The 57,671-nt window shown below is 41.9% G+C and carries 30 protein-coding genes and 2 pseudogenes; 11 read left to right on the forward strand and 21 right to left on the reverse strand.

Annotation, left to right across the window (positions count from 1 at the left end):
* From EV146_RS24600 to EV146_RS24610, 3 genes are all read right to left on the reverse strand, one after another.
* On the reverse strand, nt 1–9,088 hold a 9,088-nt coding region (locus EV146_RS24600; protein WP_132011337.1), incomplete at its 3' end, for a non-ribosomal peptide synthetase.
* Between the two features lie 27 nt (nt 9,089–9,115).
* Nucleotides 9,116–21,796, reverse strand: coding sequence for a non-ribosomal peptide synthetase (locus EV146_RS24605; RefSeq protein ID WP_158287213.1), 12,681 nt, complete (start codon nt 21,794–21,796; stop codon nt 9,116–9,118).
* Nucleotides 21,786–25,454, reverse strand: a complete 3,669-nt coding sequence (locus EV146_RS24610; protein WP_158287214.1) for a condensation domain-containing protein — start codon at nt 25,452–25,454, stop codon at nt 21,786–21,788. The genes EV146_RS24605 and EV146_RS24610 overlap by 11 nt, the downstream gene beginning before the upstream one ends.
* 322 nt (nt 25,455–25,776) lie before the next feature.
* Between EV146_RS24610 and EV146_RS24615 the strand changes: the two genes are divergently transcribed.
* The 3 genes from EV146_RS24615 (at nt 25,777) to EV146_RS24625 (ending at nt 31,682) form a co-directional block, all read left to right on the forward strand.
* Nucleotides 25,777–26,004 (forward strand): mersacidin/lichenicidin family type 2 lantibiotic, encoded by a 228-nt coding sequence (locus EV146_RS24615; protein ID WP_121614376.1) that lies wholly within the window; start codon nt 25,777–25,779, stop codon nt 26,002–26,004.
* 208 nt (nt 26,005–26,212) lie between these two features.
* Nucleotides 26,213–29,434, forward strand: coding sequence for a type 2 lanthipeptide synthetase LanM family protein (locus EV146_RS24620; protein WP_132011340.1), 3,222 nt, complete (start codon nt 26,213–26,215; stop codon nt 29,432–29,434).
* Nucleotides 29,435–29,501: 67 nt separating this feature from the next.
* Complete coding sequence (locus tag EV146_RS24625) at nt 29,502–31,682, forward strand: peptidase domain-containing ABC transporter (RefSeq protein ID WP_132011341.1); 2,181 nt, start codon at nt 29,502–29,504, stop codon at nt 31,680–31,682.
* A gap of 95 nt (nt 31,683–31,777) precedes the next feature.
* On the opposite strand, the gene EV146_RS24630 is transcribed toward EV146_RS24625, so the two are convergent.
* From EV146_RS24630 to EV146_RS24665, 8 genes are all read right to left on the reverse strand, one after another.
* The gene (locus EV146_RS24630; protein ID WP_132011342.1) at nt 31,778–32,056 is read right to left on the reverse strand and encodes an AbrB/MazE/SpoVT family DNA-binding domain-containing protein; all 279 of its coding nucleotides are present in this window, start codon (nt 32,054–32,056) and stop codon (nt 31,778–31,780) included.
* 209 nt (nt 32,057–32,265) lie between these two features.
* Nucleotides 32,266–33,009 (reverse strand): ABC transporter permease, encoded by a 744-nt coding sequence (locus EV146_RS24635; protein WP_132011343.1) that lies wholly within the window; start codon nt 33,007–33,009, stop codon nt 32,266–32,268.
* Between the two features lie 10 nt (nt 33,010–33,019).
* Nucleotides 33,020–33,796, reverse strand: coding sequence for an ABC transporter permease (locus EV146_RS24640; protein ID WP_132011344.1), 777 nt, complete (start codon nt 33,794–33,796; stop codon nt 33,020–33,022).
* Nucleotides 33,796–34,719 (reverse strand): ABC transporter ATP-binding protein, encoded by a 924-nt coding sequence (locus EV146_RS24645; protein ID WP_132011345.1) that lies wholly within the window; start codon nt 34,717–34,719, stop codon nt 33,796–33,798. The genes EV146_RS24640 and EV146_RS24645 overlap by 1 nt, the downstream gene beginning before the upstream one ends.
* 42 nt (nt 34,720–34,761) lie before the next feature.
* Complete coding sequence (locus EV146_RS24650; protein ID WP_132011346.1) at nt 34,762–35,430, reverse strand: GOLPH3/VPS74 family protein; 669 nt, start codon at nt 35,428–35,430, stop codon at nt 34,762–34,764.
* A 19-nt stretch (nt 35,431–35,449) separates the two neighbouring features.
* Entirely contained in the window at nt 35,450–35,926 is a 477-nt protein-coding gene (locus EV146_RS24655; RefSeq protein ID WP_132011347.1) for a small multi-drug export protein, read from the reverse strand.
* Between the two features lie 13 nt (nt 35,927–35,939).
* Nucleotides 35,940–36,389 carry a hypothetical protein gene (locus EV146_RS24660; protein ID WP_219916469.1) on the reverse strand — a complete coding sequence of 150 codons (450 nt, stop codon included), beginning with the start codon at nt 36,387–36,389 and terminating at the stop codon, nt 35,940–35,942.
* A complete protein-coding gene (locus tag EV146_RS24665) occupies nt 36,386–36,589 on the reverse strand; it encodes a helix-turn-helix transcriptional regulator (RefSeq protein ID WP_121614385.1) in 204 nt (67 codons plus the stop codon). Before EV146_RS24665 ends, EV146_RS24660 begins: the two co-directional genes overlap by 4 nt.
* Before the next feature lie 313 nt (nt 36,590–36,902).
* On the opposite strand from EV146_RS24665, the gene EV146_RS24670 reads away from it, so the two are divergent.
* Both EV146_RS24670 and EV146_RS24675 read left to right on the forward strand, forming a co-directional pair.
* Nucleotides 36,903–37,685 carry a 2OG-Fe dioxygenase family protein gene (locus tag EV146_RS24670; protein WP_132011349.1) on the forward strand — a complete coding sequence of 261 codons (783 nt, stop codon included), beginning with the start codon at nt 36,903–36,905 and terminating at the stop codon, nt 37,683–37,685.
* Nucleotides 37,686–38,971: 1,286 nt separating this feature from the next.
* Nucleotides 38,972–40,090, forward strand: a complete 1,119-nt coding sequence (locus EV146_RS24675; RefSeq protein WP_132011350.1) for a tyrosine-type recombinase/integrase — start codon at nt 38,972–38,974, stop codon at nt 40,088–40,090.
* 280 nt (nt 40,091–40,370) lie between these two features.
* Here EV146_RS24675 and EV146_RS24680 read toward each other — a convergent pair whose 3' ends face one another.
* Both EV146_RS24680 and EV146_RS24685 read right to left on the reverse strand, forming a co-directional pair.
* Complete coding sequence (locus EV146_RS24680) at nt 40,371–40,655, reverse strand: hypothetical protein (RefSeq protein ID WP_241994047.1); 285 nt, start codon at nt 40,653–40,655, stop codon at nt 40,371–40,373.
* 64 nt (nt 40,656–40,719) lie between these two features.
* The gene (locus EV146_RS24685; RefSeq protein ID WP_199232718.1) at nt 40,720–41,148 is read right to left on the reverse strand and encodes a hypothetical protein; all 429 of its coding nucleotides are present in this window, start codon (nt 41,146–41,148) and stop codon (nt 40,720–40,722) included.
* Between the two features lie 300 nt (nt 41,149–41,448).
* On the opposite strand from EV146_RS24685, the gene EV146_RS24690 reads away from it, so the two are divergent.
* Nucleotides 41,449–42,315, forward strand: a complete 867-nt coding sequence (locus tag EV146_RS24690; RefSeq protein WP_132011352.1) for a tyrosine-type recombinase/integrase — start codon at nt 41,449–41,451, stop codon at nt 42,313–42,315.
* Nucleotides 42,294–42,557 (forward strand): tyrosine-type recombinase/integrase, encoded by a 264-nt coding sequence (locus tag EV146_RS28450; protein WP_373566093.1) that lies wholly within the window; start codon nt 42,294–42,296, stop codon nt 42,555–42,557. The genes EV146_RS24690 and EV146_RS28450 overlap by 22 nt, the downstream gene beginning before the upstream one ends.
* Nucleotides 42,558–43,030: 473 nt before the next feature.
* Here EV146_RS28450 and EV146_RS27335 read toward each other — a convergent pair whose 3' ends face one another.
* Complete coding sequence (locus tag EV146_RS27335; RefSeq protein WP_158287216.1) at nt 43,031–43,186, reverse strand: hypothetical protein; 156 nt, start codon at nt 43,184–43,186, stop codon at nt 43,031–43,033.
* 25 nt (nt 43,187–43,211) lie between these two features.
* On the opposite strand from EV146_RS27335, the gene EV146_RS24700 reads away from it, so the two are divergent.
* Nucleotides 43,212–43,532: a tyrosine-type recombinase/integrase gene (locus EV146_RS24700; RefSeq protein ID WP_132011353.1), complete on the forward strand. Its 321-nt coding sequence runs from the start codon at nt 43,212–43,214 to the stop codon at nt 43,530–43,532.
* A gap of 146 nt (nt 43,533–43,678) precedes the next feature.
* Nucleotides 43,679–44,620 carry an FRG domain-containing protein gene (locus EV146_RS24705; RefSeq protein WP_132011354.1) on the forward strand — a complete coding sequence of 314 codons (942 nt, stop codon included), beginning with the start codon at nt 43,679–43,681 and terminating at the stop codon, nt 44,618–44,620.
* Nucleotides 44,621–44,927: 307 nt separating this feature from the next.
* On the opposite strand, the gene EV146_RS24710 is transcribed toward EV146_RS24705, so the two are convergent.
* Nucleotides 44,928–46,829, reverse strand: coding sequence for a DUF262 domain-containing protein (locus tag EV146_RS24710; protein ID WP_132011355.1), 1,902 nt, complete (start codon nt 46,827–46,829; stop codon nt 44,928–44,930).
* A 93-nt stretch (nt 46,830–46,922) separates the two neighbouring features.
* Nucleotides 46,923–47,492, reverse strand: a complete 570-nt coding sequence (locus EV146_RS24715; protein WP_132011356.1) for a recombinase family protein — start codon at nt 47,490–47,492, stop codon at nt 46,923–46,925.
* A gap of 808 nt (nt 47,493–48,300) precedes the next feature.
* Between EV146_RS24715 and EV146_RS24720 the strand changes: the two are divergent.
* Nucleotides 48,301–49,223, forward strand: a pseudogene (locus EV146_RS24720) (transposase); the annotation flags it as partial.
* Nucleotides 49,224–49,593: 370 nt separating this feature from the next.
* Here EV146_RS24720 and EV146_RS24725 read toward each other — a convergent pair.
* The 5 genes and pseudogenes from EV146_RS24725 to EV146_RS24745 all read right to left on the reverse strand — a co-directional run bounded on the left by EV146_RS24725 (nt 49,594) and on the right by EV146_RS24745 (nt 56,453).
* A pseudogene (locus EV146_RS24725) lies at nt 49,594–50,915 on the reverse strand (IS110 family RNA-guided transposase).
* A 679-nt stretch (nt 50,916–51,594) separates the two neighbouring features.
* Nucleotides 51,595–51,876: a hypothetical protein gene (locus tag EV146_RS24730; protein WP_132011357.1), complete on the reverse strand. Its 282-nt coding sequence runs from the start codon at nt 51,874–51,876 to the stop codon at nt 51,595–51,597.
* 98 nt (nt 51,877–51,974) lie between these two features.
* On the reverse strand, nt 51,975–54,350 hold the full coding sequence (locus EV146_RS24735; protein WP_158287217.1) for an AAA family ATPase: 2,376 nt from the start codon (nt 54,348–54,350) through the stop codon (nt 51,975–51,977).
* Nucleotides 54,343–55,053 carry an ABC-three component system middle component 1 gene (locus tag EV146_RS24740; protein WP_132011359.1) on the reverse strand — a complete coding sequence of 237 codons (711 nt, stop codon included), beginning with the start codon at nt 55,051–55,053 and terminating at the stop codon, nt 54,343–54,345. The genes EV146_RS24735 and EV146_RS24740 overlap by 8 nt, the downstream gene beginning before the upstream one ends.
* The gene (locus EV146_RS24745) at nt 55,050–56,453 is read right to left on the reverse strand and encodes an ABC-three component system protein (protein ID WP_132011360.1); all 1,404 of its coding nucleotides are present in this window, start codon (nt 56,451–56,453) and stop codon (nt 55,050–55,052) included. The genes EV146_RS24740 and EV146_RS24745 overlap by 4 nt, the downstream gene beginning before the upstream one ends.
* A 374-nt stretch (nt 56,454–56,827) precedes the next feature.
* Here EV146_RS24745 and EV146_RS27340 point away from each other — a divergent pair, with 374 nt between their 5' ends.
* Nucleotides 56,828–57,013 carry a hypothetical protein gene (locus EV146_RS27340; protein ID WP_158287218.1) on the forward strand — a complete coding sequence of 62 codons (186 nt, stop codon included), beginning with the start codon at nt 56,828–56,830 and terminating at the stop codon, nt 57,011–57,013.
* Nucleotides 57,014–57,671: the final 658 nt, after the last annotated feature.

Consider the following 57,671-nt stretch of genomic DNA (forward strand, 5'->3'; position numbering starts at 1 on the left):
GCGGTGCCGTGTAGCCTTCACTCGCTGGCCGTGAACTTGATGGCTTGGGAAGGGCCTTTTTGTCGATCTTTCCATTCGGCGTCAGCGGGAAGGTAACCACCTCCACAAAATAGGAAGGGATCATATAGTCAGGCAAAGCCTCTTTTAAATGCCGCCTGATTGTCGGGATATCCCACTCTCCCTTTGTAATAAGATAGGCACAGAGGTAGGATTGACCATTTTCATCCCTGTTCGCCACCACCGTTGCGTCAACAACAGAATTGAATGACAACAGCCTATTTTCAACTTCTCCCAGTTCAATCCGGTGCCCCCGGATCTTCACCTGCTGGTCAATCCTTCCCAGGTATTCCAGGTTCCCATCCGGCAGCCAGCGCACAAGGTCTCCTGTCTTATAAATCACATCTCCCGGCACGAAAGGATTATCTACGAAACGCTCGTTATTCAGGTCTGGAAGGTTCAGGTACCCGAGGGAAACCCCGGCTCCACCGATGGCCAGTTCGCCCGGGATCCCTTCCGGCTGAAGCTGGTCACTCGGATTTAGCACATATGCCGACGTATTGGAGATCGGCTTTCCGATCGGCACAGTATGGAAGTCATCAACAGACGCGGTAACAGGGCAGGCGGTGGCAAACACCGTGGTTTCGGTGGGCCCGTAGACGTGTATTAACCGGCCCTCCCCCATCGCCCGATAGGCTCTCCTCACATGTTTCACTGATACCATCTCGCCGCCAAAGAGCAGTTTCCGCAGCCCTTTCAGGCTCTCAAGGTCCACATCCACAAGGGTGTTGAACAGGGCGGTCGTCATGAATGAGACCGTAACCTGTTCTTCCCGGATCAGGCGCGATAGCCGGACGGCGTCCGTGACTGTGTCCTTCGGAACCAACACCAGACGCGCCCCATGTAGGAGGGCTGCATAGATGTCGAAGGTCGACCCGTCAAATGCATAGTTGGACAGCTGGAGGAACCGGTCGGTCTCTTCCACTTCCAGGTAGCCGTTGTTGATGATGGTCCGGATCACGTTCCGGTGGGTGGTCAGGTTTCCCTTTGGCATGCCCGTGGAGCCGGAAGTATAGACAACATAGGCCAGGTCTTCCGGCCCTGAGCTCCTGCCGGGATTCGAGGAGTTCCTTTCCAGCAAGGCTTCCTCGACTGTCAGCACCTTCCCGCCAAAGGTGCCCGGAAGGCTGCCTCCCTGAAGGAGCACCAGCTGGGTCCCACTGTCCTCGACCATGTATTGGATCCTCTCGGCCGGGTATCCTGGATCAATCGGCAAGTAAGCTGCACCGGCCTTAAGAATGCCCAGCATGCTGGCAATCATCCCGAAGGACCGCTCCGCCATGAGCCCGACGGTCTGTCCCCTCTTTACCCCATGTTTTAGGAGGCTACGAGCGATCCGGTTGGCCTTTCCGTTAAGCTCCCCATATGTCAGGTTCTTGTGATCGAAAACCAGTGCAATCTTTTCAGGTTTATCTGCTGCCTGCCTTTCAAACAATCCCTGGAGGGTTTGTTCTCTCGGATATTCCTTAATAGTATGGTTCTTTTGAAGCAGCTGTTGTTTTTCTCTGTCTGTCAGCAGTTCGATGTCAGCCAACAGGCTATCTGGATGGCTGGCTATCTGATTCAGGATGTGGATATAATGCCTAGCCATTGTTTCAACAGTCGATTTTTTAAAAAGACTCGTTTTATATTCAACTGTAAATTGGAGTGTTTCCTTTTCTGCAAATGCCCAAGTCATGTCAAACTTGGAGCTGGTCCAGTTCCATTTAAAGGGCTCGATTTGCAGTCCTGGTATTTCGATCGGGGTATCAATATTCTGCAAGGTAAACATCGTATCGAATAATGGGTTCCTGTCCATAGTTCTTGAAAAATCCAGGTGTTCTAGGATTTCTTCAATAGGAAGGTCGGCATTTTCAAAAGCATTCAATACCTCAAGTTTGACTTTGGTCACAAATTCCTGAAAGGACTGATTCCCCACAGAGTGGTTCCGAATCACCAGGGAATTGACAAACATTCCCACTACGGGTTCTAATTCTGCATGCGGTCTCCCAGCTACTGGCGTCCCGATCAAGATATCATCTTGGTTGGTATATTTGGACAGAAGTACATGGTAAGCAGCTAAAAGAACCATATACAATGTGGTCCCGTCACCCGTGAGGAACGTATCCTTCAGTTTTGCAAAATCATCCGTTGCCAATTCAAAGCTTGACGTTTTCCCCTCAAAGCTTTGTACCTTTGGCCTTTTATAATCCGTGGGTAGGTCCAATGCCGGAAGTTCTCCCGAAAGGCGGTCAAGCCAGTAAGTTTTTTGCTCTTCCAGCCGCTCCTGCATGGCTGTTTCAAGTTGCCAGCATACGTAATCTTTGTATTGAACAGCCAACTCAGGAAGCCTCTTCCCTTGGTACATTTGCGAAAGGTTTTCTAAAAGCACACCGGCTGAAATCCCATCGGATATGATGTGATGCATATCCAACATCAAGATGAAGCGGTTTTCCTCCAGTTTTACAAGTTGGGCCCGGAATAGGGGCGCACAGCTTAAATCAAAAGGCTGTATGAAGGAAGTGATCAGTTCTTGTAATTCTCCTTCTCCGACCTGTGTAAAATCCATGCTCCATCCAACTTCAGTATGAACTTTCTGAGTAAGTTCCTGTTTCTCCAAGTGGAAGGAAGTCCGCAGGGATTCATGCCGGTTTACAAGGGACTTTAATGCAGACTCCAATAGGTTGGCGTCCAAGTCCCCTTTTATCTCCATAACGATTGGCATGTTATAGTGGACCTCGGATTCTGTCCCTTCCAGCATGTTTACAGCGTACATTCTCCTTTGGGCGGATGATACCGGATAGAACGGTTTTTCTTCCACTGGATGAATGGCCTCATACTGCATTTCCTTGGATTGAGAAACGAGTCTGGTCATCTTCTCGAGAGTCGCAGAAGTGAAGATGTCCCGCAAAGAGACCTCTTTGTTAAATTCCTTTTGGATTCTATGGGACAGGACGGATGCTTTTAAGGAGTGGCCGCCTAATTGGAAAAAATTATCCTGACGGCTGACTGTTTCCACGCCCAGAAGCTCTTTCCAAATGTCCGCCATTTTGATTTCCAGCCCTTCAGGCTGTTCGTGTCTCGCCTCGGGTCCCCTGTGGCCAAGTGGCTGTGGCAGTGCCCCCTTGTCAACCTTCCCATTTGGAGTCAATGGCAGCCTATCCATTCTGACGAAGCTTGAGGGCACCATATATTCAGGCAATTTCTCTTTGAGGTCCCTCAATATATCCTGTTCGGACCATTCTGCGTCTGCCACCACATAGGCACATAAGAAAGCCCCGTATTGGTTACTGCTGGACATGGTCACGACTGCATTTTGGATGTCGGAGTTTTCAAGGATCCTTGCTTCAATCTCCCCTAGCTCGATCCTGTGCCCGCGTAGTTTAATCTGATCATCCATTCTCCCAAGGTACTCGATGTTCCCGTCAGGCAACCAGCGCACCCAGTCACCTGTCCTGTACAATGTTCCGGTCCCCAAGGGATCTTCCACAAACCGCTCGGATGTTAGTTCCGGAAGATTCAGGTACCCTTTCCCTACGCCTTCACCTCCGATGCATAATTCACCAGGAACCCCGATAGGCTGAAGCTGCAATTTCTGGTTCATTACATATAGACGGGTGTTATTGAGAGGCTTCCCGATTGGAATGGTTTCTCCCACTGCAGAATCGACGGCATAAGTTGCTGCGAACACGGTCGTCTCTGTAGGGCCATAACCATTAATCAGCCTATGTTCACCAAGGTAATCGAAGGCTTTCCTTACATGTCTGGCGGAGGCCTTCTCCCCACCGAAAAGTATCTTTCTCATGCCCTTCAAACAGGAAATTTCTAGGTCCACAAGTGCATTGAAGAGCGCCGCTGTCATGAAGGAGACCGAGATGTTCTCATTCTGGATATATTCAGCCAATGCCTTGATATCAAGCGCTATGTCCTTCTGGATCAGTACAAGGGTGGCCCCGTTTAGTAGGGCGCTGTAAATATCAAATACCGATCCATCGAAGGCATAATTTGAAAGCTGCAAGATCCGGTCCGTATCCAAGATCTCAATATAGCCGTTGTTGATGATGGTCTTAATGACATTTTGATGCGACGTTAGATTCCCTTTTGGTTTACCGGTCGATCCTGACGTGTAGATGATATAGGCTACATCTCCTGGCTCATTTATTTTCGGAAGGTTTTGCCTGGCTTCTCCAGCCCACTCTCGGTCCCTCATGACCAGTACTTGTCCTAAATATCCTTCCGGGACCAATGGCTCGTCCTGGGCCAATAAGATTTCGGCTTGGCTGTCTTTGAGCATGAAATGAATCCGTTCAGAAGGGTAACCTGGATCAATCGGGACGTATGTCCCTCCCGCTTTCAGGATGCCGAGCATGGCCACAATCATCTCAGGCGACCGTTCCATGAGGAGCCCGACAGTTTGGCATCGGTTCACCCCTTTTTTCTGCAGTCTCCAGGCAACTTGGTTTGCCTTTTCATTCAACTCTTGGTAAGTCAACAGCCGTGTTCCCATTGAGATGGCGATATGATTGGGGGTCACTGCTGCCCTTTCCTCAAAGATTTCGTGAATCGCTTTTGATCTCGGATAGTTTTTCTTTTTTCCACTGAAGTCCAACAGGATGCTGGCTTCTTCCCTGCTAACCAGCTGGATATCGGAAATTTGGATTTCCGGAGTGCTGACGATTTGCAGGAGAACATGTTGGAAGTGGCTTTGCATCCGATGAATTGTTTCCTTTTTGAAAAGAGCAGTGCTGAATTCGACTGAGATGGTAAGGTCTTGGTCCTCTATCACGATCCAATTCAGGTCAAACTTGGCATTTTTCCAGTTCCAGGAATATGGCTGAATATGCAGCCCGGGAATCTCAAGCTCTGTGGAGTCCATATTCTGAAAGGTGAGCATGGTGTCAAACAGGATGTTTCGGTTCAAGGAACGGTTGCCACCTGCAAGGTCCTCAATGGGATAATCCGAATGTTCAAAGGATTGCAGGACCATCTGTTTCACGTCGTTCAAAAACTCCGTGAAGGTCCATCCGTCATGAGAGTAGTTCCTCAACGGGATGGTATGGGCAAACATTCCGACCATCCCTTCAGTGTCAGCATGGGACCGGCCGGCGACCGCTGTGCCAATGGCAATGTCTTTCTGCCCCGTATACTTTGACAGGAGGATATGGTATGCCGCTAAAAAGGTCATGAACATTGTAGCTCCGTGTTCCGCTGAGAAGTTTTTCAGCTTCATCTGCAAGTCTGGAGACACCTTAAAGCTGCTGATATCGCCCCTATGGTCGCTTTCGACCGGTCTGGCGTAATCGGTCGGGATATCAAGCACAGGCATTTCCTTTTGAAGAATGTCTGTCCAGAAAGCTTTTTGCTTCTGCAGGCGCTCTTTTTGGGCCCGACTATCCATCCAAACGGCATAATCTCTAAATTGAAGCGTCTTTTCCGGAAGCTTGTTCCCCATATAAAGGTCGGCCAGTTCCTGCATGAGGATGCTCATTGAGATTCCGTCGGTTATGATATGGTGCAGGTCGACCATGAGCAAGTGGCGTTGGCTTCCGAGTCTGACGACGCGCGCCCTGATCAAAGGGGCTTCCGTGATATCGAAGGGGCGGATAAACTCGTCTATGGCCTGTTCCGCCTCATTTTCGGTACACTCCATGATCTCCAGGGTGAATTTGGTCATTTCATGCACTTGCTGCACAATTTCCCCTTCTATTGAAATGATAGATGTCCGAAGTGAATCATGTCTGTGGATCAGTGATGTAAAAGCATATTCCAACTGTTGCAAGTCCAGGTTGCCGCTAACCTCAAACACGGAAGGAACGTTATAGCTCGTATTTTTCTTATGATCCAGAAGCTGTTCTGCCAAATAAATTCTTCTTTGGGAGGATGTTGCTGGGTAGTAATCCCTTAGCCCGGAGGACGGAATCCGGTCAAATGTGCCTTTTTCTGTGGCCTGTATGTAATCAGCCAACTCCTTAACGCTTGGGCAGGAAAAGACTGCTTTGAGCGGCAGCTCGACTTTCAACTCTTTATGCAGACGGGAAGTGAGCTGTGTGGCCTTGAGAGAATGGCCGCCGAGTTCGAAAAAGTTATCTTCCATGCCCACCCTGTAGACCCCGAGTATATCCTTCCAGATTTCTGCTATTATTCTTTCTGTCTCGGTTACTGGATCTGATTCCCCACGGACCCCCACCCTTTTCCTAGGGACAGGAAGGGCCATCTTATCGACCTTCCCATTAGTGGTCAGGGGGAGTTCTTCCAGGTGCACAAAGGTGGCGGGGATCATGAAGTCTGGGATTTTTTCCTGCAAAAAGCCCTTTAATGCCAATGTTTCGGCTTTATAGTCAGACACATAATAGGCACAAAGGTAAGATGCAAGGGGCCCTTCCTCCCTTAGAGTTACTACACAGTTTTGGATGCCGGGGTATTCCGCCAGCCTTTGCTCGATTTCGCTCAGTTCGATCCTGTGCCCGCGGAGTTTGACCTGCTGGTCCATCCTTCCCACATATTCCAGCATCCCATTTGGGAGCCAGCGCACCAGGTCGCCTGTTTTATAGACCTTACCTTCACCGAATGGATTGTCCACAAAGTACTTGTCTGTCAGTTCACGATGGTTCAGGTACCCTTTGCCGACACCATCCCCGCCTATGTATAATTCCCCGGGCACACCAATCGGGAGGAGACCGCCGGAGCGGCCGACAACATAGAGCAAGGTATTGTTCATAGGGCGGCCGATGGGAATGTTGTTTAAGTGCTTTACTTTATGGTCTGCTTCGTATGTAACCGCGAATACGGTGGTTTCAGTCGGGCCGTATCCATTGATGACTCGGTTGTCTCCCAGGTGCTTGACGGCTTTACGGACATGGTGAACAGAGGCTTTCTCGCCGCCAATCAGGACTTTCCTAAGGTTTCTTAAACACGAAATCTCTTCATCGACAATCAAGTTGAACAGGGCCGTGGTCATAAAGGAGACCGTGATGCTCTCTTCCTTCATTAACCTGGCGATTTCCTTGAGATCGCTTGTCGCCTCATTCGGGGCGATCACGAGTCGGGCCCCATTCAGCAAGGCGCTGTAGATATCGAACACCGACCCATCAAAAGCATAGTTCGCCAGCTGTAGGAGCGTGTCATCAGGCGTGATTTCAATGAATCCATTGTTTTTTACCGTCTTGATGACGTTCCGGTGAGAAATCTGGCAGCCTTTTGGCTTTCCGGTAGTGCCGGACGTGTAGATGATATAAGCTGTGTCACTCGGTTTATTCACCTTGGAAAGGTTACCATCCCCTTCCTGTGTCCAACCGTCCTCTTCTAAGACAAGGGTTTGGCCTTTGAAGTGGGCAGGCACTAGCCTCCTTTCCCCAACGACCATATGCCCGGCGCCGCTATCCTCGACCATGAAGCGAACCCGATCCGCAGGGTATGAAGGATCGATGGGCACATAGACGCCCCCAGCCTTTAAGATACCAAGGATGCCAAGGATCATTTCCGCTGAGCGCTCGATCAGTAGGGCGACCGTCTTTCCTTGTGAGACCCCCAACTTTTCTAGACTTCTTGCTATCTGGTTGGCCTTCTCATTCACTTCTCTATAGGTCATGGTACGGTCACGGAATACAATGGCTATCTCGTCAGGAAAGTTTCTCGCCTGTTCCTCGAATAATTCTGGGAGCACTTTATCCTGCGGATAATCCTCGCTGGTCTGGTTCCAACTCTCAAGTATTTGCATTTCCTCCTCAGTGACGAGATGGACGTTTCCGATGGAGGTAAAAGGGGATTCCACTGCAACCTCGGCCAATTTCTGGAGGTAAACTGGCAGCCTGTTTAATAGTTCCTTAGGAATGGCCGCGCCGTTGTAAGTAATTTTACCGTTTAATTCTTCGCCTGAATGAAGCTGGACAACCAGGTCGTAGTTCGTCTGTTCAAACGCCTGAACTCCGGTTATCCTGAACCCCAGTCCGGGATTTCCGTCTAACCCAGCCGGGTCCATAGGATAGTTTTCAAATACAAAAAGGTGATCGAAGACAGGGCCACCTTCCGGATTCGCTGACTGTATGTCAGCTAGGGAAACAAAGTCATGGTACTTAGCCTCCAATGATTCTTGCTGAACTCGATCGATCACCTCGGCAATCGTCTCTTTGCCAGATGCTGAAATCCTTACAGGGATGGTGTTTATGAACAGCCCGGCAATCTTTTCGACCCCAGGGATATCGGATGGCCTGCCGGACACCACTGACCCAAAGACAACATCGCCCTTGTCATTCAATATCTGGAGGAGGAGCCCCCAAAGGGTCTGGCAAACGGCGTTTAGTGTCACATGCCGCGACATTGCCAGATTTTCCAGCTTCCTGGTGATCACCGGATTTAAGCTGAAATGAAGTTCTTCCCTCCTAAATGCTCCTGGCAGGTTGGATTGTTTATAAGGAATCCCGGAAAGACCCTCGTAACCATCCAGGTAATCGGCCCAGAATCTCTTTGCCACTTCTTCATTCTGTTGGTCCAGCCACCGTATATAGGCACTGAATTGGTTGGATTTTTGGATTGAGCCCCGGTGCCCGCACTGAAGTTCTGTATACTTCCCAAAAAGGTCCTTGAGCAATAGCCCGATGCTCCACCCGTCCAATATAATATGGTGGAAACTGAACAGGATTTGATATGCATCGCTGCCGTACCGTATGACGGTCAACCGGAAAAGGAGATCCCGGGAAAGATCGAATCCCCTTTCCCGGTCCTCACGCTTGAGATTTTCAATGAATGGATGCTTGTCCTCCTCGTTTAGAAAGGATATGTCCTCCATCCGGACGGAAGCTTTTCTGCTTTTAAGGACAAGCTGTGTGGGTTCCTTTACTTTTGAGTAAAGGAAGACCGTCCGCAAAACATCATGTTTTCCAATGATCCAGTTTAATGCGGCCTCAAGATTTTCCACATCAAGCTTTCCTTCTATTGCCAACGTCATCTGCTCGAAGTAGGCATGGTCCTTTGGATGATTTAAACCATGAAATAGGATTCCATGCTGCATCGGAGACAAACGGTATAGGTCTTTTACATTCTTTTTATTAAACACACCCAGCAACCCCCAATCTAATGTGATTTAACCTTTCTCCTCAAAAGCCTCAAAAATGTCTTCTAAATCACTTGTAGTCAAGTTGGTCATGCTGAAGTCACTCGGAGTCTTTTCGGTTTCTTCCTGGCTTTCACAATGCTTGATCAATATGGAAAGGTAATGTAGGAAACGTTCCCCGAGGGATCTGATGTTGCTTTTATTGAAGCTCCTCTGGTCAAAAAGAAATATCAACCTCAGCTGCCGTCCTGATACATAGCTGTTTATCTGGACAGGGTACTGATTCTCATTGCTGAGACTGATTTGCTGCCCGATAGGCATGCTGAACAAATTGTCATCGTTGAACTGTCCTAAATAGTTAAAGCTGATTTCCGGTTTTTGGTTAAATGTGATTCCCGTGTCGGGGACGAGATACTTGAGAACCCCATATCCCACACCTTTATTTGGTATATTGCGCAGGGTTTCTTTAACCTCCTTGATCACGGAGGAAGGAAGATCTGTCTCCAGTTCAAGCACCACTGGGAACATGCTTGTGAACCACCCTACGGTCCTGCTCAGATTCGCTTTCTCCACCACGTCTTCCCGCCCGTGGCCTTCCAAGGTTACTGCCATGGTACCTTTCCCGGTCCACTCTTTGCACGCAAGGGCAAGGGCAGCAAGCAAAAGGTCATTTATTTCGGTCCGGTACGCCCTGTGAGCGCTTGTTAACAGCACTTCCGTTTCGGCTTCCCCAAGGTAAAACTCCGTGGATTGGGTATTCCCGTAGAGAGGAACCCTCGCAGGCATCCTGTCTTTAGGGAGTGGAGGGACGTTTTTGGATTCCACATTCCGCCAATAAGGAATCTCCTTTTTCAGTTTCTGGCTTCCTGCATATTGCTGCAGTCCCTCTGCCCACGACTGGTATGAAGTGGTTTTGGCTGGGAGGGATGATCCGCCTTCATCATAAAAATGGGCAAAATCCTCCAAGATGATCCGCCAGGAAACTCCGTCCACCACAAGATGGTGAATGACGATCAGTAGGTAACTTCCTTCGTCGGCATGGAAGATCCCAAGTCTCATTAGCGGTCCCTCTGAGAGCTTAAGACTGCCTTGTATCCGTGTCGCTTCCTTCTCTATCAAGGACCTTGAATTCTCTTTTCCATAAAGGTCCAGTACTTCAATCGTGAAATCCACGCCTTCCAGTCCCCGGTTATACTGTAAGCAGCCATCCGTTGAGAAGACCATACGAAGGGCATCATGATGCTCACAGATCTTTTGGAAGCAACTCCTCACAGAAATTGGGTCCCATCGATCTTTCCTCAATAGCATTATGGATTGATTGAAATGTCCTGCTTCCTGATACTGCTGGGAGAAAAACCATTTCTGCACTGGGGTGATGGGAACGGGTCCCTCAACCAATCCCTGCTCCTCATCAGCCTGGCTGGACTGTAAAAAGGGGATTAAATGGGATATGGAAGGATTCTTGAACAAGTCCTTCATATCGAACTTCAGCCTTAATTCAGAGAGCCTGGCCGCAATCTGTATGGCCTTGATCGAATCTCCACCAAGTTCGAAGAAATTATCGTTAAGGCCGATCTCCTCAACCCGTAGGACCTCCTGCCAAACATTGGCCATTGTTTTTTCCAAATGGGTTTGTGGAGCTTTATAATTTTCTTGGCTTTTCCTTGCTTTCGGTTCAGGCAGTGCTGATAAATCTAGCTTTCCGTTTGATGTAAGCGGAAGGGTATCCAGTTCCACAAAATAAGCAGGTATCATATATTCCGGCAGTGTACTTAATAAATGTGCCCTCAGTCCCGAAATGGTCCATTCTTTGTTTGGCACCAGATATGCACAGAGATACAGGGTCCCTTCTTCACTTTTCCTTGCGGACACAACCGCTTCCTTGATGGAAGGATGGGCGTTCAAATGGGCTTCAACCTCTCCCAGTTCAATCCGGTAGCCTCTAATTTTGACCTGTGAATCCATCCGCCCTAAATATTCCAGCTGGCCGTCCGGAAGCCACTTTGCAAGATCTCCTGTGCGGTACATTCTCTGGCCAGTTTCAAACGGGTCTTCCGTGAATTTCTGGCGTGTCATCCCTTCAAGGTTCAGATAGCCTCTTGCCACCCCTGTCCCTGAGATGTACAATTCGCCTGGCACCCCTGGAGGCAAGAGTTGCATCTGCTTATTAAGAACGTACGCTTTGGTGTTTGGCAAAGGAACTCCTATATTGCTGATGTTGGATGTTTCCTCAGGATTCATCACTTTATAGGTGGCATAAATGGCCGTTTCCGTCGGTCCATACATATTGATCAGCTGTGTGTCAGGATAAATCTGTCTCCACTGCTCCAGCTGGCTTGGATATAAAGCTTCTCCGGCCAGCATGATTTTTCTGATCCTCAAGTTGTAGGAATTTCTGTTTAGCTCTGCAGACAATGGAACAAAGGAGGACGGTGTCTGACACATGATTGTCGCTTGTTCCTTATCCATGATACTCAGGAGCTTTTCTGGGCTCCTGCTGTCCATTTGTGACACAACAACCAGTCTTCCTCCTGACAGCAGGGAACCGAAGATTTCCCAGACCGAGACGTCGAAACAATAGGAATGGAAGAAGATCCATGTATCCTTCTCCTCGAAATCGAACACAGCGTTTTGATTGAGGAAAAGGCGTGCAGCGTTCCTGTGTTCCACCATTACGCCTTTTGGCTTACCTGTGGAACCGGAAGTGTAAATGAGATACGACAGATCTTCCGCGGTTGCCATTTCACCAAGGTTATGGGTTTCAAGTGACGAAATTAAGGGATCATCCATTCCCAGTACGCTCCCTTTAAACTGTGCAGGAACCAATGAAAAATCTTCGACGATCAGCATTTTCGTCATGCTGTCGTGTAGCATGTACTGTATCCTATCATCAGGGAAACCAGGATCAATCGGCATATAGGCAGCCCCAGCTTTAAGAACACCGAGGATGGCCACAACCATGTCAATCGACTTTTCGAATAACAATCCAACAATTTGATTATTCTCAATCCCTTTTATCCTCAAAGCCCTTGCAAGCTGGTTGGCTCGATTATTAAGGGCTCCGTATGTGATTTCATCGCTGCCAAAAACAATGGCGACTCTCTCAGGTGATTTCAACGCCTGCTGCTCAAAGAGGCCATGCAAGGTTTCCGTTTTTTTCTGCTCGGTTCGGGTTTTGTTAAACTGGGTAAGAATCTCATGCTGCTCTCCTTCTGTAGCCAGTTCAATCGTGCCAATTGGGATGTCAGGATCCTTTAGGACCTGCTTTAGGATGTGAATGTACTGGTTGGCCATCCTTTCCACAGATTGCCTTTTAAACAGGTTGGTGCTGTATTCAACCGACAGGAGCAGGGTCTCTCTTTCTTCTACAATCCAGCTCAGATCAAATTTCGAGCTGTGCGTATCATTCTGTATGAGTGTGAGTTGCAGCCCATCAGAATCAGATGTGAACGCGTTCATATTCTGTAGGATGAACATGGTGTCGAACAAAGGGTTTCGGTTCAATACCCGCGGGATACCCAGGCTTTTCACCAATTCTTCAAATGGGTACCCGCCATGCTCCTGTGCCAAGAGCACTTCCTTCTTCACCTGGGTTAAAAATTCCCCGAAAGATCCTGCTTCGTTCGATTTATGGCGCAACGCCAGGGTATTGACGAACATGCCGACAACATTTTCCGTATCTGCATGGGAACGTCCAGCAACAGGTGAGCCAATCACGATATCATCCTGTCCGGTATACTTATGCAGAAGGACATGATAGGCAGCCAGCATCGTCATATATTGGGTGACATCAGATTGGGAACAGAATAATTTCAGCCTGTTCGTAAGCGATTTGCCTAAATCCACCTGAAGGGTTTCCCCTTCGAATTTCTGTACTTGCGGCCTCGGGAAATCGGAATGCATATCTAGAACCGGTATTTCACCTTCAAACCGGTATTTCCAGAACAGCTCCTCGTCTTTTAATTTTAAGGAGTCGCCGTGGTCCTGTTGCCATACGGCATAATCCTTGTATTGGATGACCGGTTCTTCAAGGGAGCGGCCATGATAAAGATCATAAAAGTCCTGTAGCAGAATATTCACAGATATTCCATCTGAAATGATGTGATGGAGATCGATCATAAGTACATGTGTTTGAGTGTCCACCTTTACGAGCTGAGACCTTAAAAGAGGAGCAGAGCTTAAATCGAATGGCTGAATGAATCCCTTTTTTATCGACTCTATGTCTGTTTCCTGTTCATCTACAAACACCAATGGCCAATCCAAATCATCATGTATTTTTTGAACAAGCTGCCCTCCTGCAAAGTGGAAGGATGTCCTTAGGCTTTCATGCCGTTGCATAAGCCTGTTTAATGAATCTTGAACCTTCCGAAGATCCAGTTCCCCCTCCATTTTAAACAGGAGTGGAATATTGTAATGAGTGCCCTCTGGCTCCATCTTCTGCAGGACATAAATACGTTTCTGGGCGAAAGATACTGGATAGTACTCTTTTTCGTCAGCCGGCTTGATTGACTCGAAGGAACTTTCAGACAGCTCCCCTATGTGCCGGGCCAGCTTTTTGACCGTAGGGAATGTAAAAATGTCCTTCAGGCTTACTTCCATCCTCATGCCTTTATGAATCCTTGCTGACAGAATCATGGCTTTAAGGGAGTGCCCTCCAAGGTCAAAGAAATTATCATTCAGGCTTACCTGTTCCACTCCCAGTACTTGCTCAAATATATGGGCCAGTGCCTTTTCAGTATCTGTGATGGGTTCTTCGTATGGCATCACTCCCTCGGCAAGTCCTTTTTCTACAGTAAGTCTCCTCTTATCCACTTTTCCATTTTGTGTGAGCGGAAGCTCCTCGAGATTGATAAAATGGGTAGGGATCATGTAGGCTGGCAGATGTTGATCCAAGTACTCACGCAAATGGGCTTCTGCTCTCTCCCCTTCCCAGACGATATGTGCACAAAGGTAGGAATGGCCCTGGCTGTCCGTTCTCGCGGTGGCGGCAACTTCCCGGATTGCAGGAAATTCCTTGAGACGGCTTTCCACTTCTCCCAATTCAATCCGGTGTCCTCGAATCTTCACCTGGTGATCGATCCTCCCCAGGTATTCCAGGTTCCCATCCGGCAGCCAGCGTACGAGGTCCCCTGTCTTATAGAACACATCTCCCGGAACGAATGGGTTCTCCAAGAAACGCTCCTTGTTCAGGTCCGGGCGGTTCAGGTATCCACGGGAGACCCCAGCCCCGCCGATGGCCAATTCGCCCGGAACCCCTTCCGGCTGGAGCTGGCCGCTTGAACTCAGTACATAAACCGATGTATTGCTGATGGGCCTTCCAATCGGTATAGTCTGGTGGTCAAACATGGTCTCCGTAACGGGGCAGGCGGTGGCGAACACCGTGGTTTCGGTGGGACCGTAAACATGGATTAACTTGTCTTCCCCCATCGCCCGATAGGCCTTCCTCACATGTTTCACCGATACCATCTCGCCTCCAAAGAGCAGTTTCCTTAGCCCTTTCAGGCTTTCAAGGTCCACATCCACGAGAGTGTTGAACAGGGCTGTCGTCATGAACGAGACCGTCACCTGTTCTTCCTGGATCAGTCGCGATAGCCGCACGGCGTCCGTAACCGTGTCCTTCGGAACCAGCACCAAACACGCCCCATGGAGGAGGGCTGCATAGATGTCAAAGGTGGACCCGTCGAAAGCGTAATTGGACAGCTGGAGGAACCGGTCGGTCTCTTCCACTTCCAGGTAGCCGTTGTTGATGATGGTCCGGATCACGTTTCGGTGGGTGGTCAGGTTTCCCTTTGGCATGCCCGTGGAGCCGGAAGTATAGACAACATAGGCCAGGTCTTCCGGCCCTGAGCTCTTGCCGGGATTCGAAGAATTCCTTTCCAGCAAGGCTTCCTCGACTGTCAGCACCTTCCCACCATAGGTGTCCGGCAGGCTGCCTCCTTCAAAGAGCACCAGCTGGGTCCCGCTGTCCTCGACCATGTATTGGATCCTCTCGGCCGGGTATCCTGGATCAATCGGCAAGTAAGCTGCACCAGCCTTGAGGATGCCCAGCATGCTGGCAATCATCCCAAAGGACCGCTCCGCCATGAGCCCGACGGTCTGTCCCCTCTTTACCCCATGTTTTAGGAGGCTATGGGCGATCCGGTTGGCCATTTCATTGAGTTCCCTATATACAAGGCCCTCACCATCCTGCACCAGCGCGACGCTTTCCGGGTTCTTCTCGGCCTGTCCTTCGAACAACTGTTGCAGGGTGGAGGTTTCAGGAAAATCCCTCGAAGTATTATTAAATTGTTTAAGCAATTTTTCTAATTCTCTGTCCTCAAAAAAAGTAAGGGAAGAGATTTCACTTTCAATGTTTTCAGCAAGCTCTTCCAAAGTTGACTCATAATACCTTACCAACTTTTTTAAGGCATGCTCTGGAAAACCAGTCACCACTCTTATTTCAAATCGGTCGAATGTGGTTGATACGGAAAAATCGAATAGTGTATTTGTCTTCTCATAGCTATTGAACCCATATGACAACGGAGATCCTTCCAACCCACCATACACATGGAAATCCACAAAGTTAAAGACCGCATCAAAGATGGGGTTTTCGCTAGCATCGGCTCTTCCTACCAGCTCAACGATTTTCCGGAAGGGAAAACGGCCCTTGTCCTTTAAATCAACATGTTTTCGGTGGACCTTTTCAAGTAGTGATTGCCATGTGCCGGAATCAGCCACCTTCAAGCGGAAGGGGATGGTATTTAGGAAGCAGCCGAGCGCTTTTTCTGCATCTTTCCCAACTGGCCTTCCATTCTCGACTAACCCTATCGTCAGGTCATTGTCATACGTAACCATTCGCATCATGAATAGATAGGCTGTTAGGCAGATTGTCTTCAGGTTGGTCCTTTCTCTCTTTGCGACTCTTTTAAGCTTTGGCAGAAGGTCGGCGTTGAGTTCCATAATATATGCATGGGTTTCCGGTCCGGCCCCAAATGGGAATTCAAGCCTCTTAAAGTCTGACAGTTCCCCTTTCCAGTAGTCCGCCAACTCTTCCTGCTCGGAAACCACGAGCTGATCCACGACATAATCCTTATAGCTGCTCTTCAGTTTCGAAAGTTCAAGTGGGCCTTTCTTCAGCCTGAAGTAGGCATCCATGAGCTCCGTCATGAACGAGGCTACACTCCAGCCATCCATGATGGCATGGTGGACGATCCAGGCGAGGGCGACCTGGCGGCCGTCCAGCTTGAACGTACAGAGCCTCCAGAGCGGTGCTTCTTCCAGGGTGAAGGGATTCTGTCTGTCTTCTATAAGGAGGCGTTCGATATAATCCTCCTGCTCTTTCCCAGCCAAACCTGTCAGGTCATGCCCTCTCACATCGACTGGAACGGAGCGGTAGACGACCTGAAGCGGCATAGGCCCGTTATCCAGAAAAAAGCCCGTCCGTAAGATTTCATGCTTGTTCATCAAGGAAACCATGGCCTCGATCAATCTTTCAGGTTCAAATGAATCATCTTCCAGTTCATATACCAGCTGGTCATGGTAAAACGCCCCTTCCGGATACTTCAGGGAATAAAAAACCATTCCCTGCTGGATATCGCTCATGGGATAAACGTCTTCCACTTCATGGACCAGGTGGGGTTGTTCCGCAAAGAACTGGTCCTTCAGGTCCTGTAATTCCTTTCTCTTTCCCGCAAGATCCCCTTGGATTGATGAACGACGGGAACCGGCACGTTCAATGAGCTCCTTTATCGTTGGGTACTCGTAAAGGTCCTTGATCTGGAGGGTCCAGTCCAATTCACTATTCATGGTGCTGATGAGTCCGATCGCCCTAATGGAGTCCCCGCCGAGGTCGAAAAAGCTGTCCCCAATGCCGAGGGAAGTGTCCAGGAACTCTTCCCAGATGGACAGGACCTGGGCCTCCAGTGGGTTCCGGGGCTCCTCTCGGTCCTCCCCTAATTGCAGAACCCCTTCCGGTTCCGAAAGCCTGCGGCGGTCCACTTTCCCATTGGAAGTGAGCGGCATACTCTCAAGCTGGATGAAATACGAAGGGACCATGTAAGAAGGGACCCTCCTCGCGAGCTCCGCACGGAGCCCGGAAGCGCTCAGCTCTTGGCCCGCCGTATAGTAGGCGGCAAGAGCCTGCCCCTGTTCGCCTTCCATTGCCTGGACAAAGACGTCCCTGATTCCACTCAGCCGAAGGAGCTGGGTCTCGACCTCGCCTAACTCGATTCGGTGGCCGCGTATCTTGACCTGGTCATCCATCCTCCCGAGGTACTCCAGGTTCCCATCCTCCAGCCATCGGGCCAGGTCGCCTGTTCTGTACATCCGCTCCCCCGGGGAGAACGGATTCTCGACGAACCGCTCTTCGGTCAGCTCCGGCCGGTTCAGGTAGCCCCTGGCCACACCTTCGCCTGCCACGTACATTTCACCGCTGACCCCGACAGGCAGAAGGTTTCTCCGCCCATCCAGCACATACACCTGGAGGGTGGGGATCGGCTTCCCGATGTTGCTGATGTTGGCCTCGATATCCTTCTCGATGATTTCCTTGTACGTGACATGAACGGTCGTTTCCGTGATTCCGTACATGTTGATCAGCTGAGTGGAAGGATAATCCAGTTTCCAGTTCTTCAGCTGAAGCGGCGAAAGCTTCTCCCCGCCGAAGATGACCTTGCGGACCGGCATTCCATCTGGCTTCAGCTTCTCCATCTGTCGGGAGAGCTGGTAAAACGCCGTAGGAGTCTGGTTCAGGATGGTCACGCCCTCCTTCAGGAGGAGCTGGGCGAAGGCCTCGGGGTCACGGGCCACAAAGGTCGGGACAATCACTAGCCGTCCCCCGTACAACAGGGCCCCGTACATTTCCCACACGGAAAAGTCGAAACAGTAGGAATGGAACATCGTCCAGACATCCTCCCCGGAGAAATCGAAGAGATTCTGGTCGTTGAACAGGAGGCGCACCACGTTCCGGTGCTCCACCATGACGCCTTTCGGCTTTCCGGTGGATCCGGATGTGTAGATGATATAGGCGAGATCATCCGGACGGACTTCCACTTCCAGATCCGAAGGATCCTCCTTCTCCCATTTCCGTTCCCAAAGCGATATCACCTGGCCGTTAAATCCATCAGGAACATCCTCCGGATGCTGGACGATCAAGCTCTCTGCCCCGCTGTCCTTAAGCATGTAGGAAATCCGCTCCTCTGGATAATCCGGGTCGATCGGAAGATAAGCCGCGCCCGCTTTCGATGCCCCGAGGATGCTTACGATCATCTCGGGAGAGCGGTCGGCAATGAGGCCTATGATCTGTCCGCGCCCTGCGCCCTGTTTCCTGAGAAGGCGGGCCACCTGGTTGGACTTCCTATTCAGTTCCCCATAAGACAAAGAGGTCCCTTCCAAGATTAATGCGATGTTTTGGGGTACCTTGGTCACCTGTTCCTTAAAGAGGCTTACCAGCGTTTTCTCTCGAGGATATCCGGTTCCCATGTTGTTGAATATCTGTAGTATTGAGGAGGATTCCTCTTTTCCAAGAAGTTGTCCATTACTCAACTCCTGATCCATATTTTCTGTAAAGGCACCTAAAGCTCGTTCAAAATAATTTAAAAATCTCTCAATGGCTGAGTCCTGGATGGAGGAAACAAGCCTGATTTCAAACCGATTTAGCGTAGTAGATATTGTAAAATCAAATATTGTGTTGGTTTTTTCATAGCTCTCTTTTCTTGGCGTTATGGAATGTCTATCGATTTTTTTATAGGTGTGAAAATCTATGAAGTTAAATAGAACATCAAAGACAGGATTATCCGAAACGCTTGAAGCACCGATAACCTCTGTTATTTTCCTGAAGGAAAGTCGTCCGAATTTTTTCAAGTCAACTTGTTTACCATGGACCTTGTCTAAAAGCGTCTTCCAGGTTTCCTCTTTATCTAGCGAAATTCTGAAAGGGATGGTGTTTAAAAAGCATCCAAGTACCTTTTCTGCATCTTTCACCACTGGCCTGGCATTCTCGACGAGGCCTATCGTTATATCTTCTTCAAACGTAAGAAGGTTCATCACGGAGAGATAGGCAGTCAGGCATAAGGTCTTTAAATTGGTTTTTTCGTTCTTAGCAACCCGTTTTAGCTCAGCGAGAAGTTCAGGCGCGAGAACTTTCGTAATTGTCCGGGTTTCCTGGTCCGATTCAAAAGGCAGCTGCAGCCTTTTAAAATTTACCAGGTCCCTTTTCCAGTAGGCCGAAAGATCTTTTTGATCCGTTACCACGAGCTGCTCCACGACATAATCCTTATAGCTGCTCTCCAGTTTGGAAAGTTCCAAAGGGCCTTTCTTCAGCCTGAAGTAAGTATCGATGAGCTCCGTCATGAACGAGGCCACACTCCAGCCATCCATGATTGCATGATGGACGATCCAGGCGAGGGCGACCCTACGGTCGTCCAGCTTTAATGCCTGGAGCCTCCAGAGCGGTGCTTCCTCCAGTGGGAAGGGATTCCCTCTGTCTTCCATAAGGAGTCCTTCGATATAATCCTCCTGCTGTTTCTCAGCCAATGCCGTCAGGTCTTGCTCCTTGATATCGACTGGAATGGAGCCGTAGACAACTTGAAGCGGCACAGGCCCGTTATCCAGGAAAAAGCCCGTCCGTAAGATTTCATGCTTGTTCATCAAGGAAACCATGGCCTCGGTCAATCTTTCAGGTTCAAATGAATCATCTTCCAGTTCATACACGAGCTGGTCATGGTAAAACGCCCCTTCCGGATACTTCAGGGAATAAAAAACCATTCCCTGCTGGATGTCGCTCATGGGATAAACGTCTTCCACTTCATGGACCAAGTGGGGTTGTTCCGCAAAAAACTGGTCCTTCAGGTCCTGTAATTCCTTCCTTTTTACCGCAAGATCCCCTTCAATTGATGAACGACGGGAACCGGCACGTTCAATGAGCTCCTTTATCGTTGGGTACTCGTAAAGGTCCTTGATCTGGAGGGTCCAGTCCAATTCACTATTCATGGTGCTGATGAGTCCGATCGCCCTGATGGAGTCCCCGCCGAGGTCGAAAAAGCTGTCCCCAATGCCGAGGGAAGTGTCCAGGAACTCTTCCCAGATGGACAGGACCTGGGCCTCCATCGGGTTCCGGGGCTCCTCACGGTCCGCCTCTGATGGCATGGCCCATTCCGGTTCAGGAAGCCTGCGGCGGTCCACTTTCCCATTGGAAGTCAGCGGCATACTCTCAAGCTGGATGAAATATGAAGGGACCATGTAAGAAGGGACTCTCCTCGCGAGCTCCGCACGGAGCCCGGAAGCGCTCAGCTCTTGGCCCGCGGTAAAATAGGCGGCGAGAACATGCCCCTGTTTGCCTTCCGTTGCCTGGACAAAGACGTCCCTGAGGCCATTCAGCCGAAGGAGCTGGGTCTCGACCTCGCCTAACTCGATCCGGTGGCCGCGTATCTTGACCTGGTCATCCATCCTTCCGAGGTACTCCAGGTTCCCATCCTCCAGCCATCGGGCCAGGTCACCTGTCCTGTACATCCGCTCCCCCGGGGTGAACGGGTTCTCGACGAACCGTTCCTCCGTCAGCTCCGGCCGGTTCAGGTAGCCCCTGGCCACACCTTCGCCTGCCACATACATTTCACCGCTGACCCCGACAGGAAGGAGGTTTCTCCGCCCATCCAGCACATACACATGGAGGGTGGGGATCGGCTTCCCGATGTTGCTGATGTTGGCCTCGATATCCTTCTCGGTGATTTCCTTGTACGTGACATGAACGGTCGTTTCCGTGATTCCGTACATGTTGATCAGCTGCGTGGCAGGATAAGCCAGTTTCCAGTTCTTCAGCTGAAGCGGCGAAAGCTTTTCTCCGCCGAAGATGACCTTGCGTACCGGTATTCCATCGGGCTTTACCTTCTCCATCTGTCGGGAGAGCTGGTAAAATGCCGTAGGCGTCTGGTTGAGGATGGTCACACCCTCCTTCAGGAGGAGCCGGGCGAAGGCCTCGGGGTCACGGGCCACAAAGGTCGGCACAAGGACCAGCCGTCCCCCGTATAACAGGGCCCCGTACATTTCCCACACGGAAAAGTCGAAACAGTAGGAATGGAACATCGTCCAGACATCCTCCCCGGAGAAATCGAAGAGGTTCCGATCGTTGAACAGGAGGCGCACCACGTTCCGGTGCTCCACCATGACGCCTTTCGGCTTCCCGGTGGACCCGGAGGTGTAGATGATATAGGCGAGATCATCCGGCCGTGCCTCCCCTTCCAGGTCCGAAGGATCCTCCTTCTCCCATTCACGCTCCCAAAGCGCCAGCACCTGGCCGTTAAACCCATCAGGGACGTCCTCCGGATGCTGGACAATCAGGCTCTTTGCCCCGCTGTCCTCAAGCATGTAGGAAATCCGCTCCTCTGGATAATCCGGGTCGATCGGAAGATAGGCAGCACCCGCTTTCAATACCCCGAGGATGCTCACAATCATTTCCGGAGAACGGTCAGCAAGGAGGGCTACAATCTGTTGGCGGCCAGTGCCCTGCTTCTTAAGAAAGGAGGCCACCTGGTTTGATTTTCTGTGCAATTCGCCGTAAGACAACATATCCTTCCCCGTTGTCACTGCAATTCGGTTCGGTGCCTTCGTAGCTTGTTCTTGGAAAAGGTCCACAATCGTCCTATCCCGAGGATATTTCACATTTTTATTATTAAAATCTATCAATAATTGCTGTTCCTCTGTTTTGGTTATAAAATTAATTTCCGAGAGTTTAATTTTCAACAACCCCTTCCAGCAATCTTTTATAATGTTCAAGAAAACGGTAAATGGTTTCTTTCCGTAAAAGAGAAGTGTTGTATTCCATCCTTAGTAGAAAGGAACCTTCCTTCGGATAAACATGTAATAGGAAATCGAATTTGCTTGTATGGTTGTTCTCGACTGTCAATTCAATCTGCAGATCTTTGATTTGGTAATGATGAATAAGTTCATTTTGATACGTAAACATCGTCTGGAATAATGGTGATGTACTGCGGCTTTGCCTTACTTCCATTTCCCCAATCACCACTTCAAGCGGCACATCCTGATATTCCTGAGCCTCCAGGACAACCTGTTTTACGTGAAGGAACAGTTCTTCTAGAGTATTTTTGTCTTCAAGATTAATCCTCAAAGCCAAGGTATTCGCAAAATAACCCATAATGGTTTCAAATTCCCGGAATGTTCGGTTAGCCATTACGGTGCCAATAACCAATTCGCCTTGTCCTGTATATCGATGCAACAGGAATGAATAAAGAGAAAGCATGTAAACATAGGGCGTGACATCGAGTTTTTTGCAATGTTGGAGTATTTTTTCTGACAGAAGGGAATCTAGCTGCACGTCAAGGAAATTTCCTTCATGAGTGAGTATGGCCGGCCTGCTGTAATCGTATGGGAAGCTCAAAGATGGAACTCCTCCATCTAGACTTTTTTTCCAAAAATCAATCTTTTCTTGGAAACCGGCCTTCCTATCGGAAACCATGTTGTTAAGCCAATTCACATAATGTACATACTGAAGTTCATTCTTCTTAGGAAATCCCCCTCCGCTTTTGAACTGCTCATATGTATCCAGGAGTTCTTTAACAAATAAATTAGTGGACCATCCGTCGGTAATAATATGATGGATGGATACAACCAGAATGCTATAGTCACTGTCCATCCTAAGGATGTTCAAACGAATTAATGGATCCCGCAAGAGATCAAAGGGTGTGTTAGCCTCTTTTTGGATAATCTCTTGTTTTTTGGATTCTCTTACTATGTTTTCATGGAAGGAAAGATTCAGAATGTTAATTTTAAGTGTGTCATTTTGATAATATTGTTGTGGTTCTCCATCTGAGATTCGTAGACGGGTATGTAAGCTCTCATGACGATTTATAACCTGTTCTAGGCTTACTTTTAGGCACTCCACATTTAATGCTCCCTTAAAATGAAGTGTAAAGGTGGAGGTGTAGACAGGAGAATCCATATCTTTCTGATACAAAAACCATAGGCTTCTCTGCGAAGGTGTTAAAGGGGCAAATCTTTCTTTGGAATCTATTAAAGATTGAAAACATAAGGTGCCATCATTATCCCCGGTAGCCTCGCATATCATTTTTGCAGTAAATAAGATCGTCGGGTTAGAGGAAAATTCCCTTGGGGTTATGTTGATCCCAAATTGGGAACGGACCCTACTTAGCAATTGAGCGACCTTGAGTGAATCTCCACCCAGATGATAAAAATTGTCTGTAGTACGAACAATCTTCCTATGTAGGATTTCTGAGAATACTTTCGTAAGTTTGACAACCACGCCCTTTTCTTTCCTGGAAAAAAGCTTTTCTGCGTCATTATCATTAGATTGTGGAATCAAACGTAAAGTCCTTTCGAAATCGCCTAAATATTGCCTCAATTCGAAGTAGTGCCTCGCTGAAGATGACAATTGATCAGTGGTATAGTAAACACAAATCATATCGTCCCCCTCTTTCTCGTCTTGAGGAGCATCTTGAGCCAAACCAATGTAATTGTAGTCGTGCATTTCGACTATGAGGTCATTGAATTCCCCTGCAATCAGACACTTTACTAATTCACCCCGCTGAATTTTCCCTGTAGATGTAATCGGAAAATCACATTCATTGATAGGTATAATGTATTTAGGCTGTATCCCTAGATACCTTCCTAAATAATGCTTGATATCTAATGCAATATGCTTTTCCAAATCTGAATCCTGTTTTATCGGGGAAAAGAATACAGCCAGGTCGTCGTTGGACTGTTCAGGACTGGAGACAGCTGATACAGCAACGAACCCCTTTTTTACTCCAAACAACTCTTCAATCTGATTCTCTATCTCAAAGTTATAATAGTTTTTAGCATTGATAATGATAATATCCTTTTCACGGCCCGTGATTGTCAGCGTTCCATCGCTTAAGAATCCCAGATCTCCGGTAATTAGCCAGCCATCCTCAGTAAAGGATTCAGCGGTTGCCTCGGGGTTTTTATAGTAGTTCTTTATTATGGTAGGTCCTTTTAATTGAATCCTTCCGACCACATCTTCCCTCAGTACAGTGTTTCGGCTGTCAACAATTCTGACGGCCAAACCAGGCAACGGTTTCCCAAGGTTGGCAAATGTCACAGCAAAAGGATGGGTTTCCTCCGTCTGCCTAACAGCTTCTCCAAAGGATGATCCTGAGACAAAAGACCAATTGGAAGAACCGATTCCGAAGGTGATTGGGCCGGATGCTTCCGTCATCCCATATTGAGGACAAAAAGCTTCCTCCCGAAAGCCATGTTTTCCTAATTCCGACAGTAGATCATTTAAGGTTCCTTTTGACACAGGCTGGCCTGCACTTAGTAAATATTTAATAGTTGATAGATCCCAAGATCCTTTTCTTATCACTTCTAGGCGATCTTTTAAATGGCCAAAAGCAAAGTTTGGCGCCCAGCTGTATGTAATCTTATATTCATCAATCCAGTCCAGCCAGTTAATAGGGTTTTCGAGGAAGGCTTCTATATTAGTAAGTACTTGCCGACACCCTAAATAAATACCCATAAAATGCATGCTGGACAATCCGCCTGCATGATGGAGAGGCATCCAGTTTAAGATGTTGTCTGTTTCTTCCAATCGCACCATTTGGAGGCTTGCGATTATATTGGATAGAAGATTTTTGTGTGTATACGTGGCTGCTTTAGGCATCCCAGTAGTGCCAGACGTCAGCAATATTAATGCAATCTCATCCTCATTGGGTTCATGAAGGACTGCATGTAAATGGTTGTGGTCAAGCATATCTTCCACAGAAAGGATACATAGGTCTTCCATCTCCCAAGAATTCCCTATCCTTTTTATTTCTGGGAATAGCGATTGCTCAGAAAGAATGACTGGCTTTTGAAACAGCCTCCACGTATTGTAAACCTTTGCCGCCTCAAAATTTTCCTTCGTATATTCTCCGGCCGCCTTTAGGGGGATGGGAATGATTCCACCTAGCAGACAGGCCCATAGGCCGCAAACTAGATTTCGTACATTTTCGATTTGCAAAATTGCAAATTGGCCGTTACCCACACCATTATTTTGAAGACCTGCTAGAATATTTATAGATTTTGAATAAAAATCTGAATACGATAGTGTTTCTTCTTCTCCATTTAGCGACAGGAAGACGAAACCTCCAGCACGAGAGCCGGTAGCCTTCCTTAATAATTCAGGTAGAGTACTGGCAACGTTCCTGTTATTCAGTAGATTATTTTGAAAAATAGCTTGGGGTCCTTCATGGTAATCCGTTGATGTAATAGGTTCCATCCAAGATTCATTCAGGGAGGGGGCCACCGGAAGATCTTCATGAGGAGATGTGACAGGATTTGAGAATGTAATCTTAAAATCTTTAATTCCGTTCATATTACTTAGCTTTTCTATTAATAATTCAATAGTTTTTGAGTTACTCAATAATCTAAACCCCCTCATAATATAATCCACTATAATAAAAATATATTTCCTACAATATAAGTAAAAGTTTACCATTATTATACGATGTTTGACATAGTTTTTTAAATAAAAAATATAAAAATTTACATATTTTATATTAAAAATAACGACCTATCTTATTTAAATGCATAAAAAAAGACTGTTTCCCTTAGGGTAACAGTCTAATATTCATAGCTAAATATATCGAAATACTTAAAAATATAAAAAAATATCAGAAAATATAAAAAAAGAATTGCATTTTTAAATAATATGTTATAAATTTACTTTAAAGGAGGTGAATAACATGAATGAAAAAGTTATCCAATACTGGAGAGATCCAGCTACACGCTCTGCTCTTTCGGCAGCAGAACGCAACCAAATGCCTGTAAATCCAGCAGGAGATGTTCTTGCGGAAATTTCAGATGCGGATCTTGATCAAGTTGTAGGTGCTGCAGATTGTGCGAATGTTTGCACATGGACAAAAGATTGCTCAATTTGTCCATCTTGGTCTTGCTGGAGCTGGTCTTGCTAATAGCATAAGCTGTTCAAATCATGGACAGATGATTTAAACAGCCCGCACTATTGCAACCATACTTACCGCTTAAACTTACAATACCTTTAGGAGAAGATAGCAGCAATGCTATCTTCTTTCCATACTAAGATGATTATATTTATATATATACCCAATATCCACCACTTTATTCCCGATTGTTATTTTAATTACATATAGGAGTGATTTTATGCCTACAGATCAAGCCTTCAAGAAGGCATTTTTCATGGATGAAAGAGTCCAAAAGAAAACAACTGACGAACTGGTGTACGAAAGTCAGCCTGATGACTATTCCAATCTCCGAATCAGCAATTGGATAGACGGAATGGGAAGAAACGAAGACCTTTTTATTAAGAACTTACATTTACATAACATGGAACACAAAGATTTATTGGAAATCATGAAGGATAAAAACTATGGCTTTGACCCCGATGCTGAATGGCTGGGAGTAATACGCGATATAGAAAATTTTGATCATCGCAGACCGAAATTGCCCTCCATTCTCCAAAAGATAATTGCCTTTAATCCAAGAGAACCGATAACTTTTTTTAATTTCTTCCTTCCTTTTTTAAAAATCGGAGTGGAAAGAATTGAAAAAGCGATCTCATTAACTGAAAAAAGACATAGCAGATCTTTAATGGAGGAAAAGGTCCTATTCCAACTTGTACGTAATTTGGCTGAAACTTTAAGCAAAGTGAGTTTCCGGACGCTGACTTTGGAGCTGAATATAGCAAGATTGAGTGAAGTTTTAGTCGGGGAAACACCTCAGGAGCGCTACAAATATTTCTCCGATACCCTCTTAACTGATAAAAACTACATAGCGGAAATCTACAGGCAATACCCTGTATTAATGAGGATCCTCTCAGGGAAAACGATTAAATGGGCTGATAATTTTGCGGAAATTTACGATCATCTCTTGTGTGACAAGAGTGCAATTGAACAACGTTTCTTTAATGGTACTCCATTCTCTGCCTTGGAGGACATAACAATGGGTATCTCCGACTCACACAATGGCGGCAAAGGAGTGGCCATTTTAAAGCTAAGCAATGGAAGAAACCTTGTGTATAAACCAAGGTCTTTGGAAATTGATGATCACTTTCAGGGTCTTCTGCACTGGTTCAACGCACTAAAAGAGGATAAGCTGGAGCTTCGGCCGATTAGCCTATTGAATAGAGGCACCTATGGATGGAGTGAGTTCGTCGAACATAAAGAATGCTCAACAGAACAGGAAGTAAAAGACTTTTATCATAGAATGGGTTACTATCTGGCCCTCTTATATTCGATCAATGCGATTGACTTTCACAATGAAAATCTGATTGCATGCGGCGAACATCCTGTCCTGATCGATCTTGAGACCCTTTTTAATCAAGATGCCGTCCAGTCAACGGACTCCGCCACTGCCCAGGAAATAGCCCTTAAAACTTTAAGCCAGTCTGTATTGGCGACTAATATCCTCCCTGTTTTCACTCTATACAATAAAGCCGAAGGGCGCGGCCTCAACATAAGCGGGATGGCGAATGGCGAAGAACAGCTTTACCCTTCCAAAGTACCCGTTATTCAGTCAAACCACACAGATGAACAGAAAGTAGAGCGAGGATATGTTACGATTCCTCCCAGCTCAAATTACCCAACCTTAAATGGCGAAAAGGTAAATGTCACTCTGTATATAGATGAAATGATGGCTGGGTTCAAAGAGGCTTACGGCCTTCTGGCCAGCAACAAGGATGGCCTTAAAAACGAGGTCAAGCGATTTGAGAATACAAGAGTCAGGCAGATATTGCGGGCCACTAGCAGATACGGCAATCTTCTCGCCATCAGTTACCACCCTGACTATTTGCGGGATGGGCTTGACCGGGAGATGCTGTTAGGAAAATTATGGTTAGACACAGATATGCAGCCAGAATTAAAACAGGTCCTTCTCGCAGAGAAAGAGGACCTGTTGGAAGGAGACATACCGTACTTCACGACAGAACCAGGACAGCCGCATATTTACGACAGTCAGGGACGTTGCTACGAAAATTACTATGAAGGGAGCAGTCTGTCCAAGACCCTGGAGAAAATCGATGGACTCGGCCCAAAAGATTATGAGGAACAGCTTCAAATCATCAAGCTTTCCATGCTGGCGCTGGGAACAACACCATCAGATAAAACTTCCGGTTACATTCCTGCTCTTCCGGAACATCAAATCAAGCGAGAGCCTTTCTTGGAGGAAGCAAAAACAATAGCAGACTACCTAATTGATAGGTCCATACAGGGAACAAATAATGGACAGAAAGATGTTTCGTGGATTGGCACCCGCCTTACCGACAATGCTGAGAGCCTCTGGAGAATAGCCCCACTCGGGAATGATTTATATGACGGGATAAGCGGCATCGCCTTGTTTTTTGGTTATTTGTACAAATATACCAAAGAACCGAAGTATAGGGATCAGGTCCAAAAATGCCTGCCTCCTGTAAAGGATTCCCTCAGGGACATGTTGACTTATCCTCAATATGCCGCGTTAGGTGCTTTTACTGGGGTATTGTCAAATATTTATATGATTAATCACCTGTCGGTGATATTAGATGAACCATCCTTAATGGAAGAAATTAAAGAAGTGATGCCCAAGCTCCTCGAATCCATTCCTTATACACAGGAAGTGGACATTATAGATGGGTCCGCCGGATCACTTATTGTCTGTCTGGACCTTTACAACCAGACAAACGAGGAAATCTTTTTGGACGCCGCCAGAAAATTCGGAGAACAGATCCTTCAAAAAGCCATACATCAGACTAAAGGTATCGGTTGGAAAATCTCCGTATCAGAAGATGCGTTGCCAGGTTTTTCTCACGGAACCTCCGGGATTGTTTGGGCCTTATACGAACTTTTTCAATTGACTGGCGATGATAGGTTCTACGATGCTCTCAGCCAAGGTTTAGTGTATGAACGAAGTCTCTACATGGAAGAAAAAAAGAATTGGGCCCTCCCTGCTGCGATGGAACTGCCCCAGCTGCCATGCGCTTGGTGCCATGGGGCCGCGGGTGTAGTTTTGTCTCGGTTGCTCATGAAAAAGGCCGGTTACTCCGACGCTCTGATTGATGATGAAATAAAAGCAGGTCTGGAAACCATTATCAAAGAAGGTTTTGGGAGAGACCATTCTCTTTGTCATGGCGATGTAGGTAACCTGGATGTACTGTTGCTAGCAAGCCAAGTGCTGGGAGATGAACTCTGGGAACAGTATGGCTATGCAGTTGGAGAGAAAGTATTAAAGGAAATCCAGGAAAATGGCTGGAAGAGCGGCCTTCCTCAGCACCTTGAAACATACGGCGCGATGGTTGGTATCGCTGGAATCGGCTTGGGACTGCTTAAGCTCTATGATCAAGACGGGGTGCCGTCATTAACCCGCTTAGAATCATTGACAAGTTTAAAATAAGTTATCAATTTTAACTCGCCTGTACTTCGGTTTTCCAGAGTATAGACGAGTTATAGGAGGTTAGGTTATGCCATCCAGACAGAAGCAGAAAAGGAAAAGCCGATGGACAAGTGTTCCGGTTGTCAGGCAAATGAGTCAGAACGAATGTGGACCAGCCTGTCTTTCGATGGTTTTTGCTTTCCACGAACACAAAGCCCCCCTCTATATGCTTAGCGAGGAATGTCAGGCATATAGAAACGGAGTCAGTGCATTAACTCTTAAGAAGGTCTCGGAAGATCATGGATTTAAATGCCGCGCGTTTAAGTTAGAGAAATTGGATCAACTCCATCAAATTAGCTTGCCCGCTATCCTGCACTGGGACCACAGCCATTACGTAGTGTTGGATAAAATAGGATCTACTTCAGCAACCATCGTCGACCCAGCACAAGGCAAAAGGAAAATAAGCCTATCGGAACTCGAAGATCATTTCAGCGGCATTGCGCTTACGTTTGAAAGTACAGCGCAAGTAAATAAAGGATCCGGCAGCTGGGGCAGTAAAAGTAAGCTTCTGTATTACGCTCTAATCAAACCGAAATACAGTATTTTAATGATTGTATTTTCGGTGCTCGTTCAGGCTCTCAGCCTGATAGTTCCCTTTGTAATCGGCTATATTGTAGACAGGCATATGGACCTTCAAGAATCTCAGTTCAGTAACTTTTTTTTAATTATTGGGGCGATTTTTGTTACAAGCCTTCTTTTTTCATTTATAAGAAGCATTCTCTTTGTACAGCTTCAGAAACATATCAGTACTGAGCTTTCTGTCGATTATCTAAGACACCTATTAAAGCTTCCCCTTACTTTTTTTGAACAGCGGAATACAGGAGACCTTGCAACAAGACTTAATAATATCTCCATGATACGGGAAATCCTGTCTACAAGCGGAATTGCTGTAATTCTAGATCTAACTATGATTCTCGTATGTCTGGTCACCATGTTTACACAATCTGTATTTTTAAGTGGCATTACCTTAATCATTGCGGTTACTGAAATCTTTTTGATGCTCCTCTTTTTGGATTCAATCAGAAGCTACTCACAGCAGGAATTGGCGGTCCAAGGGACCTCCCAAAGCTATTTGATGGAAGGGCTGCGGAGCATTCAGCTCGTAAAATCCACTCGCAGGGAAGACAAAATACTAAATGGCTGGACAGGTATATTTTCGGAGCAAATGAGGTATTTCTCGCTTAGATTTTATCGGAGCGGACTTTTAAATAGCATTGTGAGCAGTATTGGCTTGGTCGCTCCGCTGCTTCTCCTGATGCTGGGAATGAGGGAAATCTCTAACGGAGTTATGACAATCGGGGCCCTGATAGCCTTTAATTCTGTAGCTCTCTCATTTTTAATGCCGATAAACTCTGTTATTACGTACTTTCAGTCCTTCCAAATTTTATTTAGTGCATTCGACCGGGTCTTTGACGTGCTCTCTGCTAAAACGGAACAAAATCCGCAACTTGGAGAAAAAACAAAAGTTGACCTTAAAACCACACCGATTCTTTTTGAAAACGTCACTTTTAGCTACAAAGGAGAATCCCCCGTTTTACAAGACATTTCATTGAGTGTACAACCAGGACAGAAAATAGGGATTGTAGGACCAACAGGGAGCGGGAAAAGTTCCTTGATTAAATTAGTACTGGGGCTCTATACCCCATCTGACGGATCGATTTATTACGGGACAGAAAGCATGGACCAGGTTGATTACGAAGATTTAAGAACCCAGATTGGTATAGTTCTTCAGGACACATTTTTGTTTAATGACACCATCTATAAAAATATATCCTTCTTTGATGACTTGCCTGCTACCCAACTTGAGCAAGCAGCTCAAATGGCCACACTTCACGAAGATATCCTATCAATGCCGTTAAAATATAACACAGTGATCGGGGAAAACGGACAAAACTTGTCAGGAGGACAAAGACAACGGCTAGCGATTGCAAGGGCACTAGCTACCAACCCTTCCCTCTTGATATTAGATGAAGCTACCAGTCAGATGGACTCTCTCACCGAAAAGAGACTGAATGACACATTCAGGAAAAACGGCATAACCCAACTTGTGATCGCTCACCGTCTGGCTGCTGTTACCGATGCTGATGCCATTGTTGTCATTGATAAGGGGAAGGTTCAGGCAATTGGCACACACGAAGTACTGATTGATGAATGTGAACTCTACCGATCTCTTTGGTCTCAACAGGCAAAAATGGTGGCTTATAGTTAAAAATAATGGACCCGGCACTGTTGCCCGGTCCATTATTATGGTCTTAAATTCAACATACAAAATTAATTGTCTAGTCTTAAAGACTCTTAAATCTATCACATCAATTTAACACTGACAAGTTCTCTTAGGAGCTTCTCGGCACCTCTGGGGCTTAATACAATCCTTCCGTTTCCATACCTTCGGTTCTCGTTGGATATTTCTCCGGTAATCGCACAGGTCTTTAGATTTTCATATTTCTGGAGGATGATGCGATTCTCCTCCACAAATATCTCCATAGGGTCCCTTTCCCTTAACTCAAATGTCTTGCGTATCTCTTTAGGGATTACTACTCTCCCTAGCTCGTCTAATCGCCGAACCATGCCGGTACTCTTCATGAACTTCACCCCATTATTATTTATTAGAATGTATTTCAGCCGGTAAACCCCGTTTATACAGTAGTAAACATGGATAAGTGAGTTTCTATACAAAGATTGAAGACAATGGACCAAATAAGAAAAGTATCCCTAATACAACAACTACTACAGCTACAATTGAAAGAATGGTTCCTTTTTTCATTATAATACCTCCTGATTTTTGGTTGATTTTATTTTATTTCAGTACGCATGAAGTGCCAGATCCCCATGAAGCTGAATAAGAGGAATCCTGCCAAAACCGCTATGTAGAGGTCCTGAATTGATTGTGTGAAGCCAACTTGGTTTTCTGGTGTCATAGCGTAGACGGGCTGTGACCAAGGGTAATATTTTCCGTATTTTGAACTGGAAACAAAGATGTTTGGAATGATGAAGGCAAAATTCAAGGCCACCGGAAGCGCAAAATTTTTCGATTGAGTCGCCAGCCAGGTCTGAAGGGCTATCAAGGGTAGAATGGCCAACCAGCCTCTTAGAAACAGCCCTAGAAATTCAAGAAACGGAAACTCACCTGTCACACCCATGATTTTTCCTATAACAAGAAAATATAAGAACAACACGATATTGGTGATTCCAACCAGTAGCCATCCCCATATCAGCTTTGAGAGATAAAAGTCTGTTTTCGGAATGGGATAGGATAATAACTGTTTCCAGCCTCCATTCGCATGCTCAAACCGGCAAAGTATTGCCAGATACACACTTGAAAGCAGTGGGCAGAGAACCATCCCGTACAGAAACTCCACTTGGGTCCAAGCCCCCATCCACCCCACCATTCCATTTTCCTCAAATACATGAATATTGGTAGCATAATTGACGACTCCCATTACGGTAAAAAACAGAGGGACTATCAGGATGATCAGCCAAATTGTAATAAAGTTCTTGAGCTTTAACCAATCGGTCCATAATACATCTTTAAACATATTCCTCCTCCTAATCTACTTCCCTACTGGCAAAATGTATGGATCCAACGATATTGAGAAGCAAGCCAATGCCGATGCTGAACCATACCCACTCCCAATTGAAGTGGGGAGCATTCACTATACTGGAAAAATCAGTAATGATATTTTCATTTGAAAGTGTAATTTGATAAGGCAGCACCCATGGAAGGTACTGGGTAACCCCTGGAAGCTGGATCAAAAATAAACCGAGCGCTATTCCCACCCCCCCCATAATCAAAGGAATTGCCTGGCTATTCAAAACCATGGACATCCATAGCTGAATTCCAATTAATGCAAAAGAAGTGAAATAGGGAAACAATGTAAAGTAAAAGAGACGGGAGGGATTCAATGTATCACTTCCTCCAAACAAATAGCCGGAAATCCACAATCCCGTCATGAGGATTATGCCGGAAAGAAGCACACCCATGGATACCCACAAATAGCGTGTCCAATAATAACTCAGCTTGGATATTGGCATAGAGAAGATCAGCTTCCAAGACCTCGCCTGGTGCTCAAGATTGGCTATATATGAACAAAGAATAGCGGCGGACAGATGAATAATGAAAAAGTTGCTGTAGTAGGTAATCATCCACATGGTACCCCAGATGTTATAACTTCTCCCTTCTGAAACCTCCTGCCGAATATCCCCTGCATTCAGCAGTAAGAGCAAAAGTGTACCGCCTATCAATACGGCCGGAAACAGCAGGACGATTCCCCAAAACCAAGATCGTTTCATTTTGACAAAATCAGATGAAAGTATCGGCCTCATTATAGACTCTGTCCCCTCCCGGTGAAGTCCAAGAAAATATCTTCAAGTGACTTCTTTATTCCTTCCAGGCGGGAGACCGTAAAACCTGCCTCAACCAACGCCTTGTTGGCTTGCCCTGCTACGGACTGGGAAGACTCAATTATATAAAGCGCACCTTCATTTTGGTTAAAATCTGCATTAATGCCCATTTTTTTAAGAGAAACAGTTGCTTCAACTGGATTATCGACAGTAATTTTAATCTTAGGTTCGCTTTCTTTTCGGAGAACCTCAATAGAATCCTGAAAAAGCATCTTTCCATTTTGAATAATGCCCACTTGAGTGGCCATAAGTTCAATTTCGCTGAGCAAGTGACTCGAAACCAGAACTGTCATTTCATACCTTGAAGGCATTTCTTTAATTAACTCACGTATTTCGTGAATCCCTGCAGGGTCAAGGCCGTTGGTAGGTTCATCTAGAATTAAGAGCTGAGGGTTATTCAGCAAAGCGGTGGCAATCCCCAGCCTCTGCTTCATGCCCAGGGAGTAGTTCTTTACCTTCTTATCCTTAGCGCTCTCCAGTCGGACAATTTTAAGAACCTCTCCTACTCTATCTACATCTTCTATCCTGAGCAGGCGCCTAGCCGCTTCAAGATTTTCATAGCCGCTTAGGTGGCCGTAATAAGTAGGCGTTTCTACAAGCGAGCCGATTTTACCTAAAATCGAGAGGCGCTCCTTCTTTAAATTCTGGCCAAATATTTCTACTTCCCCCGACGATGGGCGTATTAGGCCAAGCAGCATGCGGATCGTCGTTGTTTTCCCTGCACCGTTTGGTCCTAAAAAACCATAAATCTCTCCTTGATCGACTCTCAAGTTTAATGAATCTACAACTTTATTATTCTTGTAGGATTTGGTTAAATCATGTGTATTAATAATGATTGAGCTCATTTCGCATCTCCTGTCACTATTTTGAAATATAATTATTGACGGCTAAGGAGTGACAATTGCACCACCCAAAGAGGAAAGACAAGCCGTAATATCCTGTATTGCTCTTTCAATCTTTTTGATGGAATGTACATCAATGGAGAGCTGGTCTTTTTTACTGTTTATACATTCCATAATTTCCTTTCTTTCTTTTGCGTCAAAATAGGTCTTTAATAACCCCGACTCTTTAAGGAGGTATGAGAGCGCTACGGTTTGCTCATTTGGATTTCCATGGGTGATTAACTGAGAATGAAGTAACTCAACAATCTGTTCTTTTGATTGATTCGTCTCGGTGATTTTTCGTAGTGGAAGAAAAGGGAGTTTAAACCCGATTAAAATAGCCCCCTTTTTTTGTAGTTCTTGAAGAATTGAAAAATGTATTTTTCCTCTAAGCCGGTTTCTGAAATGAAAATACTTGATCCACCCTTTTAATTTTTTCGATCTAAATGATTTGTTGAGGATTGAGATAACTTTATCCAAATAATGAATACCAGTCTCTTGTGAATCGAGGACCTTAACCTTTCCTTTTTCATCCAACATTATTTTCTTTTTTAATAGTAGGTCAATAAAGATTGCACCAATGCTGTAGGTTTCAACATATGAACGATACTTCAGACGAAGCTGATTTGCCCCGAGTAGGACCATTTCTTCTGACAAAGGTAACCGTTTTTCCAATAAACTCACTCCTCTGCATTCAAATGATGTTTAAAAAACTGAATCCGTACACCGAACCGACTGTGAAAACGGCTGTCCACACCGCTAGGCTCACTGTCATCCAGCTAATGACATGGATACGGGATGAACCAAAGCTCAATGCCAAAACGGCAGCAATATCAGTACCAACAAGAAGAGGGGCAAGGAGGGCTAGACCGGGTATCCCGTATTTTTCCCAAATTTCTTTTGATTTTTTTTCTTTTTTGGAAGGCTCAGTTAACCCTTTCTCCTTTCTCCTTTTCTCTCGCCATGTGTAAAATTGCTTAAAGAAAAATCCTAGCAATAAAACTAAAAGTAAGTTTCCAGTAAAAGCGGTAATTGCAACGCCCATTGGCGGGAGACCCCACGCAACACCTATAGGAACTACGATGGATACGTCCATCCAGGGAGCAAATGCAATGATAAAAATTACAATGAATTGCCATAGATCCGATTGATTTTGTGCCCATTCCAGCACATCTACACCTCCATTAATATTTATTTAACTTTCGTATTGTCTGCCAATATACCAGGTACTGGCCAACTCCCAAGACGCCAATGACAATAAAGGGTGTAAGGACGAATCCAGAGAACAGAAAACAAGCACCTGCTGCAATTGGTAGCCCGACTGAAAAGAAAATATAAACATTACGGCAAGCTTTAAAAGTGATCCACTGCTGTCCTTCATCAGTATCAAGAAATTCTGAAGGAACTAGACCTGCTGATCGAAGCCTGTTTTCAGGATTCTTTTTATTAAATCTTTTCACCAGTACATACCATGTAAAAGTCAAAGCAGCTAGTAACAAAAGGAAAGTCCTGGCCAGTATCTGTTTTTCATCCTGGGGATCATACAGGGAAAAAGCGAAAAAAGAAACTAGCAAAATAAAAAGTAACATTGGAACTATAGGCGATCTGATTAGTTTTTCAAGCACTTTGCTCATCCTTTCTCTTCGAGGTAAAAGACTTCTTCCACAGTGACACTAAACGCATCGGCTATCTTTAAAGCTAGTGTCACGGACGGCGCATAGTCACCTTTTTCAATCAATCCAATCGTTTGTCTGGTGGCTCCGATCTTCTTAGCCAAATCTTGCTGGGACAACTTATGACGCGCCCGCATTTCTCTGACTCTGTTTTTTAGCATCCCATTATTCCTTTCCAATAATTAACTAAATATATAATAAATCACATTTTATATTTTTGTCAACAATCATTTGCATTTTGACAAAAATAATTGCCGAAATTCCTAAAAAAATATTAAATTCAAACTAAAAATCTGCTTTTTATTTATTTTTATAAAGAAAATTAAATATTATTGGCATTATTTCACTTTACATACATATATTAAAAGCTTATTATTAACATATACATATTTATTATAAAAAGTTAAATAAAGGTAATTTAGTTGTGATTCTTTTCAGGCTATATCTTTCTAAACTTTTAATGGGGGTGCAAGGATGAGTAATGCGTTATTGAAAGAAAAGAAAGATCTGGAGGTATTTGGATACAAAAAATTCCAGCTTACAGATTTACCAGTTAAGAATTTTAATTTAGACCTATTAAAGTTAACTGAGGAATTTGACCGATTGCCCATCGATACATATTCATTAGGGAGCCACCGTTACCGAAGATATTCACGTGCAATTATTAATCCTTGGGACAATCATTTTGAATGGCTTCCAAACCATTATGATGAAAATGGACAAGCGCAATCATTATATTTTCAAGGAAGCTTTAACTCAGAATACCTTAAGGAATACCGAGCATTCCCATCACTGAGCGAGGAAATTAAAGATAATGAGTTGCTAAAAGAAATTATAAAATATGATTATAACGAGACCTTTTGGAAGACCCACGACACCCTGCTCCCAATACACGTTGGTGTACATTTTGTAAAGTATATGGTTAAAGAAGATCATCAGGAATCTGTAGCTTCTCCTAATAACATGCATCAAGACGGAGAACCTTTTACATTTGTCCATTTGGTTACTTATGAAAACGTGGTCGGCGGAACCAGTACAGTCGCTACCACAAGCTGTGCAGGTTTAAAAAGAGAAGAAGTTGATGAAAACTTGATTCTTGATGAATTTGATCTGAAAGACCCTCTCGACTCTTATGGTGTGTGTGATCAAAAGGTCAGTCATTATGTTAAGGGTGTTAAGAAAGGGAAAGAGTCACGGCCAGCAGAAAGAGGTGTCCTCCTTATAGACTTTACACCTACTGTTATTGCTATTACTTGAGCACTGATAACAATAAGACTTTTTTTTTGTACCAAGACCTTCGAATAATATTGCCATTTTTAAAAAAATTTATTGGAAAGTGGATGTACCTTTTATACAGTTTAATTTACTACTCTCCTACTATGTTAGGCTTTTAGGGTTAAAATGCATATAAGGTAAGTTTAAAATTTGTTTAAAAAAGAGCGTGTAATAATTTAATTAAGTGTGTTAAGCGGCTTATTAAAAAAGGTAATAGAGGAAAATATTAGTTTATTTTAAAGGGAATTGCAGGTATCACCAAGATCTCTTTTCCACCTCTATTAATTAAAGGCCTTTATTCCACTTTTCTTGTATTTGTTACCTTAGCACAAGTTTGGTTAAAGCCCCTGGCAGCATCAATTATTTATGTACTTTATCTCCACTTTTCTCTGGTCCTCGGATATCGAACTAGAAATCAGTTATCAATAATACCCAATTATCCATAATTAGTTTAATATCCCAGTAAATTGTTAATAATAATAGCATATTCCCCTACATTATCCATTGCGAACTTCCGCAGTGGGTTTCTTTTTTCTCATTTGATATCCCATCCTAATCAGGAGAATTTTATCTTAATCGAATCAATCTGGGTTGAAAAACAATAAGAACATTTATATTTATATAGTTAAAATGATTTATATTAATATAAACATTAATAATAATAATATTATAAATGTTAATTTAAAACATACATAAAAAAAATAAACGGACAACCAACCAATCACAAAAGACTCTCATTTCTTTTAAGTAAATCCCTGCCTTTCTTTTACTCCCAAAATTTTAAACGTGACGTAATAAGGGACATCCTCGATACCTTTTCAAATGACATTCTTTTTTAGTGTTTAAAAGTCTGATGGTAAAGAAATGAAATTAAGCTTTCCAAGAGTTTTGATATACAACTACTAAAATAGACAACAGGTTTTATTACGCTTATTGGCCACTTTGGCAGCAAACCTTCCTTTTCACATGATCAACCCTTTTGTTCCTATGAGAAATAGTTGTAAACCAATGCAAAAAAATTACAAAAAATGTCTTTTCTAATTCGCTCTCTGGCGAAATTAGACGGACAACCATACACAAAAGAATATTTCATTTCGTCTGAGAACGAATCTCCGACATCCTAAAAATTTACAGAGAACATCTAAAAATTCAGGCCAATAATAGAGACAGAACAAATATTCTATGTTAAACTCATAGTAAAGATAAGGAGGCGTTATCTTTACTATACATAATGTAATTATGGTTAACTAACTCATAGGAGGTCAAAAGTGAACGACTTGACACTTCTCTCCCATATGGATGATAAACAGTACTTGGCAAACTTGGCCGATCAATTATATACCCGCAACCTACTGGATGAAAATCGGAACCTAACGCTTGCGGAAAGTTCGGAACAGGATTTTCTCGAATTGTTCTTTCTGGAGAAAATTTTCCATCCGGATAAACAGCTTTCCCCCCATACAGTAAGGGCGTACCGTTCGGATGCGAAAACCCTCCTTCACTTTTTGGCGGACCACTCTCTCTCATTCAAGGATATCGGGTTTCCGGAAGTGAAAGCCTACAACAGATACATCAAGGAAAAGTATGCAGTGAAGTCGGCCAAACGGAAATTGGAGTTTTTCCGCAGGTTATTGGATTTTGGATATGAGACACAATTTTATAAAGCCCACCTCTCCACCTGGATCACAAAACCGGTATATAAAAAAGGACACCATATAATAGAAGAAACTCGGAACGAAAAAACCCAGACCAGGGTGCAGGTCCGGGAATTATCACAGAAGGATGCAGAATATCTAATTTCCTTCTTCCCCAAAATTGTAAAGGCTACAAGGAATCGGGAACAGCTGGAGAAGAGGAACCTTCTGATTGGCTATTTACTTTATACAACAGGACTTCGTGCCAGTGAGCTGTTAAGTTTGAATTGGGGAAGCTTCCGTTATAACCGGAAAGGGCATCTTTATGCTGATGTGATTGGAAAGGGAAACAAGCCTAGAACAATACCGATAAGAGAAGAAACAATGGAAATGCTTTTTAACTACAGAAAAAGCATTGGGGAATCGACTGAGGTAAATATTGAAGATACAAATCCAGTTTTTTTTCCAATGTATAATAAAAATCTTCCTATTACAAATAAAAAAAGGTTAACATACCCAGCCCTTTATAAAATCGTTAAGGAAGCAGTACACTTGGCAGGAAGAAATACAAAAATAACACCTCACTGGTTCCGCCATTCATTCGTGACCCTTCTGTTGGAAAATGATGTTCCATTAGCCATAGTGAAAGACTGGGCTGGTCATTCTGATATTTCCACCACGAATATATACCTGGAACGCATCAATCAGGATGATTCACATGTTCATCTGAACAAGGTCAACTTATTTAGATAGACATTAATATAAGGTCAAAAAGCCGCACACTTTTGATTAACTGTGCGGCAATTTTATGCAAAACGATATACCTTAAACTTCTTGGAATTAAGAATCATAATTCTCTTGTCACATCAGAATCATAGCTGTTTAGATCCATTCCAACAAGATTTTTCCAAGGTACGATACCTACTTGTAGTTAATTTCTTATATGTCTGCCTTTATAAAAAAAGGAGCAAAAAGCTCCTACCAATTAAAAAATATTTTTTCTCTTTTCTTTTATTTCTTGCTTTTTCATATATTAAAAATCAGGATGTCCAATAAATTGTTGTCTTTCTTCGTCCGTCAATTCAGCAGGTCTTTTCCCAACCTTTTTACAGTAAGCAAATAATTCCCTCATTTTGACTGTCGGTTCATTCTTTTCGCAAGGGGCAACGTAAACACCATCTGGGAATCCTTTATCAAAGTTCTTTCTACCCTCTGCCCACATATCTCTTAGCATATCATCACTCACCTTTTTAACATTATACCCTGTTTTTGTAGGTGTAATAATGTCGTGCCTCAACTCGCGAGCTAATCTAGCCAATTTATGACACCTACCTCAAAATAGTCATTTGCCAGTGCTTGAGCAGGTTCCTCATCAAGAATCATTATGCGTTCACGGGGTCAAACAGCTCGAAGCCAATTTCTTGGTAAAACTTAATGGTGGTCGTTTTGGACTTTAGCTGCACGAACCCATTAAGGCCTTTTAGTATACTGTATTGACATGCAAAGGCAACAAGGTTGGTTCCTACCTCTGTATATTTACAATTTACATTCTTCCCCTTATGTTCCAAACCTTTAATAAAAGATTTATTCCATTCAGCAGATTCAACATCTTTAATGCGAACCCCATAGTAGCCATCATATAAGTCAACTAATGAAATGACGCCTTTAACTTCGTCCGAATACTCTCTCGTTTCTAAGGAAAATACCTTGTAATTCTCTGAGTAGTCTTTTTTAAAATTAAAGACCCACTTAGGTTGTCCATATTTCCCTACTTCTTTTTTACCCAATTGACGGTAGTAGCATCTACCCACTGTTTAGTAGCGACGTTGTATATCATAATACCGTCTCTCTTTCATTATTTATATTCTCTTTTATACCATAATCTAACATCCTATTATTACTGGATTAAGAAACATAATACATAGCTGTATTAAAGTTTGATTAGCTTTTATATCTCGGCCCCTTGTATTAGAAAGATTATTAATAACTTAATGGATAATAATATAGTCTTTAGCTTTAAAGCTCAAAATAATTCCAACCCTAAAAATAAGGAAGAGTTTCTTTACTATATATAATTATATTATGGTTAACTAAGTCACAGGAGGTCGAAAGTGAATTACTTGACACTTCTATCAAATATAAATAATAAACAGTACCTGGAAAATTTAGCCGATCATCTGCATACCCGTAATTTGCTCGATGAAAACCGGAACCTTACCCTTGCGGAAAGTTCCGAACAGGATGTGCTCGAACTGTTCTTCCTGGAGAAAGTCTTCCATCCGGATAAACAGCTTTCACCTCACACAGTCAAGGCCTACCGATCGAATGCCAAGACCCTGCTTCACTTCTTTGCAGATCACTTCCCTTCCTTAAGAGACATCGGGTTTCCCGAAGTGAAAGCCTATAACAGATTCATCAAGGATAAGTATGCGGCGAAGACGGCCATCAGGAAACTGGAATTTTTTAGAAGATTATTAGATTTCGGATATGAGACTCAGTTCTACAAGGCCCACCTCTCCACCTGGATCACAAAACCAGTTGCGAAAAAAGGACACTATTTAATAGAAGAAACTCGGAACGAAAATAGTCAAACTCTAGTACAAGTTAGGGAATTATCCCAGAAGGATGCAGAGTATCTTATCTCTTTTTTTCCTAAAACCGTTAAGGCTGCAAGGAATCGAGAACAACTGGAGAAGAGGAACCTCCTGATCGGTTATATGCTATACCCGATGGGACTTCGTGCTAGTGAGCTGTTAAGTTTAAATTGGGGAAGCTTCCGGTACAATCGGAAAGGACATCTTTATGCGGATGTGATTGGAAAGGGAAATAAACCTAGAACGGGACCCATAAGGGAAGAAACAGAGGAAATTCTTTTTAAAAAATATTGGCGAGTCAGTGGAGATAAATATGGAGAAACTAGTCCAGTATTTTTTGCAATGTATATAAAAACTTACCCATTACAAATAAAAATCGGTTAACGTACCCTGCTCTTTATAAAATCGTGAAGGAAGCGGTACAATTGGCCGGAAGAAATTTAAAAGTTACGCCACACTGGTTCCGACATTCTTTCGTGACCCTTCTTTTGGAAAATGATGTCCCCTTGGCCATCGTGAAAGACTGGGCTGGTCATTCGGATATCTCTACTACTAATATATACTTGGAACGTATAAATCAGGATGATTCCCATGTTCATTTGAATAAGGTCAACTTATTTAGATAGTCATTAATAGATGGACAGAAAGCCGCACAATTTTAAATAACTATGCGGCAATTTTATTATGCAAAAAGTTATCTTAAATTTCTTGAAATTAAGCACCATATAATTAAAGGTTTCTTGTCCCAAATGAATAATTGCCGTTTCCGCTCTATTCCAACAAGGTTTGTCCATAAGTCGGCCATTATAATATTTTATGCACCATGAATAGCCACCATCTCCATACTATTTAGTGATTATTCAATATTTATCTCTTAAAATTGTTTTGTTATAGCAGCCAATTGTTGTTTAAAATCATTGGAAACATCTTTATAATCACTCATATATTACTCCTCAAAATAAAATCTTCATTTACCAAATTATAATACTTAGTTTTTTCATTGAGTAATAAAAAGGAGCCAGCCCCTATAAGCCGACCCAAAAATACTCGTTATAGACCTTTTCAAAGGTTTTCTTCGCTCTCCAATAAAGGGCAGCCCTTAAAATGTTCCAATAGTGAAACTCATATTTCTAACTATGTTTGCCTCATGAGAAAGCATAAAGACAGCTTCATAACAACCATTAAAAAGCTCTTTATTATTATCAGGAAGTCTCCATGCAAATTCACTAAGGTCAGCTCCTTTTGTCTGTTTCAATAGTAATAACCGCTTTTCCAGCCTATTGAAAGTCCGTGTTAAAGACCTCAAGGGAACCCATTTGACACTTAAGGAACAAAAGACAGGGAAAATAAAAACACAAATTATCTCCCCTACATTAAGGAAAGAAATAGACCGATATATTGAAGGGAAACAATACAATGACCTCCTGTTCCCTTCCAAAAAAGGAACCGAGCCGATTACTCGGGTTCAAGCTTATAGGATATTAAATGAAGTTGCTGCTCAATGCGGAGTCGAGGAGATTGGAACCCATACGCGCAACAAAACATTCTCATATCACTTTTACCAAAGGACAAAGGACATTGTTACACTCCAGCATTTGTAGAACCATTCTACTCCGCAGACAACGCTTCGGTATATTGGTATTAATCATGACACAATTGATGAAGCCCTTAAAGACTTAACTTTATGAAAAGGATAGTTATGTTAAAATGGTAAATAATGAAATTATTAAACATAAGGAGAAACTAAATGAGTAAAACTTATCCATCAGACTTCAACGACCCGACAATTTGGGAAAAAGTTCCTATTAAAGATTGGTCACATTTTGAAACTGAATGTGAGAAATTGCAAGCACCCGCTGATAGACAATTTATTTTTAGGGGCCAAAGTTCTAGCGAATATAACCTAACTACATCATTACTAAGGTCTTTTGACTCTAACTCTAATGTAGAACTAGAAGCTTACGAGGATAGTATGATACTTGAATTTGAAAAGTTCTATTATCATCATACTAATATACGGTTCCCAAAGCCCAAAACTAAAATTTTCCCAGATATTCGTGAATATAAACTGAATCTATTATCTGTTATGCAACACTATGGGGCACCAACAAGGCTTCAAGATTGGACCTATTCTCCCTATATTGCTTTGTTCTTTGCAATGGATGGAGCAAACAAGGATACTCCCTTTTGTGTTTATGCATTAGATATCAATTTGATTGAAATGCTATATTATATAAAGTACGAAGAAGCATTTAAAGCTAATTACAGTGACTCACCCTTTAAGGATCTAAAGGATTTTACTTTTGATGATGTGGACGGGCATATTCCTTTTGTTTATCATTGGGAACCATCTCTTGCAAATGAACGTTTAAGAGTTCAACAGGGATTGTTTTTAGTCCCTAGCGTTGCTGGCGTATCAATAACATGGATATTATCTAGGCTCAAAGAAGAACTTCCTCATATATCTACAATAGGTAAGAAATTTATATTTAACCCAGACCAGATGAGCTCATTGTGGAAAAAGATGAATTTTCTAAATTTGACTCATGAATCTATTTATCCCGGCATGGAAGGATTTTGTAAAGCATTAAAAATATCACAATACGATAATCATAGAGTTGAAAAAGTACTTTCAAATAGGCACGACGACCCAGTACTTCAATGGATTCTAGAAAGGCATACAAAATAGATAGTTAATAAGAAGACCAATTCGGCCAGCGATTTGGTCTTTTTAAATTCTATTTTTCAAGTAAAAAAAGAGATCCAAGAAATGAATCTCCACACTTCTATAAAACTTCTTTTAACAATTGCCATTCTTCACTTGAAATGTCGTCGGTATACTCATTCATGCAAATGAACAGCTCATTGTTACTCTTATCCTAATGTGTAAAAATACCCCTCCTTACTTCATAAGTAAAGGGTGAATTCTCCCATCCTTCACCCCTTACTGAAACCATAAATTCTAAATTTCAATACTTTCTACAATTCTTCACTTCTTATATATTTGATAGAAAAAGAGCCTTCATTCTTTCAAAACGTTTACGAAGAACAAAAGTATACCATTCTCTGGTAATATTATCAGCATTCTTTTGTTTTGGTATTATTAGTTCGTCACAAGAAATAAATAATAATCTATCAAATAAACTTCTTTGCTCCTCAATTTGTTTGTCGGTATGTCCACACTTTTCTTTCAAATATGTTAAATATTCATAAAAAGTTTTATCCTGTTTTCTATTGTTAGACTCTTTTGGTATAAAGGCAAGATTCGCCACACAACTTATTGGTAAACCGTTTAAATTCACTGCTGCTTTTCGTAGACGTTCTATCGGCAAGACATGGTCTATTTCATATAAGCTGTAAGTCTCATCGAATGTAAATATATTTTTGTATAAGTATTTAAGAAAGAGAATCTCTTTATCTCCAATATTTATTCGCTTACTCTCTTTACGGTTAAGTTGTTCTTCAAACCAAACTGTTAAGATACTATTCCATTGTTCTTTTGGAATAAGTTGTCCATAACGTAGATTATCAATAAGCGAACCTATATTATTTTTGATAGGATCAACTATTATCTGTTTTAGTTTAGAATCACTAGAACCTCGCCAATAATCCCTTAACAAATCATATAAGTAGTGAGCAGGTAACGTATTTAATAAACGTATTTTATCCTGTTTCCATGTTGATCTTTCACTTAGATTTTGATCAAATCGGATATGGAACACGCTGCCAATTAGTGCTACAATCTGACTCTCACCATGAAATATTTTATAATCACCTGCTATATGTCTCTTTGCACGATGAGCTTGAAAAGCAAGCACAGGGCTAAGAGCAGTCTGAACAAAATCAATCGCTTGTAAAAATGCAGTTTCAAACCTATTAATATCAATTTCTAGCATTCTATCTTCTAAACTCTTTAACTCCTGAGATGCTACCCCTCGACAAATTGAAACGATATTAAATCCTAGTGAATCTGTGCTATCTTCGTTACCTTCCTTAGGTCTACCGAATAGCATAGGATAAGTTTTTTGTATAAACTTCCCCACCCCAAATAAATACTCAAATAGTGTGAATTTGGTATCTATCTGGTAAAGATTATTACTGTCATAGTTATCAATCACAAATCCACTTTCAATGAGTTTTTCGTATTTTAATTTGATGGCATCAATTATACTTTTATTCTGTATCTGAAACTCTTTTTCCCAAGTAGCAGCAAAGATTTGATAGCGATTCAATTTTGTTCCTTTGGAATTTATTCGTTCGAATATTTCTGGCAAGTTTGATTCTTCACCGTGATAAACAACAACAGGCATCTCTATTTTAGATATATCTGAGAACGACTTAACAGAATCAATGAACCTTGAAAGTATGTCCATTATTTCTTCAAATAATTCATTAGAAAGAGAAATATTTTCAGATAAAAGCTGAGACTCTAGGAATTTCACTAGATTATAAGAAGAAAATTTCTCACTCTCAGTAAATCCATTTTTTCCTTTTACCCACTGCTCAATTTTTTCTCTTACCTTTTCCTCATCACTACTCGAGAGGGTAGGGAAAATGCTTAGCAAGGATGTAATATAATGATCTTTAATCTCATTCTTCGAAAAATACTGTGTAGGTTTTAAGCTATATTCTAAAATGGTAGAAGTTCTTTGAAGACCATCCACTAATAAATAGTCTTCGCTACCTTTTTTATATAATAATAGAGAGCCAAATGGAAAACCTTGTTTTAAAGTATCAATAAACTTTTCTTTCTGGGACTGTGACCATACCAAATTTCGTTGAATTTTAGGTACTCTAATCTTCATTGCTACATTTGTATTATCTACTTGAGCATTGATTCCATCAACAATATCTTGTACACGGATTTGCTTTACCTCTGTATATGACTTTATACTCATATGTCACCTCTAGTTGTTAAATGAACAATTGTATTAATAGTAATAATTATAACCACAACTTAAATCTGAATCGCACATCCACTTCCATTTATTTTATATTTCATGCTCCTTTTTTCTTCGAATCAGAGTTCTTTTGGTGATACCTGTCATAGCTTCCACTTCTTTATATGTATGTGTCTCTAAAAGCATTAAAGCATGTTGGACTTGCTGCTTAGAATGTTTCCTTGGTCGACCTTCTCTAAAATCATTCTTTTGTTTTGCAATCGCTTTTCCTTCTTGAGTACGTTCAACTATCATATCTCTTTCAAACTGTGCAAAAGCACTCATAATTGAGAAAATAAGGTTTCCTGTTGGTGTATCCTCCACTAATCCCATGTTAAGAATATGTACTTTAACACCATTTTCAAATAATATCTTTACAGTTTGAATACCGTCTATAGCTGACCTTGCAAAACGATCCAGTTTTGTAACTACCAGTGTATCTCCTTCCTTTATTAAAGTAAGCAGTTCTTTGAATTTCGGTCTGTCACCCTTAGTTCCTGTGAAGGCTTCTCGATAGATTATTACACAACCTTCATTCTCCAATTTACTAACTTGCTCTTCTATAGAATTTCCTTTTTTCGCTGGCCCCCTTGTACTTACCCTTGCATAACCATACTTCATTTATGTAAATAACCTCTTTTCTCTACCCAATTTATGTCACTAAATAAAGACACCTTCAGATACACTGATACTACTACTCGTAGAAAAGAGTGTCAATACTTTTAAGTTTTGTCACCTAAGAAATATAAAAAGGAGTGATTGAGTTTGAATATCATTGTATATACTTTATTAAATATTGTTGTACAATATTAAAATGAAAACAGCCATTTTATATGGCTGCTCGGATGAATTATAAAACCTAAATATTAATACAAGTAATTTTTCTTTGTTTGATTGATAATCTAACCTTCTAAATATTGCTTTTTTAGTAAACTTTTATTCATTGGATAATTTTTATAAAATATTCTGTATCAGCCTAATATGTTTTTTCAAATAACTTGATATATCAAGATTTTCAACATTAATAGATTTTAACCAAATTAAATCATAGTATGAGTCTTGCTCTTGTTTATTTGGAATCACCTCTGCCAACTTTATTGCTGCCTTTCTGGGTAAACCTAATGCTAAAAATTCAAGTGTTGGGACTGAACATGCTCCAAATTCAGAAAAAATGATAATTTTACTATTTTTTGGGCCTCTTCTTTTTTGTTAATTGATTCTAGAAATACTTTTAAAACATCTAGGTAAATCTGAACATACCTTTCCGCGGGCGTTGCGGGGAGCCTCCTCGGCGCGAGCGCCTGTGGGGCCTCCACCTGCCCCGTACTAAAGCCACTGAAAAAGTCAGTAGAAATTTTATGAAATTGTCCTTTCTACTGACTTTTTCATTTTATAATAATGGTATTAAATGTATGTAGGTGACGCCCTAATGATTTCAAACCAAGACACTTTCATTCTTAGTCCTCTCATGCCAATTTATGATCTTGTTGTGCCAAAAGATAATTTTCTTCGAAAAATTAATGAATTAGTTGATTTTGCCTTTCTCCTTGAGGAAGAAAAATCAAAATATTGTCTAGATAATGGCCGTAATGCAGTGCCACCCTTCCGTATGTTTAAGTATCTTCTACTTAAAAATATTTTTGATTTATCAGATGTAGATGTAGTGGAACGTTCAAAATATGATATGTCGTTTAAATATTTCCTCGATATGGCCCCAGAAAATCCAGTTATTGATCCAAGTTCTCTGACTAAATTCCGTAAACTCCGTCTTCCAGATGAGGGTTTATTAGATTTGCTTATTGGGAAATCAGTTGAAATTGCATTAGAAAAGGGAATCATTAAAAGTAAAACCATCATCGTGGACGCTACTCATACAAAAGCACGTTATAATCAAAAATCACCAAAGGAATTTTTAGAAGAGAAATCAAAAAATGTTAGAAAAGCAGTGTATCAAGTTGATGAATCTATAAAAGAAAAATTCCCAGAAAAACCAACTTACGGTAAAATCGAGGATGAATTGGATTATTGTAATCAAATCATTTCAATTGTTGAAGAGGAACCAAAAATCTCAGAGATATATGCGGTCAAAGAGAAGTTAAATGTTCTTAAAGAAGTCACAGAGGATTACAAAGAGAACCTTAGCTACTCCAATGATCCAGATGCCAGGACAGGACATAAATCTGAAGACTCTTCTTTCTTTGGTTTTAAAACCCACCTTGCGATGAGTTATGAAAGAATTATTACTGCAGCAGTTGTGACAACAGGTGAAAAAAGTGATGGGAATTTCTGCAGGAATTGGTTCATAAGAGTCAAGAGGCAGGAATGGAAATTGACACGGTAATTGGGGATACTATAAACAAGCACCTATCTCTTAAATACGCGGTTTTTCTATGGCTATCCAACTTGTTTAATTTTATAGATTTGATCAGTACGAAAAAGAATACAATCAAGCAGTTTACGAATAAAATGAGCGCAAGAAACTAGCCAACCTTCGGTTAACTTCCAAAAAGTTGGATAACAGGTATGTACGCACCAATTGATATCCACATATCTTATGGGGGTCTACCCTCCCAAGTCTCACAGAGTCTTCGCTCCTACATTCCTTCGTTCAACCTTTCCATAAGGTGGATGTCCGTCATGCTGCCCCACAGGATCTAGGTCCTTACGTTAGTTGCGTTGCCGACTAATCCCATGCTGATCTTGTCTGTTTAACCGTCCAACTCTATTTGTTAAAAGTCAGTTTGATAGTGAATAAACTGCTATTGGTTCTTGAATAAATGCATGAATATGGGGGGGTATCCTTCAACATCTTCTCTTCCTGGAACACAAACTTTTTCTTCCCAATAGAAAAGAGAATGCGTATAAGCTTATTACACAAAGCAATTAAGGACTGCATTTTTTTCAACGGATTGTCAGATCTTGTTGTGTAATAATGATGTAGAGCTTTAAAGGCTTTATCTTTTGCTACTAGAATCATAGATGCCCGAAATAATAAGGCTCGTAATTTCTTTCGACCCCGTTTCGTAATTTTGTTCTTCCTTTATGCTTTCCTGATGTATTTTCTTTTAAGCTAAGTCCTGCCAGCTTGGTTATTTGACGAGGATGATTATACTCCCTCAAATCTCCTACTTCAGCGAAGAAACCCGCCACTGTATCGCGTCCAATTCCTGTTATGTCTAACATTTGATCAACGCCTGGAATATCCTGAAGGAGTGTATCTAGAGTATGGTCAAGCTCTTCGAACTTGGCTTGAATCAGTTCATATTTTTGAATTAATGATCTCAATTCCATTTTAGCCATCATGGCACCCTGACGAATGCCAATTGAGCGATTGGCTGCTTCTCTTAAGGATTGAATCTTCTTCATTCCTATACTTCTCTTCACTGCTTGCCTTAAGTAATTCAGTAATTCTTCGTCTGTATAGTTCACTAGCTCATGAGGTAACGCTTCAAGTTTTAATAGATGAAGGGCTGCCTTTCCTTCCCAACTTTTAAATACGGTACAGAACTCTGGAAAGTATCGATCAATCCAGTTGTGTACCTGTCCCTGCACTATTTGTAAGTCCACATTTAATAGATCGCGTAATTTCTTAGCCACACGCCGTTCCGCGAAAACTCCTTGTGGTATTGTTGGTTGGGCGTATCTACCATCTTTGACTAGCTTTGCAATCACTTTTGCGTCTTTTACATCATTTTTAGTTGGAGAGTTATCATCTAACTCCTTACTATGCTTAACATGTAAGGGGTTAACTGTTACGAACTTAATCTGTTCCTCTTTTAAAACTTGAGCTAAATTAAGCCAATAATGCCCTGTAGGCTCCATTCCAGTAATGACAGACTCCATCTTGCATGACTCTTTTAATTGATGAATCCATCCAATAAATGATCTAAATCCTTCTTGGGTATGATCAAAAAAGCAAGTAGCTCCAAGTTCTATTCCGCGATAATTTTGTGCTCTAGCTACGATGATGTTTCGCAATATCAAACCCGATTATTAGGGTATTAGGTGCAATTTGACTATTTTATGATTTTGGTTATAATTCATGGTAAGACCTCCGAATAGATGTTTTGTCCCTTTTAGCTGGCCAGCTCAGGACACATTCATCTTATCAAGAGGTCTTTTTTCATTCAAGTCGCATTTTCAGTTATTACAGGAATGCTGCCCCTTTAGTCCAACAAGAAAAAATCGGCTGTATTCTAGCCGATACTTGAAGGAATACACCCGTTAGTTAACAAGGTCGATTCTAAGTTAGGTGCTGCCAATAAAGGCAACACCTTATCTCCCTGCATATTTATTTAAATGCTCGTAATCTAATACTTCTTCTTTGAACCCATGACTACATCCGATTTTGGGGCTGTCGCAGACGGAGATAATCTTACTTTAACCAGCCTCAGAAATTATGTATCAATACTCTTTATCATCGTCACAAAATTATATAATTGTAGTATATCCTTTAATGGAAACCGACTATAGTTTTCCCCAAAGGAAGATAAAGATAAAGTTGTCCTACATCCACACGACTAAAAATCTAATTGTTGTTAACAAAAGCTGACCTGTCATCAACATTAGTCATATCGCTAACTCTCCCAATTATTTCATGTCACTTTAGACTATATACTTTCCTTCTTCAGCTAAAAAAATCCATTCACCAATGTCGTGAATAGATTCCCCTTATATTTCTCATCTCAAGTAAAAAGACGTCAATGACTTCAAGCTAGAAAATTTATTTACTGTATTTTAATAACAATTCCTTTATCTTTAAATTTTCGCTAATATTTAAATCAAAACCTATCCATTCCTTTTCTGCAAAGCGTATTTTCTTTTTTTCTCCCAGGATAGTAAGGATAGCAACAAAAGTATTATCCTTTTTGATAACATAGGACTCCCATTCATTTTCAATAATACCATTTCCTCTTATATCCCATTTATCTGATTCGTTAATCATTCGAATGCAGGTATTAATTGCCCCAACTACGCGTTCTTTAAAGAAGAATTCTGTAATCAAATGAAGGCCCCTCTTTCACTGTTTTTTTTTTTTAAAATACGTTAAATAATAAAAAATATGGAATCTACCAACAAATTATTAGTAGATTCCATATTTTTTTATCGTGCATATAAGATTTGCTTTACATTAACATTCCCTACACTTAAGCCGTACTTAAGGAATTTATAGCGAAGATACAAAGAAATATTATCTTCATGGGTTGAAAGGATAAGCTGTCTATCTCTAAAGTCATTTCTAAGCAATTCAACAAAAGAGGCCATATTCATTTCATCCATAGTCTGTACGGGATCATCTATCAATAATGTCATTACTCCCGTATTCCCATAAACCTTATTTAAAGCCAGTGTGAAGGCGATAACAGTAGAAGAAAGTTGACCTGAACTAAAAGAGTGGACAATGTCATGGTCTGTTGGTACTGGAGGTACAAAGTTAATCGACTTTAATTGAATCTCTCCTGTTGCGTCTGTTTCCCTTTCTTCCTTAATAAAGACACCGATACCCCTTTGATGATTTTGAATAATCTTTCCACTGTAAATATAAAAAGGGATTTCAATATCACTTACCATTTTTGCTCGGTGCTTGTTGATTTTTTCATTATATATACTGATTATTCTATTGATGGAATTTAGAGTGCCATCAAGTTTATCTCTCTTTTCCCTAAGAGCTTTTACTCTTTGGAAGGTTACACTAGATTGAAGAATATATTGGTATTCGATATAATCTTTTTTCTGTTGGATTGATTCAAGCGTAATCTTATTGATCAAATCAAGATTCTTGTTTAGCCGAAGATTATATATATCCTTTAAAACCTTCATGTTATCCCTACAAAATTCATTAACGATTTCCTTTTTATTTTGGATTTCTTCCTTCAGTAACTGTACTCTGTGATTCAAATCCACAACTTTTATTACATCTCTATTAATATAAGCATTAAGGTCTATACCTTTTCCTTCAAACCACTTATGTGCCTCTTCCATATTTACAATAACGTTTTTATATTCCTTCAACTGAATAATAAAAGATTCATCCAAATGGTTTTCCACCAAAAAACTTTCAGCCATTTGAATTATCGGGTTAAGATAATCTTTATATAAATTTCCCAATTCTTCAGTTAGCTTCTTGTCAGTGGAGTTGAGGTAAGCCCCTAAGGCTGAAGTCTTTCTGTTAATCTGATCAATTAATACTCCAAAACTTTCCTTCGTATCACCGCATAAAGGACATTGATTTTCGGAGTCGGGCTCCTTTTCAACGAAATTCCTGAAATCCATTTCGAGGCTGCCGCGTGTCTGAATCATTTGTGTTACGATAGAGGAAATTGTATTGGAATTGGACTTGTAATCCCTTAAAAGATTAATTCTTACCACTATTTCATCCTTTTTAAAAGGTAATTCTAATGTTTCAAATATAAAAGACCAATCAATCTTTTTCTGAATTATATCTCTTGTTTTCAATTCATTTAGAATACTCTTTAACTTTTCCTGGTTTTTATATTGTTTTTCGAGTTCATCTTGGAAATTGTGAAAGTGCCCTAGGATGATGATTGCTTGTAATCTTTTTTCATTTTGTATTATTGCATCCAATACCTGGTTGGCCAATTCTCGTTTAAAATCGTCTTTGTGGGTGACTAAGTTTTTTATTGTTTCCAGTTCTCCAAGGAATTTTTCTTTTAAGTTAGAATCAATTGGGTAAATTTTTTCTTTATCCCAAATAACATTGGTAAGTTCGTTTTCACCTAATAAAGGTTTGTATTGAAATTCCTTTGCGTCGGTTTGGCTCTCCTGTAAAAGCTGAGTCTCTAATGGCCCCAATTCCTTATTCAAGTCACCCTTATGACTTATTACCTTTTTCCTTACCTTTTCAAGGAAATTTTTCTGAACCGTTTCTTCCTCAATGTTAAATAGTTTTGATATCACTCCCATCCTTTCTTTTTCATTTTGCTTAAAGAGATATGTACTATCTTCCTGTTCAATATAGTGGTAGAGGTTGAATTTATCATTTAAATCCCGCACACCAAACAAAACGTTAAGCTGATTTTGCTCTATACTTCTTTTGTGATAATCATGATCATCTACATAATCAAAGCTTTCTAGTAAAAATAACTTGAATTGCGAAAAATTCTGCGGCTTTTTTTGGCTGGCAGACAGTCTAGAGGGCGGAATAAGTACACGTTCCAAAACCAGCTTGTTGTCTTCTACCAGTCTATCTGTAAATTCAACCCTGATTATCGTTGGTTGATTTTGATCCTTACTGAATAAATGGTCACCAAAACCCTTGGCTGAAGTAACAATCCGGTTTGATTCAATTCGCCTGACTTTCCCAGTTAACAATAATTGAATGGCATCGTAGATTGTTGTCTTCCCGAATCCATTAGGACCATCCAAAACATTTAAATGTTCTCCTTCAAACTCGATAATTGCATTATCTATGGATTTAAAGTTTCTTAATAAGATTCTTGAAATAATGTAGTTACTCAACTCCCTCAACCCCCAGACAACTAAGTATTTTGTTAATTTCAGGATCAGTACCATCGCTGTCTTTCAATTCCATTAGGGCATCCCAAGTCTTCCTGTCTTCTTCAGAAAATGCGCTTAGGATATCTTTTGAGACAAGATTAATTTCTCGATTTTGGTTTTCTATGCTTAGATACGGCAATTTAACAAACAACTTTGACACCAAATTATATATCAATGCGTTTTCATTGGTTTGATTAGATTTAAAAGCTGAAAAATATTCAACATCATTTAGAATTTTATACAAAAATTTCGTGGCATCCATACCTGATTTATTAAACATTGATACAAGTAATGACTCCTGGTCATAAGTGAAAGTTAGAACATATTTTTTAAAAGTATAAGGGTCCTCCTCAACATCAAAAATTAAAGAATTAATATCAATTGGCACTTCCTTGGAGTTTACCTTAAGTAGAATTAGCAACGATAAGTTTTTATCAATGCCTCCAATTCCATTCCTGCTTTCAATTAAGTTGTGATAGAAATTTTCAGTTTTTAGCCTTATGTTTTCTATTGTAAATTGGTCTTCCTCAAGGACAGAAACAGTCAGAAAATCAAAACCTTTGTCTTGTGTTCTATCTGCCTGGAAGCTCGATTCATCACCTAGGCAACTTTCATCAATTGAAAACCCAAGTTCCATCAGGATTCTCCTTACGAATGTTTTCATAATTTGAACACCTCCGATGCCGTTTTGGCAGTCATAAATTTAATGGTTTTGTTTCGTGTTATTGAATCTTTCTCGTCAAATTCTGGAATAACATCTTTATAATCGCTACCCACATCAACGATTTTTCCAAAGAAAGGCCCTTCTAGTTCGTTAGTGATTATGTAATCAACATCATAAAGCAAATAAGCAAGTTTATTATCATTTTTTAGTGCCTCAAAAACCTTTTTCCCTTGATTTTCTGTCGCTTTTTTAGCCCATGGTGTGGCTATTGTTGTAATTAGGTGATGGATTCCTTCTTTGTTTAAAATGAACATTTCCTTAATACCCTCTATTTTGAGTGCAAACTGACCAGCGTTCATCACCATAGGTAAAAGGGTCTTATGCACCCCCGCCTGTACTACAAGTTCCCTAAGCGTAATGGCAGTTAGATTTTTCACATTCTCCTTGACGGTTGGAGTTAACTTCTTACAGAGTAACAAAAAATCACGATTTGATAATTGGCACATCATATCCCAATTTTCCTTCCATTGGGTACATTCCTCAGGATGTATATCATTATCATTACAATACTCATCAAAGTATCCTGATAGAATCAATTTCAACATGCTTGTGGCTGTATTTTCGGAAAATTGAAATACAAATTCATCCTTTAATAATTCTATGAATCTAGTAAAAGGTATTTCAATATCCTTTTTCTTTTCTGCATGTCCTTCAGCCACGATGTTGTTGATTTCCTCAACTAAATTGCTGAATGCAAAAGTTATATTTTCCTCTGAATCTAACAAGTCCTTACCAATGTGATGTTGATTTTTTTCAAAAAATCGTTTAATCTCGATTTTTATTTCGTCGTCTATATCAACATTGCTAATTACTCTTTTAGGCAAAGTGCTTTCAGCATGGTTTATAAATAGTTTGTCATAAACCCTATTGAACTTTTCTTCATCAAATAGTAATCGTTTGTATTCCACCAATTGATTTACTTTTGTCTTGGAGGACACATTTTTTAGTGCCTCTATCAGCTCATTTTTTTCAGGCACCTCTACTTGGCAACATGTGTGAAGATGCGCTGAAGTTATAGATGGGTATTTAGCACATTTCCCCATTAATTCCAATACCGCTTTCTTATAATTTCCGAAAGTGGATTTATCTTGGTATGCCTTCACCTGGTGTATGGTAAGGGGATGTCCTTTGTAATTTATACCAAAGTCTTCTAAGTGCTCGATTCGTAAGGAATATTCCTCTGCCTGTCCAATATCGATTTGGTTTAGCAGTGATAAGACCCAATAAATTGAGGCCTTTCCTTGGTATACAAATCCACTCCATGTTGGAATCGCACTATGGGCATCATTTTCATCTATCTCTATCCCGCTTATTCTAACTACTTCTACTAATTCCTCCATGCCATATCACCCCATTCTCACCTAATAGTACCCCTGTAAGATTTAAAGTTATCAACTACTCATTGCATACTATTATCATAATTTTATTGGATAAAATTTACCATATAAGAAAGCAAATTATTTCAAAAATAGATATATTTTTATTATTCTTTAAGGTCTATGGCTAATTGCTTGTGTTCTTGAAGCCGCCAATTTGGCTAGTAAAAAAACAATACTCTCGGAGTTTGCAAGATTATAGATCGTTTAGGAATATAATATTAGAGATGACCCCTGCAATGTGGACACTGAAGGCGTTTTGGGACTAGGAATGACTTTTTCCCAAATAAAAAAAGACAAGGCTGCAGATTATACAGCAACCATAATTAACAACCATATTGTGTACAATGATCAATTCTCAATTACAGCAGAACAATGAATATTTAATTCAGTCATTGAGTGCAACTTTCCAAGCTGATAACTTATACCCTTTAATAAGTGAATTAAAGAGACTTTGTGAAGAACTGAAAGATCAAGAGAACAAAGAAGAGCTGGATGCAGAAATAGTAGTCTTAGAAGCATAAGCTAATTCCCCGAAGCCCAAACAAGGCATACTAAGTGAAACGTTGAAGACAGTTAGAACTATGCTAGAGGGTGCTTCTAGCAGTCTCTTGGTAACAGGTATTCAAGAACAAAATGCCTACTAAAGACTTAATGAGAAAAGTATAAACTGAGTATATTAATGAATTTTAAAGACTCATTTTCCTGAATGTATAATTCTGTTTTCCCTTGTCTCTTTTTCGGGGGCTTTTTTACTTGTCCGTTAGCAAAGCTGTAGATATTTGCATAAAATGCATTGATTGACTACTTCTTTTGTACCGCTCCTTAACTATAGGTCATGCGCTTGTCTTTTTTCGACGCAGTATGGTTCACTCTTATACGACTAGCATTCTTTCGGAAACCAAACGCCTATAATATATATTATGTGGGGTTATTATAAAAACGTAACAAATAAAAATAGCTAATTAATAACCGTCTCTATATTTCGGTACATTTCCTAACCTTTCTTCAAACGTATAATACCCAGGGACATTAACAAAAAAATTTCATTAAGAGCAAACTATACCAATAAATTAGGTTTTCATTAATTAAGAGATTTCGCAACTAATATTTGTTACTCTTTTTCGAAAATAAAAACTAAAAAGGGGTTACATATGTTGTGTTTTGATGTAGCCAAATTTG

The sequence above is a fragment of the Mesobacillus foraminis genome, from assembly GCF_004340465.1.
Classification (GTDB): domain Bacteria; phylum Bacillota; class Bacilli; order Bacillales; family Cytobacillaceae; genus Mesobacillus_B; species Mesobacillus_B foraminis.

Coding starts and splice junctions, on each gene's coding strand:
- EV146_RS24615 (WP_121614376.1), top strand. CDS start 25,777: ATGAATGAAAAAGTTATCCAATACTGGAGAGATCCAGCTACACGCTCT.
- EV146_RS24620 (WP_132011340.1), top strand. CDS start 26,213: ATGCCTACAGATCAAGCCTTCAAGAAGGCATTTTTCATGGATGAAAGA.
- EV146_RS24625 (WP_132011341.1), top strand. CDS start 29,502: ATGCCATCCAGACAGAAGCAGAAAAGGAAAAGCCGATGGACAAGTGTT.
- EV146_RS24630 (WP_132011342.1), bottom strand. CDS start 32,056: ATGAAGAGTACCGGCATGGTTCGGCGATTAGACGAGCTAGGGAGAGTA.
- EV146_RS24635 (WP_132011343.1), bottom strand. CDS start 33,009: ATGTTTAAAGATGTATTATGGACCGATTGGTTAAAGCTCAAGAACTTT.
- EV146_RS24640 (WP_132011344.1), bottom strand. CDS start 33,796: ATGAGGCCGATACTTTCATCTGATTTTGTCAAAATGAAACGATCTTGG.
- EV146_RS24645 (WP_132011345.1), bottom strand. CDS start 34,719: ATGAGCTCAATCATTATTAATACACATGATTTAACCAAATCCTACAAG.
- EV146_RS24660 (WP_219916469.1), bottom strand. CDS start 36,389: ATGAGCAAAGTGCTTGAAAAACTAATCAGATCGCCTATAGTTCCAATG.
- EV146_RS24665 (WP_121614385.1), bottom strand. CDS start 36,589: ATGCTAAAAAACAGAGTCAGAGAAATGCGGGCGCGTCATAAGTTGTCC.
- EV146_RS24670 (WP_132011349.1), top strand. CDS start 36,903: ATGAGTAATGCGTTATTGAAAGAAAAGAAAGATCTGGAGGTATTTGGA.
- EV146_RS24705 (WP_132011354.1), top strand. CDS start 43,679: ATGAGTAAAACTTATCCATCAGACTTCAACGACCCGACAATTTGGGAA.
- EV146_RS24710 (WP_132011355.1), bottom strand. CDS start 46,829: ATGAGTATAAAGTCATATACAGAGGTAAAGCAAATCCGTGTACAAGAT.
- EV146_RS24715 (WP_132011356.1), bottom strand. CDS start 47,492: ATGAAGTATGGTTATGCAAGGGTAAGTACAAGGGGGCCAGCGAAAAAA.
- EV146_RS24740 (WP_132011359.1), bottom strand. CDS start 55,053: ATGAAAACATTCGTAAGGAGAATCCTGATGGAACTTGGGTTTTCAATT.
- EV146_RS24745 (WP_132011360.1), bottom strand. CDS start 56,453: ATGGAGGAATTAGTAGAAGTAGTTAGAATAAGCGGGATAGAGATAGAT.